Raw genomic sequence first — 56,516 nt, 5'->3', positions numbered from 1 at the left:
TCACGCCGGGTACAAGTGCGTCGACGGTGCGTGGGTGCATGAAGCCACGGCCGAGGTCGACAAGGACCTGGGAGGAAGCTTCCAGGGCTGAGCGGGAGCGCCCCAAGGCCCCATCGGACGGCCGCGGGCCGGGTTACGCAGCTCGGCCGTGCGCCCCGGCCTTGCCTTCGAACAGCAAGAAGCCTCAGATCACGAATCGGATCTGAGGCTTCTGCCTGGCCTATCGCGTGGCTGTTACCAGTCGCCGCCGCCGAAGTCTCCGCCGCCGAAGTCGCCGCCGCCGCCGAAGTCTCCCCAGCCGCCGCCGCTGTCTCCGCCGCCGAAGTCGCCGCCCATGCCGCCGCCCGCGTCGGAGTAGCCCTCGGCGTAGCCGGCGCCGTAGCCGCCGTAGCCGAAGCCGCCGCTGAGCATGCTGCCCATCATGGTGCCGATGAACATGCCGGTCATGATGTCGCCGAAGCCGCCGTAGTAGCCGTACGCGTACGGCTGGTAGGCGGGGCCCGCGTCGTAGTACGGCCTGCGCTGGCCGTCGACCATGACCTCGCGCATCTGCGGGTCGAAGCCGCGCTCCACGGCCTCCGCGTCCATCCGGCAGGCGGGCACGTCGCGCACCGCGCCGCCGGGCGGGGCCCAGCGCACGTCGCGCACGGACGGGCCGTGCTGCGGGTTGAAGAAGCAGGGGGCCCGGCGGTCGGGCACCGGCTCGTTGTTGACCTTGGCCTTCACCACGGCCAGCGCGTAGCGGCCGTCCTCCAGGGTCTGGGTGACCTCGCGGACCTGGTCGGGCCGCTGGACGGTGTCGAGCTGGGTCTTGGCCTTCTCGTAGGAGTCGAGCGCCGTCTGCCACTCGTCGATGTGCCCGCCGCCCTGGCCGGCCAGCGTGACGTCGGTGTCGAGGGCGGTGATCTCCTCGCCGAGCTTGGTGACGTCCTCCTCGACGGTCTGCTTGACCGCGGCGAGGTCCTTGGCCTCCTGGATGGCCCGCTTCTTCTTCTTGTTGCTGGAGTAGAGGAAGTAGCCGCCACCGCCGACCAGGAGCAGCGCGCCCAGGCCGACCAGGGCGGCGGTGCCGCCGGCACCCGGGTTGGCCTGGCTGCCGGAGGACAGGGCCGAACGGTCGCCCTTGGCGGCCATGTCCACACGGTTGGCGAAGTCCTTCATGCCGGCCACGACGTCACCCGAGTTGGCGTTGACCGAGAGGTCGGACAGCTGGGCTGCCAGACCCTGCCGCTTCAGGGCGCTCGAGGCGGCGAACATCGTCTGGCCGTCGAGCACGACGATCGTCGCGCTGGGGCGGCCGGCGGCGCTCAGCGCCGTGTTCAGCTGGGACAGGTAGGGCCCAACGGTGGTGCCGTCCACAGTGCCGTCAGGCAGCGCAACGGCGTAGATCTTGGTGGTGGCGCCCTTGAGCGCGTCATTGATCTCGCTCTGCTGGCCGGACGACAACGAGGAGCCGGACGCCGCGTAGAGCGGGTCCTTCTTCCAGTTGGACACCACGGAGTTCGCGTCCGGAGGGGCCGCCGCGTTGGCGGCAGGGGACAGCGCAAGAACGACGATCAGACCGGCGATCAGAGCCGCGAACGCGGCCCCTGCTCGGCGCAGCGAATGGGTCATTGGCAGCAAGCCTCCTTCGCCCTTGAGGACGAATGGGCGGTCGGCAAAGTTCCTCACTGGGCACGCTACCCGTCCGGGGACATGCAGGCGCACATCGTGGCCGAAGAGCTGGGCACCGGTTGTGCGCGGGCCGGGAGATTCACAGTCAAGGGGCCGTCACGCCGGGCGCACGCCCCCTGGCGTGCCGTCACCCAGGCGTGCACGCCCCCTCGCCCGCCGCCCCTTGCGCAGCGCACCCCCCCCTCGCCCGCCGTCCCTTGCGCAGCACGCGCCCTCACGCCCCGTCGCCGGGCGCGTACCCCTCAGGTGTTCTTGATCTCGCAGATCGTGGCGCCGGCCGTGACCGTCTGGCCGATCGCCGCCGCCAGGCCCGTGACGGTGCCCGACTTGTGCGCCGCCAGCGGCTGCTCCATCTTCATGGCCTCCAGTACGACGACCGTGTCCCCTTCGTTCACCACGTCGCCGTCGGACGCCACGATCTTCACGATCGTCCCCTGCATCGGGCTGACCAGCGCGTCGCCGCCCGCGGCCGACCCCTTCCTGGCCTTGCTCCCCGCCCGCCGCGGAGTCTTGGCGACGGTGGCGGGCGCGGACGAGGCGCCCAGGCCGGCGGGCAGGACGACCTCCAGCCGCTTGCCGCCGACCTCGACCGTCACCGTCTCCCGCCCGGCGTCCCCGCCGGAGGAGGCCACCTCGCCGTCGTACGGCGCCACGGGGTTGTCCCACTCCGTCTCGATCCACCGCGTGTGGACCGAGAACGGCGCCGACGTGAACGCCGGATCGGCGACGACCGCCCGGTGGAACGGCAGCACGGTCGGCATCCCGGTGATCTCGAACTCGGCCAGCGCCCGCCGCGCCCGCTCCAGCGCCTCCTGCCTGGTCCGCCCGGTCACGATCAGCTTGGCCACCAGCGAGTCGAACGTCCCGGGCACCGTCATGCCGGCCTCGTAGCCGGAGTCGAGGCGCACCCCGGGCCCGGAGGGCGCGCGCATGGTGGTCAGCGTGCCGGGGGCGGGCAGGAAGTTGCGGCCGGCGTCCTCGGCGTTGATCCGGAACTCGATCGAGTGGCCGCGCAGGGCCGGGTCGTCGTAGCCGAGCAGCTCGCCGTCGGCGATCCTGAACATCTCGCGCACCAGGTCGATGCCCGACACCTCCTCGGTGACGGGGTGCTCGACCTGCAGCCGGGTGTTGACCTCCAGGAAGGAGATGGTGCCGTCCTGCCCGACGAGGAACTCGCAGGTGCCGGCCCCGGTGTAGCCGGCCTCCTTGAGGATGGCCTTGGAGCTGGAGTAGAGGATCTCCACCTGCTCGGGGGTCAGGAACGGCGCCGGCGCCTCCTCCACCAGCTTCTGGTGGCGGCGCTGGAGGGAGCAGTCGCGGGAGCTGACCACGACGACGTTGCCCGCCCGGTCGGCCAGGCACTGGGTCTCGACGTGGCGGGGCCGGTCGAGGTAGCGCTCGACGAAGCACTCGCCGCGCCCGAAGGAGACGACCGCCTCGCGTACGGCCGACTCGTACAGCTCGGCGACCTCCTCGATGCGGCGCGCCACCTTGATGCCGCGCCCGCCGCCGCCGTACGCGGCCTTGATCGCGATCGGCAGCCCGTGCTCCTCGGCGAACGCCACCACCTCCGACACGTCGGCCACCGGGTCCTTGGTGCCCGCGACCAGCGGCGCGCCGACCTTCTGGGCGATGTGCCTGGCCTGCACCTTGTCGCCGAGCGCGGCGATGGCGGCGGGCGGCGGGCCGATCCAGGTCAGGCCGGCGTCGATGACGGCCTGGGCGAACTCGGCGTTCTCGGCCAGGAAGCCGTAGCCGGGGTGCACGGCGTCCGCGCCGGAGCGGCGCGCGACGTCGAGCAGCTTGCCGATGTCGAGGTAGGTCTCGGCCGGGCTCTGGCCGCCCAGCGCGTACGCCTCGTCGGCGACCTTGACGTGCAGGGCGTCGAGGTCCTGGTCGGCGTAGACCGCGACGCTGCCGATCCCGGAGTCCGCACAAGCCCGGGCCACACGTACGGCGATCTCGCCGCGGTTGGCGATCAGAACCTTCCGCACCTGCGTTGTCCTTCCTCCTAGGGTCAGCGGCCCAGGTACGCGCCGCCGTTCACGTGAAGCACCTGCCCCGTGACGTGCCGGGCACCGGGGGAGGCCAAGAAGAGCACGGTATCGGCCACGTCGGCGGGGCTGCCAGGACGGCCGTTGCGGGTGTTCTCCACCCGCGCCCTGATGCCTTCGTCGGTCAGCCGGCCCCTGAAGAACTCGGTGTCGAGGACGAGGCCGGGGGAGACGACGTTCGCGGTGATGCCGCGAGGGCCGAGCTCGGCGGCCAGGTCGGCGGTCCAGGACTCCATGGCGGCCTTGGCGGCGCCGTACGAGCCGGAGCCGGTGCCCCTGGCGGCGATCGAGCCGATCGAGACGATCCGGCCGCCTTCGGCCATGCGCGGCGCGAGCGCGGTCGTGACGAGCACGGCGGACATGAGGTTGGCGTTGAGGTTGGCCCACCAGGCCTCGGCCACGTCGGTCAGCTCGTGCGGCTGCCTGCGGCCCAGGTTGGTGTTGCCGCCGGCGTTGTTGACCAGGATGTCCACCCGCTCGGGCAGGTGGGCCAGCGCGGCCTGCACCTCGGCGGGGCTGGAGGCGTCGAACGGCAGGAACCGCGCCCCGATGTCGCCGGCGGCCTTGCCGAGCACGTCCTCGCGGCGGCCGGTGATGGTGACCTGGTCGCCGAGCGAGGCGAAGGCGGCGGCGACGGCGTACCCGATGCCGGTGCCGCCCCCGGTGACCACGACCTCGCGCATGAGCCCCCCACGCGATCCGAACATTCCTCGGGTAGACCATAGCCGCTCGGCATAACGGCGGCGATGTCCGGGAGTGCTTCCTTAGGGTGATGGCGCTTTGACAGGCGCCAGGAGGTATGCATGAGCCACAGCATGGTCGGCGGAAATCTGCAGGAAATGCAGCAGATGTCCAACCAGTTCACCCAGCAGGCCGAGGCGGTACGCGCCACGATGACCGCTCTCGACCGCGAGGCCGCCAAGGTCGGCACCGCGTGGACGGGGCAGGGCGCGCAGCGCTTCCAGCAGTCGTGGCAGAACTACCGGACGGCGTTCCAGCGGATGGCCGAGGAGCTGGGTGAGGCTTCGCGGGTCATCACGACGTACCGCCAGAACATCGACACCGCCACGCAGTGAGCAACGGGAGAGGCCCTGGCGGGAAGGCTGCTGGGGCTTCTTCCCGTTGAGGGGTCCGCTCGATCCCTCACGCGGGCGGGATACGCTCTTTCGTCATGATTGGTCGCGTTCTCCTGGCCAGTGCGCTCGCCCTGCAGTTCGCAACCGCACCCGCGCAGGCGGCGCCCGAGCGGTGCGAGCCCGAGCGGGCCAGCCCGTCCGTGGCGGAGAGCTGGGCCCAGAAGCGGCTGGACGTCAAGCGCGTCTGGCCCCTGACGATGGGCCAGGGCGTGACGGTCGCCGTCATCGACAGCGGCGTGGACGAGACGCACCCCCAGATCCGCCTGGCGGGCAAGGCCGACCTGACCAACACCAGCTTGCGCGACTGCGTCGGCCACGGCACCGCGGTGGCCGGCATCATCGCCGGTCAGCCCCGCGCCGACCTGCCCTTCTACGGCGTCGCCCCGGCCGTCAGGCTGCTGTCGATCAAGCAGACGACCACCTCGCTGGGTGACGTCTCGCTGCTCGCGAAGGCCATCAGGACGGCCGCGGACGAGAACGCCGACGTGATCAACGTCTCCATCGAGGCGCACGACCAGCCGGAGCTCAAGTCCGCCGTCGAGTACGCCCTGGGCCGCGACATCGTGATCGTGGCCGCGGCGGGCAACGTGAAGAACGACGACGGCTCCAGCGGCCCTGCCTACCCGGCGGCCTACGACGGTGTGCTGTCGGTGGGCTCGGCGACCCCGAACGGTGGGCGCTCGACGTTCTCCAACCCGAACGCCGTCGCGGTGCTCGGCCCCGGCGAGAGCCTCAGCTCCACGTGGACGGGCAGGGGCTACCGGGCCAAGCTGGAGGGCACGAGCTACGCGGCGCCGTACGTGGCGGGCGTGGCCGCGCTCGTCCGTTCCCGCCACCCCCAGCTCGACCAGCTCCGGGTACGCCGGCGCATCGCGCTGACCGCGGACGGCGCCTCCGGCGCGGGCACGGGCGCGGGCATGGTCAACCCGCTGCTGGCGGTCACCGCGGTCCTGCCGTCGGAGCAGGTGGCGGTGGCCCCGCCGGTGCCGGAGCCGCTGCCCGCCTCGGCGGTGCACAAGGTGACGCCGCCCGACCAGCGCTCCGTCGAGGTGGCCACCGCGGTCGCCGCGGGAGGGCTGTCGCTGGCCGGAGTGGCGATCGTGGCGTGGATCTTCCTGCCGATGGGACGGCGGCGCGGCTGGCGGGCGGGCTCGCCGGGCGGCTCCAGTGCCAATTGACGGTTAACAGTCAGAGCGCGTAACCGAAACCCCTGATGCGTATGGGGCTTATTTGATTAAATGTCCTCCGATCATGACGTAATGCCGGAAGGACGGTCATGGCGGAGAAGGACTCCCCGAAGCCTGAACGGATCGGCGGCCACGAGATCGTCGGCCTCCTCGGCGAGGGGCCGCGCGGTGCCGTCCACCTGGGCCGGGAATCCGAGGACGCGCCCCAGGTCGTGGTCAAGACGCTGAGCGCCGACCCGGCGGCCGACCCCGGCTTCGCCGGGCGGCTGCGGGACGTCACCCGCGTGTCCAGCTCCTACGTGGCCCGCACGCTCGCCGCCGGCGTCGAGGACGGCCGGCCGTACGTGATCAGGGAGCACGTCGAGGGCCGCTCGCTGGCCGAGGCCGTCGCGGCGGACGGGCCGCTGAGCGGCGACGCGCTGGACCGGGTCGCGGTGGGCATGCTGACCGCGCTGACCGCCGTGCACGTGGCCGGGTTCGCGCACCGGGCGCTCACGCCGTCGAACGTGATCCTCACCGCCGACGGCCCGCGCGTCACCGACATGGAGGTGGGCGAGCCCGCCGGCGAGCTCGGCTACCGGGCTCCCGAGCAGCTCAGCGGGCTGCAGTACGGCCCCTACGCCGACGTCTTCTCCTGGGCCGCGACCGTGGTGTTCGCCGCCACCGGCGCCGCGCCGTTCGAGCACGACAAGGAGAGCGTGCTGAGCGGGGAGCCCGAGATCGGGGAGCTGCCTGAGCCGCTGCGTCAGGTGGTGGTGGCCGCGCTGGCCAAGGAGGTGACGGGGCGGCCCACGGCGTACGTGGCGCTGCTGCGGCTCCTCGGCGACGCGAACGCGCCCATGCCCGCGCCGCCGATCCAGGGCGTTCCCGTGCCGCCGCCGGGGGCCGGTGATCTCGCGCCGACGCTGCTCGACGGCGTTCCCGTGCCGCCCCAGGGCGGGCAGCCGGGCGTCGGGCCCGTGCCGCCGGCGCCGCTGATCCTGCCGATCCAGCTCGCCATCGAGGGCGCCCAGGTCCCGCAGATGCCGGACGGCCCCATGCCCCCGCAGGGTCCGATCCATGCGCAGGGCCCGATCCATCCGCAGGGCCCGATGCCGCCGCAGGGCCCGATGGCCGGTCCCGGCCCCGGCCCGATGGCGCAGGGACCCATGGGCGGCCCCGGCCCGATGGGCGATGGGCCGATGCCTCCCGCCCCGATGGGTGAAGGGCCGATGGGTGAGGGGCCGATGCCTCCCGGGGGTCCCACGTGGGGACCGCCGCCGATGGGCGAGGGCCCCGCGCCGCACGGCGTGCCGCCGGCCCCCATGGGCCCCGGCGCGCCGATCCCCGCCCCGATGGGCCCGGACGGCGTGCCGCTCCAGCACGGCGCCATCGTGCCGCCACAGCAGGGCGTCGTCGTGCCGTCCCCGATGGGGCCCGCCCATCACGAGCCCCCGATGTGGGGCCCGCCGCCCATGGCCGACCAGCAGCACCCGCCCCAGCAGCCGCCCCACCTCCTGCACCGGCAGGGTGAGAGCCGGCCCCGCAAGCCGTTCCCCATCGGCCTGGTGGCCGGGGTGACGGCCGTGGTGCTGCTGTCGGGCCTCGGCCTGTGGGGCGCGAGCCAGTACTCGGACAGGGTCACGTTCGCGCCGGTGGCCGCGGGCTCCAGCAGCCCGACCCCGGAGAACGTCGCCGCTCAGGGCCAGGGCACGGCCCCCGCCACGCAGCCGCAGACCGAGGTGACCGCTCCGTGGGCGACGACCACGCCGAGCCCGGACGACAGCGGCGTCGGCCCCATGGTGCTGCCGTCGCAGGGCCCGACCAGCTCGGCGGAGATCCCCGTGCTGACGACGGTGCCGACCCCGCCGCCGGCGGTCACGCAGCAGCCGGTGCCGGTCCCCACCGTCACCGTGACGCCCACCAAGACCAGGACCCCGAAGGCCACGCCCACGGCCAAGCCGTCGAAGACGGCCAAGGCCAAGCCGACGGCCACGGTCACGAAGACGGTCGAACCCACCAAGAAGGCCACGCCGACCCCCACGAAGACGACCAAGGAGCCGGAACCGGAGCCGGAGCAGCCGCAGCCGACCCCGACGAAGACCACCCAGAAGCCCCAGCCCACCAAGACCACCTCGCCGCCGAAGACGAACCCGTACAGCGCGGCCCAGGTGTGCGGGAGCGGGTTCGTGGTGCAGCGGTCGAGCTCGTTCAGCGGGGGCACCACGTACCAGCTCTGGAACAACGGCACCGGGCAGAACTGCGTGGTCACTCTCAAGTCGGGGGCGAACGTCGGCAAGGCGACGCCCGTCTCCGCCACCCTTGAGGTGCAGGGCGGCGGGAGCCAGACCGACTCGGGCAGCTACGAGTACTACGCGGGCCCGGTCAAGCTGTCGGCCAAGGGCAAGTGCGTGCGGTACTCCGGCAGCGCCGGATCGGGCAGCACGAGCGCCGGGTGGGCCAACTGCGGCTAGAGCGGCCGTCCCGCGCCGTGGCGTCACGGCGCGGGACGGGTCAGTAGCCGCTGTAGCCGGCCCCGGTCTTCATGCCCACGACTCCGGGCACGGCGGAGATGCTGCCGTAGCGTTCGATCGCGTAGCGCACGCCGGCCACGATGTTGGACACCGGGTCGTAGATGCTCCCGCCGAGTGAGTAGGCGTCGAACGTCGGGTCGATGGTCTGCATCAGCCCCTTGGAGGGGTGCCCTGCGGCGGCGTTGGAGTCCCACAGGTTGATCGCGTTCGGGTTGCCGCCGGACTCGTGCTGGATGACCATCCAGATGTCGCTGGGGTTCATCTTGTCGGCCGGGTAGCCGTGCTCCCGCAGGATGGCGATGGCCTGCTCGATCCACTCCTTGACCTGTCCCGTCGGGGCGGGGCCGCCGCCGGCCGGCGGCAGGCCGCTGGGGCCGTACCCGCCGGGCCCGCCGCCGATGACGGGACTGCCGCCAGGGCCGCCCGCGGCGGTCTGCGCGGTGTAGCTCTCCGTGCGCCGCCAGTCGAAGCGGTGCCCGGAGTCCGGGGTGAACTTCTCCTCCCCGGCCGGCCCGATCTGCCGGAACGTGGTGTCCCGCTCGCTCATCAGGGTGCCGAGCGCATCCTTGGCGTCGTTGACGGCGTCCCTGGCCTCCTGGACCGTCGGGCGCGCGACGGTGATCTCGGCGTTGACCCACCGGCCGATCTGCTCGTCGAGCTCCTCCTGCTCGGCGTCCGGGTTGTTCTGCTTGTACGTGCCCACCCGGGTGAGCAGCCGGTCGCAGATGCCGTCCACGACGCGGCGGGACGACTCCAGGGTGTCGGCGGCCTGCTCCAGCTTCTCCGCACAGGCGACCAGCGCGTCGTGCAGGTCCTGCCCGGCCTTGCCGTACTTCGACATGTAGCCGACGAAGGCGTCGGCCGACTCGCCCTCCCACGCCAGGTCCACGGTCGAGACGGCGCCGCCCAGCGTGCCCGTGCCGGTGCTCACCCGGGTCGCGGCGGCGCGCCAGCGGGCGGCGATGTCGCGGATCGACGACGGGCTGCCGCTGACCTCGTCGGCCAGGTCGGCGAGCGTCGGGCCGTCGGGCAGCTCGCGGATGCCTTCACGGGCGCTCATGACGGGTCGTTCGCCCTCCGTACGTTGCTCTGCACCAGGTCGAGCGCCCGTTCGACGCTCTCCAGCAGGCTCTTGACCTTGCCGAACTCGCTGTCGCAGGTGGTCTCCACGTCGCGTACGGCATCGGCCAGCGCCGACGCGCCGCCCACCCGGCCGAAGATCGTCGAGTCGGGCCGGGCCGCCGGGTAGTCGTCGGCCAGGCCGCCGAACTGGCCCATCAGCGTCCTGGCCGCGGTGCGGCAGTCGTCGAGCGCGTCGTAGTGGATGTCGAGACCTGCCATGATCCTTTCATTCCTCCGATGGCGGCCAGAGCGCCGTCTGGGTCAGCCGCGCGCCGATCTTCCTGTCCACCAGGAATCCGCGGCCCGGCGGCAGCGGCTGGGCGCGGACGTTGCCGAACAGGAAACCTTCGTCCTTGGTCCCGGACAGGATGACGGCCGGGCTGGCCATGTCCTTGAGCCGCTGGATCAGCGGCTCGAACATGGCCCGCCCCGAGCCGCCCATCGCCCGCGACAGGACCAGGTGCAGGCCGATGTCGCGGGCCTGGGGCAGCAGGTCGGCCAGGGCCATCAGCGGGTTGTTCGAGCCGGAGACCAGGTCGTAGTCGTCGACCACGATGTAGAGGTCGGAGCCCTGCCACCAGTCGCGGGCGCGTAGCTGCTCGGGGGTGAGGTCGGCCGGAGGCAGGCGCTTGAGCAGCGCGTTGCGGGCATCCTGGATCAGGTCGAGCGCCGCCTTGGCGGAGGCGGCGTAGCCGATGCGGTTGTCGCCCACGGCCGTGTCCAGCAGGGAGCGCCGGTAGTCGATGAAGATCATCATCGCCTCGCGCGGCTCGTACCTGGCCGCGACGTTCTCCGCGATCACCTTGAGCAGGTTGGATTTGCCGCTCTCGTTGTCGCCCAGCACGACGAAGTGCGGGTCGGTGTCGAAGTCGAGGAACACGGGGGAGAGCGTGGCCTCGTCCACGCCGATCGCGATCCTGCTCCGGCTGCCGCTCTCCTCGGGCCCCGGCAGAGACGCGGCCGGCAGCACCGAGGGCAGCAGGCGCACGCTCTTGGCCGGAGGGCCCTGCCAGGAGTCCCGCACGGCCGTGACGAGCCCCTGGACACCGGTCGTCAGGTCCTCGGCGTCCTGGACGCCATCGATGCGCGGCAGCGCGCTGAGGAAGTGCAGGCCGTCCCTGGTCAGGCCGCGCCCGGGCACGCCCTCCGGCACGGCGAGCGACTTCTTCCTGTTGATCTCTGACTCGTACGCGTCGCCCAGCTTGAGCTCGACCCTGGTGCCGAACAGGTCCCTGATGCCGGGCCGGAACTCCGACCACTTGTTCGTGGCCGCCACCACGTGGATGCCGTAGCCGAGCCCGCGCGCCGCCAGGTCGGTGATGACCGGCTCCAGCGCGTCGAACTCCTGCCTGATCGTCAGCCAGCCGTCCACCACGAGGAAGATGTCGCCCCAGCCGTCGCCCTTGAGCGAGCCGTCGGCGATCCGCCTGCGGTAGGTCGCCGCGGAGTCCACGCCCTGCTCGGTGAACAGCCGCTCGCGCTGCTGCAGCACGCCGGCGATCTCGGCGACCGTACGGCGGACTCGGTCGGCGTCCAGCCTGCTGGCCACGCCGCCGACGTGCGGCAGCCCCTCGATCCCCGACAGGGCGCCGCCGCCGAAGTCCAGGCAGTAGAACTGCACCTCGGCCGGCGTGTGCGTGAGCGCCATGCTGGCGATCAGCGTGCGCAGCACCGTGCTCTTGCCGCTCTGCGGCCCGCCGGCCACGCCGACGTGCCCCGCCGCGCCCGACAGGTCCAGCCAGTACGGGTCCCGCCGCTGCTCGAACGGCCGGTCGATGATCCCGACGACGGCCTGCATCCGCCCGCGCCCCGGCCAGCCGGGCGTCGACAGCCCCAGCTCGGGCGTGATCGACAGCGGTGGCAGCAACTGCGCCAGCGTCGGCGGCTCGGCCAGCGGCGGCAGCCAGATGCGGTGCGCGGGCGGCCCCTTGTCGACCAGCCGGCCCACGACGACGTCGAGCAGGCTCTGCTGCGACCTGCTCTCCTCCTGGGGAGCGGCCTCCACCGGCTCCTCGACGAGCGGCACGGGCACGAAGTCGGGGCCGTACGGGACGACCTCCCTGATCGGCACCGTGCCGTCGGCGGTGGCCACGTGCCCGGAGACGGGCGTGAACGGGCCCGAGACGTACGCGGCCTTGAACCGGGTCATCCCGGTCGTGTCGAACTTCAGGTAGCCGTTGCCGGGCGCGGACGGCAGCTCGTACGCGTCGGCCACGCCCAGCACGACCCGGCTCTCCATGGCCGAGAACGTCCGCAGGCCGATCCGGTACGACAGGTGCGTGTCGAGCCCGCGCAGCCGGCCCTCCTCCAGCCGCTGGGAGGCGAGCAGCAGGTGCACGCCCAGCGACCGGCCGAGCCGCCCGATCATCACGAACAGGTCGATGAACTCGGGCTTGGCCGACAGCAGCTCGCTGAACTCGTCGAGGACCACGAACAGCGTGGGCATCGGCTGCAGCGCGGCCCCCTGCTCGCGGGCGCGCTCGTAGTCGCGCAGCGAGGCGTAGTTGCCGGCCGCGCGCAGCAGCTCCTGCCTGCGCACCATCTCGCCGTGCAGCGCGTCGTGCATGCGGTCGACCAGCGGCAGCTCGTCCTCCAGGTTGGTGATGACCGCGGAGACGTGCGAGAGGCCGTCCAGGCCGAGGAACGTGGCGCCGCCCTTGAAGTCGACGAGCACGAAGTTGAGGATCTCGGAGGAGTGCGTGACGGCCAGGCCGAGCACGAGCGTGCGCAGCAGCTCCGACTTGCCGGAGCCGGTGGCCCCGATGACCAGGCCGTGCGGGCCCATGCCGCCCTGCGCGGACTCCTTGATGTCCAGCTCGACGAGCCGCCCGTCGCTGCCGAGGCCGATCGGGACGCGCAGCCGGTTGCGGCCGGCCCTGGGCCGCCACGTCTGGCCGGGGTCCAGCCGGGTGGGGTCGCCGACGCCGAGCAGGTCGGTCAGCGTGGTGTTGGTGGCCAGCACGTCCTGGGACTCGCCGCCCTTGGCGGTGGAGGCGCGCAGCGGCGCGAGCTGGCGGGCCAGCCCCTCGGCCCTGATGTAGTCGAGCGCGTCGGGGTCGCCGAGCCGGTTCGTGCTCTCCTTGCCCGCGTGGTCGATCTTGACCATGTGGAAGCCGGTCTGGTTGATGCGCAGGCGCAGCGTGCTGCGCTCCTCGACCGTGCCGGAGGAGTTCGACAGGTCGATCACGGTGACGCCGTCGATGGCGTCCGCGCCGAGCTGCGAGTCCTGCGGCACGTGCCCGTGGTCCAGGATGAGCACGTGGTACGGCAGCGCGTCCGGCGAGGCCCCCGGCCTGAACCGGGCCCGCTCCTTCAGCTCGCCGCCCACCAGCCGGTCGAGCTGGGCCAGGTTCTCGGCCATGAGCCTGACCTGGCCGGCGCCGTCGTTCTCCTCCGGGTGCAGGGCGTGCGGCAGCCACTTGACCCACTCCCAGTGGCCCATCCGCTCCCGGCCGGCGCAGACCATGATCCGCATGTCGTCCGGCGAGTGGAACGTCACCATCTGCGCCACCATCGCCCGCACCAGGTCGCGGACCATGGCCGGGTCGCCGTCCAGCTTGATCCGGGCGAAGGAGTGCAGCGCCACGGCCACCGGGAGCTGGGAGACCGTGGAGTGCGTGCGGATGAACCTGCGCAGCGCGCCCGCGGTCAGGGCGTCCAGGTCCTCGACGGGCTTGGAGTCCGGCGGGATGAGCTGGATGGCCAGCTTCTGGGTGCCGGTGCCCAGGCGTACGGTGCTGAAGTCCTCGTCGCGGGGGCGGCGCTCCCACAGGCGCGGGCCCATCGCGGTCCACCACAGCGTGTCGGGGGCCGGGCCGCTCCACTCCAGCGCCTCGCGCTGCTGGACGGCGGCCTTGCGGACGCGCTTGCGGATCTGGGCCAGGTAGCGGAAGTAGTCGCGGCGGGCGCCGTTGAGCCGCTGCTTGCGCTCGCCCGCCTGGCGGCCGATCTGGCCGAGCGTCATGCCGACCATGGAGAAGGCGAACAGGCCGCTGGCCACGTACATGATGGGGTTGGCGTTGGTGCCGTTGGCGGTGAACATCAGGCCCATGGCCGCCGCTCCGGCCACCATCGGCAGCCACGTGAGGGCCGCCATCATGCCCTGTGACTGGACCTCGGGGATCTCCGGGGGCGACTCCAGGAGGATCTCGCCACGCGGCGGCTTCGGGCTGGGACGGCGCTCGGGACGCCGTACGACGACGATGCTCACCCTTGGAAAGGCCCCTTCTGATGCTCGGAAGAACCTTCTTACCAGATGTGCCTTACGTCCGAGTTGGGGTATGAGTTAACTCTTCCTCGCTATGTTGGCCATGTGACTTCGCTGGCCGAGATCCCGCCTTCGCCGCACGGACTGCACCAGATGCCCGCGCCGCTCCCGCCGCTCTGCCATGTCACGGTGGTGGGGCCGCGCAGGAAGGCCGACCTGGCGCTGCCCGCCGACATCCCGCTGCCGCACGTGCTGCCCGGCCTGCTGCGGGCCATGGGCGAGCTGGGTGGCGAGACGGCCGCGGCCCCCGGCTGGACGTTGCAGCGGATCGGCGGGCCGCCGTTCGACCTCGGGCAGAGCCTGTCCCAGCTCGGCGTGCTCGACGGCGAGATCCTCTACCTGAGGCCGCGCCAGGTGGCGCTGCCGCCCGCCAGGTTCGACGACGTGGCCGACGTGGTCGCCACCGGCGTGCGCGAGGGCAGGGGGAGCTGGGAGGCCAGGCACACGCGCGCGATGGGCGGCGGGGCCGCCTGCGGGCTGCTGCTGGCCGGGGTGGTGGCGCTGGCGCTCGGCGGGCTGACGCCGCTGGTCACCGCGATCGTGGCGGGCGCGCTGGCGCTGGTGCTCGTCGGGGTCGGCGTGGCGCTGTCCAGGGCGGTCGGCCACGCGGGCGCGGGCGCGGTGATCGGCCACGCGGCGCTGCCGTACGCGTTCCTGGCCGGGCTGCTGGCTCCGGCCGCGGGGGGCGGCCTGGGGGCCCTGGGATCGCCGCAGGTGCTCGGCGCGCTGGCCTGCACCGCCCTGGTGGCGACCCTCGGCGGCACCGCGATCGCCGGCGGCGTGCCCGGCTTCCTCGGCACGGCCATCGCCTCCATGGTGGGCGCGGTGTGCGCGGCCGTGGTGATGGTGACGGGAGCGTCCCCCGGCGGGGTGGCGGCGGTCGCCGCGGCCGTCGTGATGGCGTTCGGGCCGCTGGTCCCCGTGCTGTCGTTCCGCCTGGCCAGGGTGCCGCTGCCGACCATGCCCACCAACGCGGAGGAGCTGCGCGGCGACAACCAGAACCTCGACAGCGCCTCCGTGCTCCAGCGCACGGGCGCGGCGCAGCGGTACGCGACCGGCCTGATCGTCGCGATCTGCCTGGTCGGGCTCGGGGCGCACGCCCTGCTCCTGGCCGAGGGCACGTGGATCGCCGCCATCATGTCCGTGGTGCTCGCGCTGGCGCAGCTCATGCGGGCGCGGGTGTTCCAGGGCGTCGGGCAGCGGATGTGGCTGATGCTCGTCGGGTTCGGCGGGCTGGCCGCGGTGGGCGTGGAGATCGGCGTCGTGGTGGGCGGGCTGGCCGCCGTCGGGGTCCTGCTGGGGCTGCTGTGGACCGCGATGATCGTGGTCGGCATGGGGGTCTGGCTGCCCGACGGGCGGCTCTCGCCGTTCTGGGGCCGGGCGGCCGACATCGTGGAGTGGCTGCTGATCGTGGCGCTGGTGCCGCTGGCGCTGGGCGTGCTGGACGTGTACGCCTGGGTGCGCGGGCTCGGCGGCTGACCCGGGTTCTCAGTCGTCGGCGAGCGAGCGGCGGCGGATGGCCTCCAGATCGGCCATCCGCTCGTGCATGTCCCGGGTGAAGGAGTCCTGGATCTCGTCGAACCGGTGCTGGATCTCCTCCAGCGAGACGTTGCCGAGCTGCGGGGAGACGGGGATGAGCGCCATGGTCCTGCGGGTCTGGTCGTCCTGGGCGGCGCGTACGGCCTGGACGATCTCCTCGGTCAGCTCGTCCAGCTCCATGCGGCTCGCCCTGGGGGCCAGCTTGAGCTGGTCGAGCCGGCCGTTGGCGTCCACGGTCGCGGTGACCGCGCCGCTGCGGCTCTCTCCCGCGCCGGAGATGCTCTGCAGCTCGCCGATCATGCTCGTCAGCTCGCGCAGCGAGCGCTCGCTGTCACGCAGGAGGCCGTCGAGGTCGTCGGGGTTGAAGTCGCGGGAGCTCATGCGAGCACGCCACCCGGTCCGGGTTAACAGTTGGGGAGTACCGCGTAACCAGCCGCTGAAGTGATCAGAAAAATCCCGCAATGAGTGATGAAACGGGTGCAAACCACCGCAAGAATTCAGCTCTGTGGGAACCACACGCGAGATCCACATCACCTCGAGCACCATCCGCAAGACGCGCGGGCGCATCGACCGGGAGCTGAAGGACGACATGGTCGGCTTCGTCCGCGGCATGATCCCGGCCGCCGACGTGCAGGGCAACGGCTTCGGGACGTTCGGCGACCAGATCATCGGCGGCACCTACAAGGACGTCCAGGTCCGGTGCGACCAGATCATGGGCGAGGCCATGGAGACCCTGGAGAGCTGGGTGACGGCCATGACTCACTGCGAGCGCAACTGGACCGCCGCCGAGAACGCGAACATGGTCGGATACCGCGCATGAGCGACCCGTACCTGAACGCCCTCTCCCCGGTGTCGCGGGGGTCGTCGCCACTGATCCCCCTCAACCCGGAGAGCGGGAAGCTCGGCTCCCTCTCGGCCGCCGGCGCCGAGAGCTCCGCCTCCAGAGGGCTGGCCTCACTGCGGGCCGCCGGCCGGATCTCCGCCTGGGTCGTCCCCGCCGTCATGGTCGCCGCCACCGTCAACGCGGACGAGGGGGAGATCGCGCGGGCCGGCACGATCTGGAGCGTCGGCATGAGCGCCCGGCTCGACGACGGGGTCAAGAACCTCATGCCGCAGATCCTCAAGACCTCCGAGACCGGCTGGATCGCGGGCGACCAGCAGGAGTACGCGCGCGTGCACGCGCGCTTCCACGGCGAGATCGGCGCCCTGCGCAAGATGTTCGACGACATCGGCAAGGTGCTCGACGAGATCGCCGCCGCGTTCCGCGCGTACTGGGTGGCGATCTCGGTGCTGGGCGCGGCGGCCGTCGCCGCGCTCGTCAGGGCCCTGTGGCTGAAGCTGTTCCCCACCCCGCAGACGCGGGCTCTCGGGATGCTCCTGGAGCAGCTCACCGGCGCCAAGGTCCTCACGGCGGTGACGATCGGCACCGGCGTGATGGGGGCGCTGCTCTCCAAGGGCGGCGACACGCTGACGACCATGGCCAAGAAGGAGCGCCAGTTCGGCTACGTGGCGCCGACGGGCGTGGCCGCCATCGACTTCCAGCGGGCCCGCCTCGACGTGAGCAACTACCCCTCCTTCAAGGAGCCGCCCGCCCCTGGACGGCTTCCGGCCGGTTCGCAGAATTTCGACTGGATCGCGCCGGATGTGAGCACAACCACGCCGTGAACGTGGCTCTTGGGGCAAGATGTGACTCGTGACGGATTTCGGGGACTTCGCCAACATCGACGTCGAACGTCTGTTGCGCGGCGTCGACGAGCAGCTCGCCAAGTCCGAGGAACTGCAGAAGCGGATGCCGCTGCTGGTCGGCAAGGGTGAGGACGCCGACGGCATGGTCGTCGTCGAGTACGCCCAGGAGGGCATCCGCACCCTGGACATCCACCCCAAGGCCATGCGCCTGGCGGCCGTGGAGCTGTCGGAGAAGATCAGGGAAGCCGTGAACGCGGCGACGACGGATCTGCAGCGCGCGACCGAGGACCTCATGGCCGAGATGTTCGGGGCGGCCGCCACGCCGTCGCGCCTCATGAACGATCCGGAGGCCCTGCTCAAGCCGATCAGGCAGGCGGAGGCCAACTACGACCGGGCGTTCGAGAACGTCATGGGCGAGCTGGACCGCATCCGCCGAGACCTGGACCTCTGATTTACCAGCGGGTTTGCTCCCCTGTCGAGATCCTGTTACATCTTCGCCATAGGGACGCCTGTTACTCAAGAGGCAAATGGTGCTTATATGGATAAGCGACCGAAATTGCACACCACGGAGGTAGCAAGTGAGCTATTTTGGGGCGTCAAGCTCCCAGATCAACCTGGCGGCGGGACACGTCACTGACACCGCCCAGTTCATCGAGGGTCTGCGCGTCGCGACGGAAACCACCTCCAACGGTCTGCTCAACGCCGACTGGCTCGGCCCGGCGGCCAACCGGTTCCGCACGATCATGGAGAGCTGGGACAACCAGATGCGGGCCGTCCGGCAGGACCTTGAGGGCATCGCGGAGAAGATGGGCGCCAACGCGATCACCTACAGCATGACCGACGACGACGTGCAGGCCGGTGTCGGCAAGGTCGAGTCGCTCATCAACGCTCAGGTCAAGTAGGGGGGATCGACATGCCGGACATGGATTTCACCAAGGTCAACTTCAAGAACATGGACTTGGCCGCCAAGGACTACGAGGACATCGTCAAGGCCTTCGACCAGGCCCTCGACGACCTGGTGGCCAAGCTGCTGCAGCAGCTCCAGGAGAACTGGGACGGCGACGTCGAGGGCGCCAAGGCCGAGTTCATGCGGTACAAGGACAAGTGGGACAAGACCGCCGCCACCATGAGCACGAACCTCGTCGAGCTGCGCGGCGCCGTCCAGATCGCCAACCAGAACTACCAGGCCGCGGAGGCCCGCAACAAGGCGATGTGGTACGACGGCTGAGCCGTCACTCCGCCGTCGTTCTTTCTTCGGCCACCGCCCGCGGTGGCCGAACGCGTGAGGAGAGAGGATCATGGGGGAGCTCGACCCCGCACCGTGGCGAGGGCTGGACGACACCGACGCCGACCTGTTCTACAAGGTCGACAAGATGCGCGCCGTCGCCGACGAGCTGGAGATCGCCCTGGTGCCCACGCAGGGCCCCGGGGGCACGAAGGACGGTGGCACGGGCGCGGTGGAGGCCCTCACCAGATACTTCGACCTGACCCAGCAGCACATCGGGAGCTGGCCCGCCGCCGCCGCGCTCGCGCACAGCGTGGGCACCACCGGGGCCGACCCGGGCGGCCAGGTGTCCCTGGAAGGCCGCGGGCAGCGCCTGGCGACCCTGTACCAGGAGTACGTCGAGTGCTGCCAGCGCGTCGTGCGGGCGATCAGGGACAGCGCCGCGGTCTACGAGCGCACCAACCCCGTCAGGGGCGAAGGCTGAAGGTGAGAGTCAGTGGCTGAGCGGACCGTCGACATCCGCGACCCCTCCAGGCGGCCGAACGCCGGCGCGGTCACCGCCTCCCGCGAGGAGATCCAGCGGTGGCTGGACGGCACCTCCCCGCTGGAGGTGCACGACCGCGGCATGACCTACGGCCGGGTGGCCGGGGCCATCAAGGCGGTGGCCGACGCGCTGCCCGACATCGGCGTCGCGCTCAACGACGCCTGGCGCTCGGAGGCGGCCGCGAAGACGCAGCGCGCGCTGCAGATGCTGCACGCCAGCGGCACCGAGCTGGCCGACGCGATGACCAAGATGTCCGAGGCGCTCACCCTGTACGGGCGCGACTACCTGCCGACGGCCATCCAGGAGGTGCGGGCGGCCTCGGGCCAGCGGTCCGACGCCGAGCCCGCACCCTCGCCCGGTCCTTCGCCGACGCCCTCCGCCGGTGCCGAGCCCACCACGTCGCCGACGATCGACTCGCAGAGCACGTACCAGCCCACGCCCGGGCCCACCCCGCAGGCGTCCGAGGTGGACGACGAGGCCGCCAGGCGGGCGATGGAGAAGCTCGACCGGCACATCGTCGACCTGTACGACTTCAAGCTGCCCGGCAGCGTGACCATCGACCTGCCGACGGTCACGCCGGTCACGGACGACGGCGGCCGGGACCTGCCGGTGATCGACCAGGGCACGCCCTACGACTTCGCCGACTCCCAGAGCCGCGGCGGGTCATCCGGCGGATCCTCCGGCTGGGGCGGCTCCAGCGGCTCCACCGGCTCGTCGGGCTCCACGGGCTCCAGCGGGTCGAACGGCTCCAGCGGGTCGGACGGATCGTCCGGCTCCGGTTCGAGCCCCGGCACGGGCTCGGGCACGACCCCCGGAGACCGGCCGGGCGCCGAGACACCGGGCGGCGACGGCCTGGGCTCCTCCGACACCCCGGGCTCCTCCGGCAACCCCGGCACGCCCGGGGACCAGGGCTCCCCGGCGCCGGGCAACCAGAGCGACGGCACCGACGGCACCACGCCGTCCGTGCTCGACAGCAACACCACGGACCCGGAACGCACCACGCAGGCCGGGCCCGAGACCCAGGACCCCCGGGCCACCGAGACGGCGGGCACGCAGCCGTCGCCCACCACGCCGACGGCGACGCACACCCCGGTCGTCACGACGCCGCAGACCGGCTACGTCACGCCCACGGGCAGCGCCGCCCCCGCCGTGATCGGCGGACCCGGCTCGTACACCCAGCCGGGCGCCCCCGGCGCCGCGGCGGCGGCCAGGGCGGGCGGAGGCGGCATGGGCTACCCCTTCATGCCGATGGGCGGCGGCGGCGCGCCCGCCGGCGAGCAGGAGCAGCAGGAGAACCGGACGAACCTGGCGGGCGAACGCGACGACTGGCACTCGGCGACGGAGAGCACCATCTCGCCGGTGATCCGCAACTGAAGGAGGCGGCATGGCCATCCAGCTCGACCCGAACTGGCCGGGCGCGTCGGACGACGACGAGGGCGAGGACCCGTTCACCAACCGCCCCGAGGTGCGGCGCGTCGCAGGTGAGCTGCACGAGCTGCTCAAGAAGCTCACCACCTCCTCCGGCATCCCGGTGACGGAGTACGCCGTCGCGCCCGGCGACCCGGTGCCGGGGCCGCAGCTCCCGCCGGGGGCCGGCTCCCTGCCGGACCTCCAGGCGTACTGCGCGCTCAACCAGGAGCAGATGGGCCAGTGGCCGGCCGCCATGCAGTACGCGACGGCCGCCTTCAGCGCCTACTCGATGCTGATCGGCGAGCCCGGCACCACCGGCGGCCTCTACACCGGCCTGAACAAGCAGGCGGAGGAGTCCTTCGACGCCGTGCTGGAGATCGCACGGACCTCGGAGACCGCCGAGCAGGCGACCGAGGAAGCCACCTCGCGTCAGGCCTGAGACGAAAGAAGAGCGCCATGGCTGACCAGCCCGAGACACAGAGCTTCACTCTCCGCTACGGCGACCAGCCGATCGACACGTCGGTGCACGAGGCCGGGTTCATGGAGAGCATGTTCCGGGACACGATCGGTGAGATCCGGGACATGATCGACGCGACGGACCCGGCCGCGGTCCAGCTCGCGGGGTTGTACTACCAGGCCGCCGAGCCGCTGCTGAACGAGTTCGCCGCGGACCTCAAGACGAAGGCCGCCGAGCTGGCCGAGCACTACAAGGGCCCGGCGGCGTACCAGACGCAGCTCCAGCTCCGCAGCCTGCACGCCAGCGTGGTCGAGCTGGCGGGCAAGCTCGGCGCGATGGGCAGGTCGCTGAAGCCGTACGGCGACACGCTGCAGTGGGCGCAGGCGAACGTGGTCGAGGGCAGGGGCCGTGACTCCCGCTCCGACAACGACATCGACTGGGCCGACCAGATCCCGTTCTACGGCATCAAGCGCAGCAGCGACCGGGCCACCCAGCACCTGCGGGAGGTCAACGAGCGGATCGCGCAGCACTACGCCGACATGCCGGTGGAGGTGCAGCAGGCGCTGCCGATCGTCGTCGATCCGGAGATGCCGGACTTCAACAACTCGGGGCTGCGCGGGCCGCAGGTCGGCCCGATGAGCACGGGCGACGTCCCTCCGTACCAGAACGCCTCGTTCAACCCCGGCTCCGTCCCCGGCGGCCCGTCCGTGGACGGCTCCTCCTACCCTCCCGGGCAGTACCCCGGCAGCTACGGCAACAACGGGCTGAACCCCGGCGCGGACACGAACGGCGCCGCAGGCCCCGGCGATCTGGGCGACCGCGACGCCTACGGCGGCGGCGACCCGAACGCGCTCGCCGGCAGCACCCTCGGCACCACGCCGAACGCGCCGTCCGCTCCTTCCGCGCCCGCCACGCCCACGGCCGGCTCACCCCGCGACTACAGCTCCACGAACCTGGCGAATTTCGACCCCTCGCAGGTGGGGACGCCCAACGGCCCCAGCACCGCCACCACCTACACGGGCAACGGCCCGGGGATGTCCAGCACCGGCAACCCGAGCAACACGGCGATGAGCAACCCCGCGGCGAACGCGGCGGCCAACGCCTCCGCGGCCGGCCGGATGGGGCTCGGCGGCATGGGCATGCCGATGATGCACGCCCCTCTCTCCTCCCGCGGCAAGGAGGAGGACCCGGCGGGAGAGAACACCTCGAACCTCTACGAGGACGACGACGTATGGGGTGGGCCCGAAGGCACCACCCCATCGACGCTGGTCTGAGCTCAGTCGCAGTGCTCGAGCGGGCTGTCGTACTTGGCGGAGCCGATGGCTCCGCCCCACTTCACGCAGGTCTTGCGCGCGGTGTCCTTCACCGGGCCCGCGTAGTACTGGTAGCTGCCGGAGTCGGCCTTGCGGGCCTTGCCCTGGACCTGAAGGTACGCCTGCACGGCCGCCTTGCCCGAGCCGCTGTTGCGCAGCGTCGTGACGCAGTTCTGGCCGGTGGCGGCCGAGTAGAGCAGCACCACCTTGCCCGCGGAGCCGAGGTTCTGCGAGTCGATCTGCTTGAAGCCGGAGCCGCAGACCTGCGCGGCCGAGTACGGGTTGCCGCCGCCGCCGTTGTTGCCGCTGTTGCCGGTCTGCGTCTGCGTGCCGCCTGCGCCGCAGTTGCGCGAGGTCAGCGTCTGGTTCGGGTAGCGGTAGGTGGTGCCGTTGAACTTGGCGGGCACGATGCTGCCGGACGACGTGCGCTGCTCGTAGTGCAGGTGGGCGATCAGCTTGTACTTGGCGGACGACTTGCCCACCGTGCCGATCTTCTGGCCCTGGCGGACGCTGGCGCCCTTGGAGACCGAGCGGGCGTTCAGGTGGGCGTACAGGGTCACGGTGCCGTCCGAGTGCCGGATCTTGATGACGTTGCCGAAGCCGTCCGTCCGCCGGTACTCCGACATGATCACCGTGCCGGCGCCCGCTGCCACGACCGTCCTGCCGAGGTCGGCGTTGCCGTCGTCAGCTCTGCCGTTGAAGTCGATCTCGTAGCCCGAGGTGTGCTTGGAGCTCCCGCCGCCGCCCACCCAGGTCTCGCCACACGGGAACGGCAGTTGCAGCGGGGAGGCGGCCGTTGCGGCATCCGCCGTGCCCACGCCGGTGAGAGGCAGTACGGCCAGGCCGCACGCGCCTGCTATCAGGGTCTTGATCCGCATGCGGAAAGGCTGCCATCCGGATCATGCAGGCGTCTAGATCATTGGCTGATTGTTCACGCAAGAAGTTGATTTCTGTCGATATCGTAGCCAGGTCCGGACATAACACGATTTATGGGCTGGGAGGGTGTGCATGGCCACCGACACCGGAGGCGCCCCGTACGCTGGCGGCTCGCTCGCGGGCGCCACGATCCAGTTCGAGGACGGCCGCATCAAGCAGACCGGCCAGGACCTGGGCGAGCAGGCCCCCAACATGAACGCCATCGCCCAGAACGTCGGCGGCATCCGCGTCGAGCCGCCCGCCTTCGGCGTCATCGGCATGGGCCTCAACCACGCCCACGACCAGCTCAAGGACAACGCCCACAACACGCTCAAGACGGCCAGGGACGTCCTGTCGGACTACCGGACGGCGCTGGCCAAGCTCGAGGAGAACTACCAGAAGGCCGACAAGGACAACGACGGCATCATCAAGACCGACCCCTACGCGGGCCCCGGCACCGGGCCCGGCACCGGCCCGGGCATCGACCCGGCCTCGCTCGGCACCGGCATGCCGAAGACCGGCGACCTGCCGTCCTCCAAGTTCCCCGGCTCCGAGCTGCCCGACTCGAAGCTGCCCGACTCGAAGCTGCCCGACTCGAAGCTCCCGGACTCCAAGCTGCCGGACACCGACCTGCCGGACCCGAACGCGCCGAACCCGAACCTGCCGGACCCCAACGCACCGGACCCGAACCTGCCGAACACCGACCTGCCGGACCCGAACACCACGCTGCCCACCACCCCGTCCATCGAGGACCAGCTCAACCACAACGTCCCCAGCGTCCCCACCGTCCCGAACACCTCCCTGCCGACCGACCCCACCAAGACCGACCTGGCCAATTTCGACCCCTCGAAACTGGGCACGATCCCCACCCCCTCCGTCCCCGGCAACACCACCACGGTCGGTCCCGGACTCTCCCCCGGCAGTCCCACGGGCGTCTCGCCCGGCACCGTGCAGCAGCCCGCCGCGGCCGGCCCCGCCTCGGCTCGCGGCATGAACGGCATGGGCATGGCGGGCATGCCCTTCATGCCTCCCATGGGCGGCGCCGGCGGCGACCAGAACAACGAGCGTGACAAGCCCGACTACGTGCGCGGCGACGAGGCGGACTGGGTGGACGACATCGACATCGCCCCGCCCGTGATCGGCGAGGTCTGAGAGACAGGAATCACATGTTCGGCACAGGTAGCGATCGCGGGCAGTTCATCTACGCGGCCACGACGGCGACCGCCGCGGCCGCGATGTTGTACGAGTACCCGATGGCCAGGAACATCGCGCTCATGATCGGCACGATGGTGTCCAACCCGCACAGCATGGCGCTGGCCGCCGAGCGGTGGAGCAATCCCGAGGGCGACGGCGACATGAACATCGCGCTCGTCAAGGAGGCGGTCCGCGCCCTGCGCGACGAGTGCCTCGAACAGGAGTGGTGGAAGGGGCCCGCCTGCGACGCGTTCATCGCCTCGCTGGACATCCTGATCGAGCAGCTGGACAAGGCGGGGCAGTATCACCAGGGCGTCGGCCAGGGCGTGGGAAGCCTCGCCAACGCCTATCACTGGGCCGCGGAGGTGTCGACGATCGCGGCCAGCTTCATGCTGCTGCTCGGCGGCTGGAAGAAGCTCATGCCCGTCTTCTCCCCCTGGCCCGGGGTCCAGGCGGCGATGGCTCTCGCGATCTTCGTGGCGCTGACCCGCGTGGGCATGGTGGTGAGGGGCCTGATGGGCAAGCAGCTGAAGTCCGTGGCGATGCTCACCGTCCTCGTGGGCGCCATCAACTTCATGTGCATGTCGCTGGGCCAGTTCATCGAGCAGAGCCGCCCCCGCCCGGACTTCGCGCCGGCCGCCCTGGAGTACGTCGGCAACGACGCCACCGGCGTGGGCACCCTGCAGCCCAAGAACGGCGGCCTGCCGAGCATGCCCACCACCGGCACGGGCGGCATGAGCGCCTTCATCTAGACCTGGCCGTCACCCGGTGGGGCCGCCCGGCCCCTGCACGGTCTCCGGGCGACCCCTGTACGGTCTCTGGGCGACCCCTGGGCGGTCTCTGGGCGGTCACTGGGCGGTGACCTGCAGCGGCGAACGCGCGACCTGCGGGTCCAGCGCCGGCCCCTCCGGCAGCAGGTGGACGAGGTTGCCGGGGATCGGCGCCACGTCCTCCGCGCCGTACCCCAGCTTGTTGATCTGCTCGCCCGACTGAAGCTGGTACCGCCTGCCCTGGTCGCTGATCAGGAAGTAGGTCTGGACCGACGCCTTCTGGCCGTCGCCCGGCAGCAGCCCGCCCAGCACCGCCGAGCCCGCCGGCATCAGCACCTGGTCGAAGTGCTCCTGGTCGCCCCGCACGCTGGGCGCCGGGATGACCAGGGTGCCGCCGACCGTCACCCTCGCCTTGGCCGAGCCGTTCTGCGTGTCGGCGTACACCGAGCACAGCGGCGACGACGAGGCGGCGACCGGCCGGGGCAGGCTGGTGGGCATGCCGCCCACGGTGAGGGTGCGGCCGCTGCTCGCGGAGTTGGCCGTGGCCGCGTCGAGCTCCAGGGGCATGGCCGCCTTCCCGCCGTACGCCCGCTTGAGCCCGGGCTCCTCCAGCAGCAGCGTGGCCTGCGTGACGTTGACGGTGGCCAGGCCGTCGGCGAGCAGCACGTACCAGCGGTCGGGCGCGCCGCCGACGCCCTTCACGGTGTAGACGCGCCCGATGGCGGCGGTGCGGCCGTCGGGGCCGCGCGTCTTCTTGCCGATGCCGGGGATCCCGGGCGCCTTGAAGTCGGGGCCGACCGGAACGGCGTTGATCCAGGTGGAGGGCACCCGCTTCGGGCGCGCGTTGAGCACCCGCACGCCGGCGTCGCCGGTCTTCATCCGCTGGTCGTTCCAGACCACCCAGTTCTCCTGGCCGTTCGTGACGACCAGCGCGCCGGTGCCGATCGGCGTGCCGCCGACCGCGTCGCCGCCCACGAGTGTCACGTACGGGACCGCCGTGCCGGTCGCGTCGGGCGCCTCGGTCACGCAGACCGACCACGGGCCCTTGATCAGCTTCTCCCTGGGCGGCAGGGAGTCAGGGGCGCCGGCGATGCCCACGAGCGGCCCGCGCGGGTACTTGGCGAGCGAGGCCGCGGTGACGTTCCTGACCTCGAAGTTGGTGGAGTCGAGCAGCAGCAGCGCGGAGACGTAGTTGGCGACCGGCAGCAGGCGCTTCTGTTCCTGGCTGTAGACGTACTTGGCGCCGGTCTCCTCCTCCACGAGGAGCTGCCCTGCCGCCTCCAGGTTCGTCGCCGCGCCGGGCTTGATCAGCCCCCAGATCCCGAACGCCGCCGTGACCAGCAGCGCGACGATGATGCCGCAGAACATGGCCACGTTGTGCCGTCGCATCGGGGACTCGGGCACGTCCGGCTCCGCCTGCAGCAGCGCCATCCCCAGGCGCTGCTGCATCAGCTTGTGCGCCTGGTAGAGGTCCTTCCGGGTCTGCATCTCTCTCCCCACGTGTCGCCGGCATCAGCATAGAACGCGCACATAGGGGAGTTTCGGTCATCCGCCTTAATGTCAGCCGTTGTCCGGCAGGGCCGCCTGAACCTGGGTGATGGTGCCGGTCGTCACGAGCAGGCCGCGCCCTGACGGCCCGCCGCCCGCTCCACGCGGCAGGCGGATCGAGAACAGGTCGCCGTCGGTCTGCCCCTGCACGGCGAGCAGCACCCCGGTACGGGACTTGCGGGCCTCCGCCACGAATCCGCGGTAGGCCACGGCCAGATCGCCCGTCGCGCCCGCGATCAGCAACCCGTGGTCACCGTCGCGGCCCGTCCGGATCACCTCCTCCAGCGCCGTGCCCAGCGGGCTGTCCGGGTTCACCAGCTCGGCGTCGTCGACCAGCACCACGTAGTGGTCGTGCTCGGCCACCAGCTCCAGCAGGTTCGTGGCGTCACCGTTCAGCACGGCCAGCGCGCCCTCCAGCTCGCGCAGCGGGCTGCGCCTGGGCGCGACGGCCACGACCGGCGTGCCCCGGGCGATCAGCGAGCGGGCGGCCGTCATCAGCGTCGACGAGCGGCCCGAGCGGGACGGCCCGGCGATCACCGCGCCCGGGCCCTGGGCCTGCAGATCGATGCCGAGCGGCGCGAGCGCGTCCCCGCCCGCGCCGACCAGCGCCCACAGCGGCGACGGCGGCGCGAACTCCGGATCGAGGTCCAGCGTCTGGGCGGCGGTGATCCGCATCGGGAGCGCGTCCACCCGCAACGGCGGCGCCCCGCCCCAGCGCCAGGACCCCCTGCTCGCTCCGAGGGCATGCGAGCGACCGGGCCGCTTGGCCGCGCTGCCCTCCGAGGCGTGGCCGGCGCCGCCCTCCGCCCCAAGGGCTCCGGACGTGCGGTCGCCGGCGCTCTTCACCCCAAGGGCTCCGGACGTACGGTCGGCGGCGCTCTCCGCCCCGAAGGCGGTGTCGCCGAATCCCGACGCGCGGGCCAGGGACTGCAGTGCCGCCACCTGCGCCGGGCCCGCCGGGTCGGCGGCCAGCAGCGCGATGTGGTGCTCCACGATCCCGTGCTCGCCCATGGACAGCGCCCGCCCGGGCGGCATGGTGGCGGGCAGCCCCTTGAGCGGGAACCCCGCCAGACCGTAGTCCGCGCTGTCGGACAGCCGCAGCAGCAACCGGTCGTCGAAGACCGTCGAGACCTGCCCGAGCAACCCGGACCGGTCACTGCTGACGACGGCCCTGAGCCCCACCGCGGGCCCTTCCCGCAGGAGCTGCAGCACCGCCTCGATCAGCCGCCCGTAGTCGTAGTTCTCGAACGCCGCGACGAAGCCCTCCCAGCGGTCCAGCATGAACACCAGCCACGGCACCCGATGCCCCGCCTGCCGGTACTCGGCCAGCGACGCGTGCCCGGCCTCGGCCAGGAGCTGCTGCCGCCGGCCGACCTCCTCGCGCAGCCGGGTGAGCAGCCGCTCCACCCGGTCGAGCTGGTCGCGGGTCACCACCGCGCCGCAGTGCGGCATGGCCACCAGCGGCAGCAGCGCGCCCGAGCCGCAGTCCACCGCGTGCAGGTGCACGTCCTCGGGGGAGGCGTGCGCGGCGATCGAGCCCGCGATGGTGCGCAGGGCCGTCGATCTCCCGCTGCGGGCCGCGCCGGCGATGAGCAGGTGACCGCCGTGGGCCACGTCGAGCGCCAGCGGGCTCCGGTCCTGCGCCCAGGGCCGGTCGGTGATCCCGAACGGCAGCGCCTCCACCTCGCCGCCCGCCTCCGGAGCCTCCTCTGGAGCCTCGCAGGGGAGGTCGAGAACGAGGTGAGTGGGCAGGGGGTCCAGCCACGGGCTCGGCTGGGCGGGCACGCCGGCCAGCCTGGCGGCCTCGATGAGGGCGTCGGCGACGAGCGTGAGGTCCGTGGTCGTGGAGCCCTCCTCGTCAGGACGCGGAGGCGGCGGCAGCGCCCTGCCCAGCGCCCGCCACCCCACGTCGAGCACCCGCAGACTCCCGCCCCCCGACTCGCCACCGCCCGTCAGGCCGCCTCCCGGGGGGCCGCTGCTCGGCGGGCCGTTGCCGTTCGAGCCGGCGCCGCCGCGTGGCGCGATCGGCCCGCCCGCGCCATGCCCGCCCGGCGCGGAAGGGGCCGGGCTGCGGCCGCCGACCCTGGCCGTCTGCACGGCCACGGCCGCCCCCACCCCCGACCGCACGTAGCACCGTCCGGGCGTGGACTTGGAGATGTGCGCCGCATCCGGCAGATCGATGACGTCGGCCGACTCGGCGGGCTCGGTCACCCGCAACGCGATCCGCAACGACGTGTTCGCCTGGATGTCGGCCGTCACCACCCCGGCGGGCCGCTGCGTGGCCAGGATCAGGTGGATCCCCAGCGACCGCCCTCGCCGCGCGATGTCCACGAGCCCCGCCACGAAGTCGGGCAGCTCGGCCACCAGCGCCGCGAACTCGTCGATGATCAGCACCAGCCGCGGCATCCCCGGCCCGGTGTAGTCCTCGATGTCCTTGGCCCCGGCGGCCGCCAGCAGCCGCTCCCGCCGCCGGATCTCGGCCGCCAGCGAGTCGAGGGCCCGCTGCGTCAGGTGGCCGTCGAGGTCGCTGACCATGCCCACGGTGTGCGGCAGCCGTACGCACTCCTTGAAGGCCGCCCCGCCCTTGTAGTCGATCAGCACGAACGTGAGCTGGTCGGGCCGGTTGGCCACGGCGAGCGAGCAGATCATCGTCTGCAGCAGCTCCGACTTGCCGGCGCCGGTGGTGCCGGCGATCAGCCCGTGCGGGCCGTCGAGCCGCAGGTCCACCGTGAACGGCCCGTCGGGCCCCACCCCGATCAGCGCCTCGGTGCTGCCTCGCTCGCCCCACCGCGCGGCCAGCTCCGCCCCGGACGGCACGGTCAGGCCCATCAGGTCGAGCAGGCGGGCCGCGTCGGGGAGGTTTCCGCCCGGATCGTCCCTGCTCACGTCGCGGATCGGGGCCAGCGCCCTGGCCAGGCGGTCGCACCAGGCGGGGGAGACGAGGTCGCCCAGCAGGGGGCCGATGACGTCGAGGCCGCCCCCGCGCAGGCGTACGAGGCCGTCGGCGCCGCACTCGGCCACGGTCTGGCACTCCTCGGGCAGCAGCCGCTGGTCCTCGTCGACGGCCAGCGTGAACACGCCGCAGCGCGGCCCCTGGCGCAGCACCTGCGGCATGTTCGGCAGGCCGCGCAGCACCTGGGCGCCGTCGAGGATCACCAGCACGTCGTAGGGCCGCACGTCGTAGGAGGAGAACGAGGGCTTCTCCGGCCCGCCGAGGTCGTCCCAGCCGGTGGGGACCTTGCCGAGCTCGGGGATGGCGGTGTTCTGGCGCTCGTCGATGAGGGCGGCCAGCTCCGCGACCCGGCGGGCGGCGGAGTCGGGGTCGGCGCCCACCAGCGCCACGCACTCCTCCCCGGCGCGCGGCGCGCAGTGCGGCAGCCAGCGCATCCAGCCCCACTGCCGTTCGGCGTCGGGGTGCGCGGAGACGATCACGATGGCCAGGTCGCGCGGGCTGTGCAGGGTGGCGGCCTGCGCGACCAGCCAGCTCGTCAGGCCGGCCGCGGCCGTACGGTGCCCCGTCACGCCCGCCACCCCCAGCCGCCGCATGGGCAGCGCGACCGGCACGGAGCGGCAGATCGGCGGTTCGATGCGCCCGCCCTGCTCCTCCGACAGCTCCAGGCCGGCGGGCAGGTCGGCCAGCCCGACCCGCAGCCGCAGCGAGTCGGCGTCGTGGATCCGGCGCTCCCACAGCCTCCTGCGCGGCCCGGTGGCGGTCAGCAGCACCCGGGCGGGGTCGGGCGCGTCGTCCCTGCGCGCCGCCTCGTCGGCGACGCGGGCGCGCTCCACGTCCTCGTCGTAGGCGCGCAGCTTCTCCTGGTGCTCCTTGAGCGCCTTCTTGTGCTGCTTCTTGCCGTGGCGGCGGTCGCTCCACCACTGGCCGATCATGATGACCGGCGTCATGAGGGCGACGAGCAGGTAGAACGGCTGCTTGAGGGCGATCGCCAGGGTGAGGCCGAGCACGGCGGGCAGCAGGGCGGCCAGTAACTGCAGGCGCAGCCCCTCGTTCCTGGTCGGCTCCTTCGGCCGGACGAACGCGCGCCGCGGCTCGGGCCGCCGCAGCCTGGGCGGGCGGTTGTAGGCGACCCCGCCCTCCCCGCGCGGCGCCAGGTGGGCGTCCCTCGGCTCGATCGAGGTCAGCACGAACACCGAGGACCCGCAGGTCAGCACGGCCTGGTCGGGCCACTCGACCGGATCGGTGAGCGGCTGCCCGTCGAGCTCGGGCACCTCGCCGTAGCCGGCCGCGAGCTCGGCGCGCTCCCGCTCCGCCGTACGCGCCGTGAGCTCGGCGACCTCCTCGGCCCAGCGCCCCTTGAGCTTCAGCCTGGGCGCGTCGGCGGGCGGTCGCCAGGCGCGCTCCACGGTGATCGCCTCCGGCGTCACGCGTACGGTCACCGCCTCGGGTGCCAGCGCCGGGTCGCGGACCGTCACCGCGCACATGGGGTCGGAGCCGATGACGTGCACGCCCAGCCCGAGCCGGTGCACCGCCCCGGCGGCGGGACCGCCCACCACCCGAACCTCGGCGACCCCGCCGGGCTCCTCGACGACGGTGGCGCGGGCCAGGTGCGCGTCGAGCGTGACCTTGTCGCCGTCGCGCAGCACGGCGGTGACGGGGGCGAGCGGGTCGAGCGGGCGGCCGTCGCGCCACAGCGCGGGCGGCCCCATGTCGGACCGTTCGGGCCTGCGCGGGCGCGGCACGCGGGGGCCGTCGCCGGTCGCCGCCATGCCGTACGGCGCCCTGGCCTTGGGCAGCCGGACGACCTCCGCCAGCGGGCCCTGGTCGCTGAGCTCCTCGCTGAGCCTCGCCACCGTGGCGCCGTCGTCGCCGTCGATCACGACGTCACGGTCGCCCTGCCCGCCGATCACGGTGAGCATGATCCGCATGGTGCCGTCTCTCCTCGGTCGGCTTCGGGCGCCAAAGGTAGCGCCAGGAGCGGTGCGGGGAGCGCCGGTTGACGTCAATGGCATGGCCGGGGGGTGGATGTGACAGGAGTTATTGAAGAGGCGACTAAACGGATAAATCAGTATCCGTCAACTCGGTAGAAACAATAGGCATTGATTATTTCCGCTTGACATCATGTCACCTGCGAAACAAGCATGGGTCCGCGAATTCCGCCTCCGCCACTCGGATGATCCCCACATAATGGCGTGAATTCCGCAATTCACCTTCGGGAGCCCCCCACCCATGAGGACCAGTGAAAAGCAGCCTGCCGCCAACGCGGCGGCGGGGTTGTCCGGGCCGGCCTCGCGCAAGCTCCCCGTCCCACCCAGGGAACGCAAGCCGGCGCTGGCCGCGCTGGCCGTCCTGCTCATCCTGGGCGGCGCGCTGGCCACGACCCTGCTCGTGCTGAGCAGCGGTGACCGCGTCTCCGCCATCCGCGTCATCCAGCAGGTCGGCGCGGGGCAGCAGTTCACCAAGGAGGCGATCGAGGAAGTGAAGATCGCCAACGACGGCGTCGACTACGTCTCCTGGTCGCAGCGAAACAAGGTGCTCAACAGCTTCGCGACCGTCACGATCCTGCCCGGCACGCTGTTCATCAGCGAGATGGGGGCGGAGACGACCTCCGAGCTGGGGCAGGGAAAGGCCACGGTCGGGCTGGCGCTCAAACCCGGCCAAATGCCCGCCGGTGTGCAGGAGGGCGACCGCGTCCAGGTGATATTCGTGCCGAGCAGGGCGAGCGAGGGAGAAAGCCGGGTGCTCGCCGCGAACGCGCTCGTCTTCTCCGCCGGAGACAGATCGAGAACGGGAAATTCCGGCCAGATCACCGTGGTCGTCGAGGCCCCGGCGGCGCCGGAGATCGTGGCCGCCGCCTCCAGCGGGCAGGTCGCGGTGGCCGAGCTCCCGGGGGCACGCTGACGTGGCGCTGATCGTACTGGCCGCCGACAAGGGCGCGCCCGGCGTGACCACCGCCGCCACCGCGCTCGCGGCCGTCTGGCCCCGCCCCGTGCTGCTGGCCGAATGCGACCCCGCGGGCGGCGACCTCGCCTACCGGCTGCCCGCCGCGGGCGGCGGCGTGCTCAACCCCGGCAAGGGGCTGCTCACGCTGGGCGCCACCGCGCGGCGCGGGCTGGAGGCGGCGCAGATCCACCAGCACACCCAGAAGATCGTCGGCGGGCTCGACGTGCTGGCCGGGCTCACGCACGGCGAGCAGGCCGCCGGCCTCACCTGGCTGTGGGGCCCGCTCGGCAGGTCGCTGGCCGCCATCCCGAACGCCGACGTGATCGCCGACTGCGGCCGTCTGGGCGCGCACCCGCAGCTCGCCGACCTGATCGCCGAGGCCGAGCAGGTCGTGCTGCTGACCAGGGCCACCCTCGACCACGTGGCCCACCTGCGCGAGCGCCTGCAGATCACCAAGGCCCACGGCGTCGTCGTCATCGCCGACCCGCGCAACTACCGCGGCTCCATCGAGGACGTGCGCAGGATCGTCGGCCCGAGCGTGCAGTTCGTGCACGGCCTGGCCTACGACCCCAAGGGCGCCGAGCTGCTGCGCGGCCAGTGGGGCGGCCGGCTCGACCGCTCGCTGCTCGTCCGTACGGCCAGGGACCTGGCGGCGAGGCTGGTGAGCCACCGATGATCGACCACTCGCTCGTCAAGCGCTTCCGCCAGGAGGTCGGCGACCGCCTGGCCCACCAGCGCCGGCTCGACCAGGCCAACGGCCTGCCCCCGATGACAGGGGAGGACGAGCGCCAGTTCGCCAGGGCACTGATCTCCCAGGTGCTGGAGGAGCACGCGCGCAGCGAGATCGGCCTCGGCCGCACGCCGCCCACCGTGGAGGAGGAAGAGGCGCTCGCGGCCGGCATCCACGCGGCGCTGTTCGGGGTGGGCCGGCTGCAGCCGCTGCTCGACGACGGCGAGGTCGAGAACATCGACATCAACGGCTGCGACAGGGTGTTCGTCAGCTACGCCGACGGCCAGGAGCTGATGCACGACCCGGTGGCCGACTCCGACGACGAGCTGATCGAGCTGATCCAGATCCTGGCGGCGTACTCTGGGCTGTCGAGCAGGCCGTTCGACACCGCCAACCCGCAGCTCGACCTGCGCCTGCCCGACGGCTCCCGGCTGAGCGCGGTCATGGACGTCACGGTCAGGCCGGCCGTGTCGATCCGCCGCGCCCGCCTGGGCAAGGTCTTCATGTCCGATCTCGTGGGCAATGGCACGATAAGTCAGGACGTCGGGCGGTTTCTCAGAGCGGCCGTCGGCGCCCGCAAGAACCTCATGATCGCCGGGTCCACCAACGCGGGGAAGACCACCCTGCTGCGCGCCCTGGCCAACGAGATCCCGCCCAGCGAGCGCCTCATCACCGTCGAACGCGCCCTGGAGCTCGGCCTCGACCAGTTCCCCGAGCTCCACCCCAACGTCGTCGCCTTCGAGCAGCGCCTGCCCAACTCCGAGGGCCAGGGCGAGATCTCCATGGCCGAGCTCGTCCGCCGCTCCCTGCGCATGAACCCCAGCCGCGTCATCGTCGGCGAGGTGCTCGGCGACGAGATCGTCACCATGCTCAACGCGATGACCCAGGGCAACGACGGCTCCCTGTCGACCATCCACGCCAACTCCAGCATGGAGGTCTTCAACCGCATCTCCACCTACGCCCTCCAGGCCGGCGAGCGCCTGCCCATCGACGCCACCCACATGCTCATCGCCGGCGCCATCGACTTCGTGGTCTTCATCGAGAAGCGCAACGACTACCACGTGGGCGGCCGGCTGCGCCGCTACGTCTCCAGCATCCGCGAGGTCAACGGCTGCGACGGCCGCGTGCTGTCCAGCGAGGTGTTCGTGCCGGGCCCCGACGGCGGTGCCGTCCCGCACGCCCCGATCTCCTGCCTGGAGGAGCTCGCCGCCCACGGCTACACCCCCGGAGGCTGGTGAGAGGCATGCCGTTCTCCATGGACCCACTGGCGCTGCTGGCCGGCGCGATCGCAGGCGGTGGCCTGTTCCTGTTCGTCCTGTCCCTGTACGGCCTGCGCCCCCGCCCCACCCGGCCCAAGAGCGACCTGATCAAGCTGGTGACCACCCGCGGCGCCGTCGCGGCGGTCGCCGCCACCATGGTCCTGATCATCACCGGCTGGCCGGTCGTCGCCGTCGGCACGGTGCTGCTGGTCTTCGCCTGGCGCGGCCTGGCGGGCGGCGCGGCCGAGGAACGTGCCGCCATGCGCCGCCTGGAGGGCCTGGCCGCCTGGACGGAGTCGCTGCGCGACACGATCGCCGGCGCCGCCGGGCTCGAACAGGCCATCCCGTCCTCCATCAGGGCCGCCGCGCCCATGCTCAGGCCGCACCTGCGCGCCCTCATCGACCGGCTGCACACCAGGATGGCGCTGCCCGACGCGCTGGCCCGCTTCGCCGACGAGCTCGACGACCCCTCGGCCGACCTGGTGGTCGCCGCGCTCATCCTCAACTCCAAGCTGCGCGGCCCCGGCCTGCGCGACGTGCTCGGCGCGCTGGCCGTCTCGGCCCGCGAGGAGCTCGACATGCGCCGCCGCGTCGAGGCCGAGCGCCGCTCGACCAGGCGCAGCGTGCAGATCGTGGTGATCACCGCGCTGGTCTTCGCCGGGATCCTCGTGCTGTTCAACCCCGAGTACGTCAAGGAGTACGAGGGCTACCTCGGCCAGGCCGTGCTGGTCGTCGTGGCCGGGCTGTTCGGCGCCGGGTTCGCCTGGATGCGGCGGCTGGCCAGGTTCGACAAGCCCACGCGGCTGCTCATGGGAGGGGGCGGCGGCGATGGCTGACGCCCCGGAGGGAGGTGGCCGCGATGGTTGAGAGCGCGCTGGCGGGCGCGGCCCTCGGGCTCGGGCTGTTCGTGCTGCTACGGGCGCTGTTCCCGGCGCGTCCGGGGCTGGTGGCGCGGCTGCTCGCGCTCGACGCCGTGCGCGAGGACACGGGCGCGCCCCGCATCCAGCTCGTGCTGCCCGACGAGGAGGTCAGCGCCTTCCGGCGCGGCCTCGGCGCCCGCATGGCCCGCCTGTACGGCGCGCGCGGCTGGGAGGCCCGCTCGGCCAAGTCCGACCTGGCCCTGCTCGGCCGCTCGTTCGAGGCGTTCCTGGCGACCAAGGTGCTGCTGGCGGCCAGCGGCCTGCTGGCCTTCCCGCTGCTGCTGGCCTGGCTGGTGCTCATGGAGTGGGGCGCCTCCCTGGCCATCCCGTTCTGGACCGCCGTGCTCGTCGCCGTCGTCTTCTTTTTCCTGCCCGACCTCCAGGTCAGGCGGGACGCGGCGGCCAAGCGACGCGACTTCCGCCACGTCGTCGGCGCGTTCCTCGACCTCGTCTCCATGAACCTGGCCGGCGGCCGCGGCGTCCCCGAGGCCCTGATGATGGCCGTCTCGGTCAGCGGTGAGCAGCCCAACTGGGCGATGGGCCGCATCCGCGACGCACTGAGCGGCGCCAGGATCGTCGGCATCACGCCGTGGCAGGCGCTCGGCCAGCTCGGCGAGGAGATCAACGTCGACGAGCTGCGCGACCTGTCCGCCGCGCTCGGCCTGGTGGCCGACGACGGCGCCAAAGTACGTGCCTCGCTCACGGCCAGGGCCGCCACGCTGCGCCGCCGCGAGCTGGCCGAGATCGAGGGCAGGGCGGGCGAGCGCTCCCAGTCGATGCTGGTGGCCCAGCTCCTGCTCTGTGCCGGTTTCGTGATCTTTCTCAGCTACCCCGCCGCGATGAAGATGTTGGGAGTCTCATGAACCACCCGTGGATCGTCTACCTGAACGCGTACCTGGGCGAGCGGGTCCGCCGCGCCCGCACCGCGCCGACCAGGGGCGCCTCCGCCGTCGAATGGGTGATCATCACCGCGATCATCGCCGGCGTCGCGCTCGGCCTGGCCACCCTGATCAGGACCCTGGTGGAGCAGCAGCAGGGCAACCTCGAACAGACCTTCGGCGGCGGCGGTGGCGACGGCGGCGACGGCGGTGGCGGCACTCCGTGAGAGCCCGGCCGCCTCGGGACGAGCGCGGCGTGACGGTGATCGAGCTGGCCCTGCTCATGCCGGTCATCCTCGCGACCGTGCTGCTCATCGTGCAGGTCGCCCTGTGGTTCCACGCCCGTGAGGTGGCCGAGGCGGCGGCCAGGGAGGGAGCGCGCGTGGCCAGGGCCGCGCCGTTCGACTCGGGCGCCTGGCAGGGCGAGGCCACCGGCAAGGCCACGGAGATCATCCAGGCCGTCGGGCCCCGCCTGCTGCGGGGCGCCACCGCCACGACCTCCGAGAAGGAGCCCGACGAGCGCTTCGTCACGGTGACGGGCAGTGCCGTACAGGTCATCCCGCTGCTGCCCGACCTCGCGTTCACGATCACCGCCACCGCTGGCGGGCCCGTCGAGTGCTTCCGCCCCGACAACGGCGGCGAGGACTGCGAATGAGCGAGCGGGGTTCGATGGCCGTGGAGACCGTCATGCTGGCCCCGGTCTTCCTGCTGTTCCTCATGTTCCTGGCCGGCGCCGGGGTGCTGGTGGAGTCGCAGGGGCGGGTGAACGGGGCCGCGCGCGACGCCGCCCGCGCCGCGTCCGTGCAGCGCTCGCTCGACGACGCGGAGGCCGCCGCCGAGGCGATCACCACGAACGTGCTGGAGGGCCGCTGCCAGTCGGCCGCGGTCTCCCTGGACGGCTCGGAGTGGGAGCAGGGCGGCCAGGTGCGGGCCGAGGTGTCGTGCGAGCTGGACCTCGCCTTCCTCGGCTTCGGCGGCACCAAGCGGCTCACGGGGACGGCGGTCGTGCCGATCGAGCAGTTCAGGAGGATCGAATGAGGGCCGGCGAGCGGGGCTCCATGTCGGTGTTCACCGTGCTGTTCTCCGTGGTCGTGTTCCTGCTGGCCGGGCTGCTGGTGGACGGCGGGTCGGCGATCAACGCCCGGCTGCGCGCCGCGGACGTGGCCGAGCAGGCCGCGCGCGCCGGCGCCGACGAGCTGGACGTCGACCACCTGCGCGCGACGGGCGAGGCACGGCTGCTCGGCGAGGCGCAGGTGTGCGCCAGGGCCGACGAGATCGTGGCGGCCCAGGGCGGCGACGACGTGAGCTCGGGGGAGTGCGCGGTCGGCCAGGGGCAGGCGCAGGTGACGGTGTCCGTGTCGGTGCGGTGGGAGGCGTTCTTCCTCAGCGCGATCGGGTTCCCCGGCTCCGAGATGACCGGTGAGGCCACCGCGGCCCCCGAAGCGAGATAGACCGAATTCCGCCACTCGATGGATGCGGGACACCCGAGGCACGACGCTGGACCGGGGAAAGGAGAGGCGATGCCGACGCGAGAGCCCGCGCGTCCACCCGGACGTCACGTTCCCGTACGCGTGCGGGCCAGGCGCAGCTTCGGCGACGTGCTCGCCGGGATCGGGGCGCTGGTCGTGCTGGTGGCGCTGGTGGGCGGCGTGCCGTACGCGCTGCTCACGTACGCCGGCCCGCCGATCAGGCCCGAGCTGCTCGACCCCGACGTGTGGACCGGCAAGGTGGGCCACGGCACGATCATGGCCGTGCTGGTGCTGATGGTGTGGGGCGCCTGGCTCCAGCTCTTCGTGTGCGTGCTGGTCGAGGTGTACGCCGGGGTCCGCCGGGTCGGCATGCCCGCCCGCGTGCCGCTCTCCGGCGGGATGCAGTTCCTCGCCAACAAGCTCGTGTCGGCGGTGCTGCTGCTGTTCACGGCGGGGGCGATGGTGGTGCCGCTGATGAAGCCGGCGCTGACGCCCGCCGCCCCGCCGGTGACGGCGGTCGCGTACTCGGCGCCGATCGTCGAGCAGACGCTGGAGACGCCCAAGACGAAGAAGGTGTACGTGGTGCAGCCGCCGCACGGCCGGCACCACGAGAGCCTGTGGGAGATCGCGGAGAAGTGCCTCGGAGACGGCCGCCGATATCCCGAAATCTACCGACTTAACCAGGCGAAGGAGCAGCCGGACGGCACCCGCCTGCGCATGGCCGACCTGATCAGGCCCGGCTGGGTGCTCGACATGCCGGACGACGCCAGGAACGTGCACATCGTCCCCGCGGGCCAGCCCCGCGAGCAGACGCTGCGCGAGCACCCGGGCAGGGCGCACGTGGAGCGGCCGGAGCCCCGCGAGCGGGGCGAGGCCAAGCACCGCCAGCCCGAGCAGCAGGAGCGCAAGCGCACGGACCAGCAGGAGCGCGGGGGCACCGACGAGCAGGAGGGCAAGCACGCCGAGCGGCAGGAGGGCAAGCGCGCGGAGGCGGAGGACGAGACCCCGACGGACCGGCAGCCCGTCGTCATCACCGAGCCCCAGGGCGGCGACCTGACGCAGTACCTCGCCGCCGCCTCGCTGGCCGCCGCCGGGCTGCTGCTCGTGCTGGCCAGGCGGCGCAGGGAGCAGCTCTGGCGGCGGCTGTTCGGCCGCAGGATCGTCCGGCCGCGCGACGACGCCGCCCAGGCCGAGCTCGCGCTGCGGCTCGGGAGCGACGCGCCGGGCGCCCGCATCCTGGACGTCGGGCTGCGGACGCTGGGCGCGGAGCTGGCCGCCCAGCGCCGCACCCCGCCCGTCGTGTACGGGGCGCACCTGTCGGCCCGCTCGCTCGACCTGTGGATCCACCCGGCGGACGACGACCCGCCCGCGCCGTGGACGGCGGCGGACGGCGGCCAGATCTGGCGCCTCCCGGCCCACGAGGGCCGCCTCCTGCCGGACCCGAGAACCACCCGGCCTGGCGGAGCGCCGTACGAGGAACCCCGGCTCGCCCAGCCGGGCGGAGGGCCGCATGCGGATCCCGGGGGCCGGGCGGGCGGAGGGCCGCACGCGGACTCCGGGCCGCAGCTCGGCAGGGCGCCGTATCCGGAGGGCCGGGCGCAGGCGGGCCGGGCCCCGTACCCCGACAGCCGGGCGCGGCAGGGCGGCGGGGCGGCCCAGGCCGATGCCGGCGTGCCGCCGGGCGGGGCGCCGTACCCGGGGCTGGTCTCCATCGGGACGGACGCCGCCGGGCGGGTCCTCATCGACCTGGAGGCCGCGCAGGGCCTGATCAACGTGCGCGGCCCGCAGACCACCGCCGCGCTGGCCGCCCTGGCGGTCGAGCTGGCCACGAACCTGTGGTCCGACCGCATGCGCATCACGCTCGTCGGCTTCGGCGGCGAGCTGACCGCCATCGCGCCGGGCCGCGTCAGGGCGGTCGGCAGCCTGGCCGAGGTGCTCCCCGAGCTGGAGGCCGGCGCCGCCCCGCGCAGGGAGGTGCTGACCGGCCGCATCACCGGCAGCCCGCGCAGCGCCCACTACCTGCTGTCCGCCGTGGCGCCCACGCACGACGAGGCCCGCCGCCTGGCGCTGCTGGCCCGCCGGGACACCGCCGGCTACGTGGTGGCGGGAGAGGTTCCGCACGCCACCTGGACGCTGGAGATCGGCGACGACGGCAGGGCCAGGATCGCCGAGCTGGGCTTCGAGGTGGACGCCCAGCTCCTGCCGCGCCGCCACTACCAGGCGCTGATCGACCTGTTCCGCACCGCCGGCCGTCTGGAGGGTGAGGCGATCCCCGACGCCGAGCCGCTGGCCGGGCTGCACCCGCCCGCCGTGGAGATCAGGATCCTCGGCCCCGTCGAGCTCGCCGGCCTGCCCCCGCTGGAGGAGGGCCGGATGGAGCTGGCGACGGAGCTGCTGGTGTACCTGGCCACGCACGTGGGCGGCGTGCACCCGGTGGTGCTCGGCGGCGTGTTGTGGCCGCGCGGCGTGCAGGACATGGTCCGGGACGCCACGATCTCCAGGGTCGCCGAGTGGCTGGGGCCCGAGCACCTGCTCACCGACGAGGCGGGCCGGCTGCGGCTGGGGCCCGACGTGCGTACGGACTGGGCGCTGTTCCGCGAGCTCGTCCGGCGCTCGCAGAACGACCCGACGGCCAGGGCCGTCCTGCTGGAGAAGGCGCTCGGCCTGGTCAGAGGCCCGCTGCTGGCCGCGCGCGGCCCCGGCAGGTACGCCTGGCTGACCGACGACGACCTGGAGTACGACGTGACCGCGGCCGTGGCCGACGCCGCGCACCAGCTCTGCGAGCTGCGGCTGGCGCACGGCCAGCCGGACGCCGCGGTGGCCGCCGTGCGCGCCGCGCTGCTGCTGGCGCCCGACGACGAGAGCCTCTGGCGCGACCTGCTGCGGGCCACGCACGCGACGGAGGACACCGTACGCCTGCGCGCCGTCGTCGAGGGCCTGACCCGGCGGGCGGCCTCGCACCCGTACGGAGGAGGCGCGATGGCCCCCGAGACCGAGGCGTTGATCGAGGAGCTGCTGCCCACGTGGCGCATTCATGTGGTGAGGGAGTCGTCGGCATGAGATCTGCGGCGATGGTGCTGTGCCTGCTGCTCGCGGCGGGCTGCGCGGCGCCGGAGCGGCCGTACCGGCCGAGGGAGGGCGCTCCGGCCGGGGTGGCGAGCGCCACCCCGGCCGCGCCCGAGGAGCGGTCGTCGTCCGGGCCCGAGACGATCGAGGTCGCCGACGGCCTGAAGGCCCGCGTCGAATGGCCCGCGAACCCCGACCCGCTGCTGAAGGTCATGGTCGACCAGTACGTCGGCACCCGCAAGGCCGTGGCGGAGCGGCGGCGCACGTACAAGGACGGCCTCGAACTCGACGCCGCGGTGCAGGCCAGCGAGTGGGTGGAGTCGTTCGCCGCCGAGGGGTGGTCGATGCGCGGGGTCGGGCGGCTCTACGACCTGCGAGTCAGCGCGCGGGTGGGCAAGGGCGCCCAGATCGACGCCTGTGTGGACGAATCGGGGGTCCGGATGGTCTCCACCCGTACCGGGAAGGCCGTCAGCCCCCAGCCCGAGTGGTTGCGCACCCCCTACGGCCAGAGCGTGGCCGCCCGTCGCGGTGACGACGGGGTGTGGCGCATCAGGACCTATGTCCCCTCCAGAGAGAGATGCACCCGATGAAAGCCTGGCTAGCGGCCCTGCTGATGGCACCGCTGCTCCTCGACCCCGTCCCGGGCCCCGGCGGGAACACCACCCAGGAGAAGGAGCAGAGCGGCAACACGGTGGGGTGGAGGGGGAAACACACCAGTATCAGGGTCAGCGGTGACGTCGGCGGCAGCGGTGACGGCTACCGCATCCCGCAACCGTGCTGGTACGAGCCCGGGCCCACCCCCGAGGAGATGCTCCGTCAGCGCGGCGAGGGCCGCGACGCGGCGAACCGGGCGCGCATCGACGAGGAGGGCCACCAGGCCTTCATCCAGCAGTTCAAGGACAAGCTCGGGCAGGACGGGCGCTGGTGGCTGCCCGCGCTGAACGAGGCCGACCCCAACGGCGTGGCCTGCTGGACCGACCTGGAGCAGTTCATCTTCGTGCCCACCGGCACCGCGCCGCCCTCCGGCCTCACGATCGAGCAGCTCGCCCAGATCGCCCGTGCCGCGCTGACCGTTCCGGAGCCCGCCGTCAAGCTGAATCCCGACGCCAAGAGCTACGTCAATCTGCCCACCTGGGTCTGGCTCGAAGACGTGGACGAGCGACGCCGCACCGTCACGGCCGAGCTGCCGGGCGTCATGAGCGTGACCCTGGTCGCGACCCTCGACGACATCCGGATCGACCCGGGGACGACGCCGGAGCGGGCGGAGGTGACCGAGAGCGGTTGCGGGGCCGCGGGCAGGCCGTACGCGAAGGGCGCGGCGTTCTCCTGCGGCGTGCGGTACCTGCGCTCGTCGATCGACCAGCCGCGCGAGACGTACACGCTCACCGTGACCACCGTGTGGCCGGTGGACATCCAGGCCCAGGGCGGCGTGGTGCCGTTCCAGTTCGACCCCGTGGAGCTGGAGACCACGCGCGACGTGCCGGTCGGCGAGATCCAGAGCAACGTCACGCCACCCGCCGGCTGAGTCAGGAGAGAACGGCGGCCAGCGGGGCCAGCTCCGGCTCCTGTGCCGCCTCGTCCAGCACCTCCTTCAGCACGGTGTCGTGCGTCGGCCGCGCCCGCTCCAGCAGCTCGCGCCCGGCCGGCGTGACCTCGGAGTAGATGCCGCGGCGGTCGTCCTCGCACAGGTAGCGGTGCAGCAGCCCGCGGTTCTCCAGCCGGGTCACCAGGCGCGTGGTCGCGCTCTGGCTGAGCACCACGGCCCTGGCGAGCTGCTGCATGCGCATGTGCCAGCCGTCCTGCCTGGCCAGCGCGTCGAGCACGGTGTACTCGCTCACGCTGAGCTCGTGCTCCTTCTGCAGGCACTTCTCCAGCCGGTCCTCGATCTTGGCGTGCAGCGCCGCGAGGGTGCGCCAGCCCTGGGCACGTGCCTCGACGGCGTCATCGGCGATGGGCATGTGACAGCCTCCTCCGGCATGGTTGTATGGTCAGTTAGTCGGCGTGTGCAAATAATGTCCACGCTCACTAACGTCGTCTGAGGAGAATTCTATGCCTCTCGCCCTGTTCGCCCTCGCGATCAGCGCCTTCGGCATCGGAACCACGGAGTTCATCATCAACGGGCTGCTGCCCGAGCTGGCCGCGGACTTCGGCGTGACGATCCCGGCCGCGGGCCTGCTCGTCTCCGGGTACGCCCTCGGCGTGGCCGTCGGCGGGCCGCCGCTGACCATGCTCGGCGGGCGGCTGTCGCGCAAGACCATGCTGCTGGCCCTGATGGTGCTCTTCATCGTGGGCAACCTGCTGTCGGCGCTGGCCCCCTCGTACGGCGTGCTCATGACCGGCCGCTTCCTGGCCGCCTTCGCCCACGGCGCCTACTTCGGGGTCGGCTCCGTCGTGGCCGCCGACCTGGTGGCGCCGCAGAAGCGGGCCAGCGCGATCGCCCTGATGTTCACCGGCCTGACACTGGCCAACGTGCTCGGCGTGCCGCTGGGGACGTGGATCGGGCAGGCGTTCGGCTGGCGGGCCACGTTCTGGGTCGTGGTCGCCATCGGCGTGGCCGGTCTCATCGGCGTCCTGGCCCTCGTGCCGCGCCAGCCGCGGCCCTCCGGCGGCGGCCTGCTGCGCGAGCTCGCGACGTTCCGCAAGGCCGGCGTCTGGCTGGCGCTCGCCATGACCGTCTTCGGCTTCGCGCCCGTCTTCGCCGTCATCACCTTCATCGCGCCGATCATGACCGGCGTCGGCGGCTTCTCGCCGGGGGCGGTGCCGGTGGTGATGGCCCTGTTCGGCGTCGGCCTCGTGGCCGGCAACCTCATCGGCGGCAAGCTCGCCGACCGGGCCGTCATGCCGTCCATCTACGGCTCGGTGGGCCTGCTCACCATCCTGGCCGTCGTGGTGGCCCTCGTCTCGTCCAGCCAGATCGCCTTCGTCGTGGCCATCACCCTCTTCGGCGTGGCCGCCTTCGCCACCGTCCCGCCCCTCCAGACCCGCGTCCTGGACACCGCCGCAGGCGCCCCCACGCTGGCCTCGGCCGCCAACATCGGCGCCTTCAACCTGGGCAACGCCATCGGCTCGTTCGCCGCGGGCCTCACCATCGACGCAGGCCTCGGCTACACGGCCCCCGCCTGGACGGCCGCCTTGCTGGGCCTGGTGGGGCTGGTCGTCGCGGGGGCGGCGGGTATGCAGGCCCGGCGGCTGGTGCCTGCCTGAACGCGATCAGGGTCGGCACGGCGGGGGTGCCGTGCCGGCCCCGCGGGTCGATCAGTCGAACAGTTCGTCGACGCTGGTGGCTGTGACGGCTCTGCCGATCCATGTCGTCAGGGTTGCCTGGTCGGTGCAGGCCAGGATGCGTTCCTGTGTTTCGTGCGGAACGGGAACGCCCCGCTTGTCGAGGATGACGAGGATGGCCTTGGCCTCGCCCTTGGCCTCGCCCTTGGCCTCGCCCTGTTCGACCCATTGGCGGACGAAGGGGTAGTCCATCAGGTGTTCGATGTCTACGCTCATCTCGAGCTCCTTGCAGATGATCTTGCCGATGGGCCGGGGCACCGAGCTGAGTACAAGCTCAATATAGCTTGGCCGGTCCCTCGGGCCTTGCACGATGGCCTGGACATATGCGTGCAAGATCTTGTGAAGACGTTCAGTCCCGTCGTTGCAGTGGGTGATCACCGAGAGGGTGGCCAGTTCGGCGTTGGCGGAGGCTTGTGTGGCGTCGATGATCTCGGGCACGTCCTTCGAGCTCACGACGATGGGTCTGAGTACCCATCCTGGATGTCCCATGTCGATGGCTTCCGAGCAGGCCCTGGCTGTCGCGGCGTCCTGGCAGAAGACCAGGAGCACCACCGGGCACTTCGTACGTGCCCGGAGCGTGCTCAGATAGACCGGCCAGGACCATTGTTTGCGCTTGTCGGGCGCTCTTTGGATCTCCAGCACCACGGCGTGCACCGTCTCTCCGCCTTGGGTCATGACGACCACCGAGTCGGCGCGATACTCCGTAGGTCTGCAGTCGGTGAAGTCGGTGTTTCCCAGCGTCAGCTCATCGAAGGCCGGAACGGCGACGCCCATCTCCGCCAGCAGGAAAGTGACCAGAGATGGGCGGTTGCGGACGAGCTCGATTAGGTACTCATGTTCTAATGTCGGCGACATGGCGAACACATTACCGAATGTTGTCGCTCCATCACATGGAGTTAGCAATTCCTCCGTTTTCGTGAGCGATCAGCCACTCCTTCACCGGTACGCCGTAGTAGTACCCCCCATATCCCCCCGAGCTGGGCAACACCCGATGGCAAGGTACGAACGGCGCGATCAGGTTCTGCGCACACGCGGACCCAGCCGCCCGAGCCGCCGTCTTGGGCATCCCCGCCCGCTCCGCCAGCTCCGCGTACGAAACGGTCGTCCCCGCCTTGACCTCCCGCAACGCCGCATGCAGCCGCTTACGCGTGGCTGAGCCGGGCTGCGAGACCGGGACGGCGTCCAGCGCGTCCAGGTCCCCGGCGAAGTAGGCGCGGGTGGCCTCGGCGGCCAGGCCGAGATCGTCCACGACCTCCAGGCCCTCGGCCTGGAGCGCGGGCGTGAGCCGGACGAACATCTCCGTCGGGTCGGCGGTGAAGCCGGCCGCGACGAGCACTCCCTCGCGGGCAAGCAGGGCCAGCGGGCCCACCGGCGTCGGGACGAGCTGAGCAGCGATCATGAGGAGCTCCAGAGGTGCAGGGCGGCGTACGCCCGCCACGGGCGCCACCGCTCGATGTGGTCCTGGGGGATGCCCAGGGCGGCCATGCGCTTGTTCAGGACGAGGTCGCCCGTGGGCCACGCGTCCGGGTCGCGCAGCGCGCGCAGGGCGATGTAGCTGGCTGTCCACGGGCCGATGCCGCGGACAGCCAGGAGTTCGGTGACCGCCTCCGCCGGGTCCTGCCCGCCGTCGAGGTCGAGGTGGCCCTCTTCGAGGCGGGCGGCGAGGTCCTTGAGGGTGTCGATCCGGCGGTTGGTCAGGCCGAGGCCGGTCAGGTCGGTGTCCAGGAGCCGGGCGGGGGTGGGGAAGAGACCGTCCGGCGCGGCGGCCCTGGCGACGATGCGGCCGAGCAGCGTGCGGGCGCCGGCCACCGAGATCTGCTGGCCCACGACCGCGCGCACGGCCAGCTCGAACCCGTCGAACGCCCCCGGCACCCGCAACCCCGGCCGAGCCGTGACGAGCGGGCCGAGCGAGGTGTGGCCGAGGGTCTCCGAGATGGCCTCGGGGTCGGCGTCCAGGTCGAGGAGGCGGCGGCAGCGGGCCACGACGCGGGCGAGCTGGCGGGTGTCGTCCACGGCCACGTCCAGCGCGATGTGCCCGCGCTGCGGGGTGAGCGTGATCGTCCCGCCCGGCACGGCTCTGGCGTAGGAGGCGTGGTCGGCGACCTCCAGCCCGGGGATCGCCCGGGAGGCGAGGAAGGCGAACACCCCCTCCACGTCGTACGGTTCCCGCCGGTGCAGCCGCAGCCGCAGCGTCGCCGCCCCGGTGCCCTCGACCGCCCGGGGCCCGGCCGTGGCGCGCAGCTCGCTCGGCGTGAACCCGTACGTCTCCCGCATCGTGGCGTTGAACTGCCGCACGCTGCCGAACCCCGCCGCGAACGCCACCTCCGTCACCGGCAGCCCCGTCTCGGTCAGCAGCTGCTTGGCCAGCAGCAGCCGTTTGGTGCGCGCCACCGCCAGCGGCCCGACCCCCAGCTCGGTCACGAACAGCCGGTGCAGGTGCCGCTCGGTGATGTGCAGCCGCTGGGCGAGCCCGGCGACGCCCTGCTCGTCGGCGGCCCCGTCGTCGATCAGCCGCAGCGCCCGCCCGACGAGGTCGCCGCGCAGGTCCCAGCCGGGGTCGCCGGGCGACAGCTCGGGCCGGCAGCGCTTGCAGGGGCGGAACCCGGCGGCCTCCGCCGACGCCGCGTGCCGGTAGAAGCGCACGTTGCGGGCCGAGGGCGTACGGGCCGGGCAGATCGGGCGGCAGTAGATGCGCGTCGTCGTCACCGCCGTGTAGAAACGGCCGTCGAACCGGGAGTCCCTGGCGGAGACGGCCCGGTAACAGGAGTCGAAATCGAGCTCGAGTGGTGACATGTCTCCGACAGTATGCGCTCCCCAAGGAGACTGACTGGCGGAAATCAGACACCACCGTTCATGGCTCGTGGCGCAGCGGCGAGCGTACGTACGGCAGCCAGCTCAGGGCCATGACGGCCGCGCCCAGCGCCAGCGCGGGGCCGGTGCCCCACAGCTCGCCGACGGCGGCGGCGAGCAGCCCGCCCGCTCCGAGCGCGCCCGTCAGGAGCAGCCGCATCGTCGCCGTCATCCTGCCCAGCATGGCGTCGGGCGTGACCCGCTGCCGCAGGCTGACGAGCAGCACGTTGTTGAGCCCGGTACGGAACGTCAGCACGAACCACGCCACCGCGCTCGCCCACACCCACGGCCCGCCCGCGCTCAGGAACGGCACGACGATCGCGGCGGGCGTGGTGACGAGGCTGGTGAGCCAGGCGGCGCGCCCGGTGCCGAGCCGGCGGCCGATGGCGTGCGCCGACGACGATCCCGCCAGCACGCCGAGCCCGCCCACGGCCAGGTACGCCCCGAGCACCCACTCGGGCTGGCCGAGCTGCCGCACGATGACGACCGGGAGCAGGACGGAGCAGAGCGGGAACGCCAGGTTGGCCATGGTGCCCTGGAGCAGGGCCGTGACGAGGATCGGGTTGCCGAAGAGGAACCGGACGCCTTCGGCGATCCGCCTTCCCATCGGGTCGGGCTCCCGCGCCGTCGTCCGGGGTTCGGCGACGCCGCGCAGCCAGGCCGCGGACCACAGGTAGCTCAGCGCGTCCAGCAGGATCGCCACCGGCGCGCCCGCCACCTGCACGAGCACCCCGGCGGCGCTGCGCCCCGCCACGTCCATCCCGGCCCCGGTCCCGACCAGCAGCGTGTTCGCGGCCGTCAGCCGCTCCCGCCCCACCAAGGCCGGCACGATGCTGTACGAGGCCACGTCGAACAGCAGTGTCCCGGCCCCGACGAGCACCGCGACCAGGTACAGCTGCCCCATCGACAACCATCCGCCCCACCACGCCACCGGGATCGACAGCAGCGCCCCGGCCCGCAGCAGGTCGGTGGCGATCATCACGGGACGCCGCCTCACCCGGTCCACCCAGGCTCCGGCGGGCAGCCCGAGCAGCAGCACGGTGAGCGTCCCGAGCGCCGCGAGGAGCCCGACCTCGCCCGCGCCCGCCCCGAGCGCGGTCACGGCGAGCAGGGGCAGCGCGACGTAGCTGATCTGGGATCCGAGCTGGCTCACCGCGCCGGCCAGGAACAGGTTGCGAAAGCCGCGGACGCTCAACAGCGGCTCATCCATCGCTGGCGTTGACATGTCCGCCACGATGGTGAAATGTCGGCAATGGTGCCATCGATTAAGTGAGCCGCGAATCCAATGGCCCTCGACCTCGTCTTCACCGCCCACGACATCGCGAACACCCGCTTCGCGATCTCCCCGCTGGGCGAGGTCGTGGCCAGCGTGCGCGTGCTGAAGGACCCGTCCGCGCACCCGCTCCTGCGCCCCTGGGCCGAGCAGGTGCGCCGCCGCCTGGCGGACGTGCAGTGGCGGTTGCTGGCCGACCTCGTCCCGGTGCCGACGATCACGATCGCGGGCTTCACCTGCACCCCGCCGTCCACGTCCATGCCGGACCTGGAGCTCGAACTCGCCACCATGCGCGGCGCGGCCGCCCGGGTGCGCCCGGATCTGGACGAGGTGCCCGGTCCGCGCACGAAACGGGTGCAGGCGCTCCACGACGACCCGGAGAAGGGGCTGGAACGGCTGGCCGCCGAGGTCACGGACTACTGGCAGGCGGCGCTGGCTCCGTACTGGCCGCGCATCAGGGCCCTGCTGGAGGGCGAGATCCTGTACCGGGCCAGGCTGCTGGCCGAGGGCGGCGCGCAGCGCATGCTGGCCGACCTGGACGAGGCCGTCACCTGGCACGACGGGAGGCTGAGCATCCGGCACCGCCACGTCTCCGGCGAGCGCCCGCTGCGCGGCCTCGGGCTGCTGCTGGTGCCGAGCGTGTTCGTCTGGCCGAAGGTGTTCTCGGTGACGGTGCCGCCGTACCAGCCGACCGTGCGGTACGCGCCGCGCGGCGTGGCGACGCTCTGGGAGCGCCGCGAGCTGGAGCCGCCGCAGGCGCTGGCCGTCGTGCTGGGCAGGACCCGCGCGCGGCTGCTGGCCGAGCTCGACCAGCCGGCCTCCACCCGCGAGCTGGCCCGGCGCGCCGGGCTGTCGGAGCCGGGCGCGAACCAGCACCTCACCGCGCTGCGCAGGGCCGGCCTGTGCACGGCACACCGGACGGGGCGATACGTCCTGTACGCCCGCACGGCGATAGCCGAGGCCCTCCTGGACCCCGGCCCCCGCGCCTACTTGGACGAGACGCCCACCCCCAGATCGAACTCCCGGTAGACCCGCGCCCAGAACCCGTCACGCAGCCACACCCGCGCCTCCGGGTAGGGCCGCAGCGAGTGCCCGAGCTCCTTCTCCGCCTCGATCAGCAGCTCGGTGTCGATCACGGTGGGCAGGATGGGGCCGGGAAGCAGATCGCGGATGTTGTCACGCCCGCGGGTCAGTATCCACTTCTGGGCGACGTGCTCGCCCACGTCCTCCACACGCGGTCTGCTCGGCCCCAGCTTGGCGACCTGGCCGGGTTTCGCGTGCGGCTTGACGGGGGCGCGCCCGGCGAAGACCTGCGCGGGCGAGGGAGCGGCGGCCGGCGGAGTGACGGGAACGGGCTGGGGAGCACGGCTGAAAAACGGTCTTAGGAAATCGGCGCTGATCACTTCCACGGTGTCGGACTCCCACACCAGGCGCTCGGCCTGGTTGGTGCCGTAAGGCGGCTCGACGCCCCACAGGTGGATGCGCACGCCGTACGCCTGCGCGGCCTCCACCGCCGGGACCATGTCCTCATCACCCGCCAGCAGGATCGTGTCAGTGACCGCGTGATGCCTGGCCAGTGCCTCCAGATCGCTCCGGATCTGCGCGTCCACACCCTTCTGCTGGCCGCGGGCGTTCAGGTTGCCGAGCCGCACCTTGACCCACGGGAGCTGAGCTATGACACGCTGGTCGACGGTGGGCACGCGATCACGGGCTGCGTCATACCAATAGATCCGCAGAAGCTCGCCCGAAATGCGTTCCTCTGCATGTTTCTGTAGACTCTGGATGAGCTCATCGGCGGCCACCCGATATTCCTTGCGCTCCTTCGCGCCCAGCAGCACTTCACCTGCCGCCGCGTACAGATAACCGACATCCACTAGGACGGCGTACTTGGCTGCCACAGGATGCGGCATGAGGTCTGGGATGGCCATGTCGTCCTCCAGGCCGCGGTGTTAGTTGATCGGCCGACTATATACGCCTACTTTCTCTAGATAGTCCCAACTCCCGGGGAACTTGACACCCGATTCCCAGGATCTATCTAGGGTAGTGCGCTCATCCGCCATGCCGACTTCCCTGGTGCGACAGGCTTACGCATGGCTCTAGCCGGGTTTCGCCATGTTTGTCTTCTCGGCGTACGGCTCGGCTCCGGTTCGGCGCGGCGGGAGGCCAGGACGGCCGCGAGCGCCGCGATCTCCTCCGGCGTGGCGTCCCCTCGGACTATGCGCAGGTGCGGCGTCATAGCGGAATGTTCCCATGCTTCTTCGGGGGCAGCGTCATCCGCTTGTTCCGCAGGGCGCGCAGCGCCCGGATGACCTGGGGCCGGGTTTCGGACGGCCGGATCACCGCGTCCACGTAGCCGCGCTCGGCCGCGATGTACGGGTTGGCCAACGTGTCCTCGTACTCGGTGACCAGAGCGGCCCGCTCGGCCTCGGGATCCGCGGCTCCGGCCAGCCTGCGACGGTGGAGGATGTTGACCGCGCCCTGCGCGCCCATGACCGCGATCTGCGCGGTGGGCCAGGCCAGGTTCACGTCCGCGCCCAGGTGCTTGGAGCCCATGACGTCGTACGCGCCGCCGTACGCCTTGCGGGTGATGACCGTGATCAGCGGCACGGTGGCCTCGGCGTAGGCGTACAGGAGCTTGGCGCCGCGCCGGATGATTCCGTTCCATTCCTGATCGGTGCCGGGAAGGAAACCCGGTACATCTACAAAAGTCAGGATTGGAATATTAAAGGCATCACATGTTCGAATAAATCTTGCGGCCTTCTCGGATGCGTTGATATCCAGACATCCAGCGAAATGCATGGGCTGGTTGGCCACCACGCCCACCGGCTGGCCGTCCAGCCGGCCGTACCCGACCACCACGTTCGGCGCGAACAGCGCGTGGACCTCCAGGAACTCCCCGTCGTCCAGCACGTGCTCGATCACGTGGTGCATGTCGTACGGCTGGTTCGGCGAGTCGGGGATCACCTCGTCGAGCTCCGGGTCGGGATCGAGCTCCGCCGCGGGCTCGTACGCCGGGGCCTCGTCCAGGTTGTTCGACGGCAGGTACGACAGCAGCGCCTTGACGTACTCCAGCGCGTCCCGCTCGTCGGAGGCCTCGTAGTGGGCCACCCCCGACCTGGTGTTGTGCGTGTGGGCCCCGCCGAGCTCCTCGAACGTGACCTCCTCGCCCGTCACCGTCTTGATCACGTCGGGCCCGGTGATGAACATCTGCGACGTCTGGTCCACCATCACCACGAAGTCGGTCAGCGCGGGGGAGTAGACGTGGCCGCCGGCCGCGGCGCCCATGATGAGCGAGATCTGCGGGATCACGCCGGAGGCGTGCACGTTGCGCTTGAAGATCTCGGCGTACAGGCCGAGCGCGACCACGCCCTCCTGGATGCGCGCGCCGCCGCCCTCGTTGATGCCGATGATCGGGCAGCCCGTCTTGACCGCCAGGTCCAGCACCTTGACGATCTTCTCGCCGTACACCTCGCCGAGCGAGCCGCCGAACACCGTCACGTCCTGGGAGAACACGCACACCTGCCGGCCGTCGACCGTGCCGTGCCCGGTGATGACGCCGTCGCCGTACGGCCTGCGCTCGTCCATCCCGAACATGGTGGACCGGTGCCTGGCGAACTCGTCGAACTCCACGAACGAGCCCTCGTCCAGCAGGGCGAGCACCCGCTCCCTGGCCGTCATCTTGCCCTTGGCGTGCTGCTTGTCGACCGCCGCCGACGAGCCCGCGTGCACGGCCTCGTCGAGTCGCCGCTCCAGGTCGGCGATCTTCCCAGCGGTGGTGTGAACATCCGGCCGTTCCGGCATCTCCTCCGCAGTGCTCATGCGCGCAAGGCTAGCCCCTCCTCCTAGAGTGGAGCCATGTCGGACGCGGTTCGCACGCACGCCCTGTTCAAACGCTACGGGCAGCAGATCGCCGTCGCGGGGGTGGACCTCGTGGTCCCCGCCGGGAGCTTCGCGGGCCTGGTCGGGCCCAACGGGGCGGGCAAGACGACCACCCTCAGCATGATCACCGGGCTGCTCCGTCCCGACGGCGGCTCCGCCGAGGTGGACGGGTTTCACGTCTGGCGCGACCCCGTCGAGGTCAAGGCGCGCATCGGGGTGCTGCCCGAGGGGTTACGGCTGTTCGAGCGGCTGTCGGGGCGCGAGCTGCTCCTCTACAACGGCAGGCTGCGCGGCATCCCCAAGGCCGAGGTCGAGCAGCGCGCGGGCGAGCTGCTGGCCGTGATGGACCTGGCCGACGCCGCCGACAAGCTCGTCGTCGACTACTCCACCGGCATGCGCAAGAAGATCGGCCTGGCCGCCGCGCTGCTGCACAACCCGTCGGTGCTCTTCCTCGACGAGCCGTTCGAAGGCGTCGACCCGGTCAGCGCCAACACGCTGACCGAGGTGCTGCGGCGCTTCACCGCCTCCGGCTCCACCGTCATCTTCTCCAGCCACGTGATGGATCTGGTCGAGCGGCTGTGCGACTGGGTGTCGGTGATGAGCGCGGGGCACATCGTCGCGCAGGGCACGCTGGCGGACGTGCGCGGCGACCGTCCCTCGCTCAACCAGGCCTTCCTTGAGCTCGTCGGCCGTTCCCCGCACAGCGGCGGCGAGTCGGGCCTGACCTGGCTCGGCGCCAGGCCGCCCGAGGCCGGCTCGTGAGCACCGTCGCGCTCTTCGCGCGGCTCAAGCTGCGGCTGATGGCCGGCAACCTGCGCGGTGACCTCCAGCGCAAGCTCGGCTTCATCTTCACCCTCGTCGCCGCCGCCGGGCTGGCCGTGCTCGGCTTCTTCCTGATGAGCCTGCTGCGGCTGGCGCCCCCGGACATCTCCTCCTCGCTCGTGATCGTGGCCTTCGCCTCCTTCCTGTTCGGCTGGATGGTCGTGCCGCTGATGGCGTTCGGCCTGGACGACACGCTCGACCCGGCCAAGCTGTCGCTGTTCCCGCTGAGGACGCGCCGGCTGGCGGTCGGCCTGTTCACCGCGTCCGTGACCGGCGTCTGGCCGGCGGCGATGCTGATCGTGACGTTCGGCGCCCTGGTCGGGCTGGCCTCCGGCGCGGGCGGCTGGCTGCTCGGGGTGCCGGCCGTGCTGGTGCAGTTCGCGCTGTGCGTGGTGGCGTCCCGGCTGATCACCACGGCGCTGTCCAGCGCGCTGCGCACCCGTCGCGGGCGCGACGTGCTGGCCGTGGCCGCGCTGCTCGTCGTGCTGCTCGCCCAGCTGCCCAACCTGCTGATGAACGGCGGCTTCGGCGACCCGGCGGCCATGCTGCACGCGATGGCGGCCGTGCTGCGCTGGACCCCGCCCGGCATGCTGGCCCACGCCATCGCCGACGGCGGCCTGGCCGGGCTGGCCGAGGTGGTCCTCGTGGCGCTGCTCACCGTGGCGCTGGCCTGGCTGTGGATCAAGGCGCTCGCCCGCGCCCTGGTCACGCCCGACGTCTCCACCCAGGCCGCCTCCGTACGCAGGGAGAGCGGCCTGATCGACCGGTTCCTGCCGGACGGGCCGCTGGCGGCGGTGGTGACCAAGGAGCTGAAGTACATCAGGCGCGACCCCCGCTACCGGGTGGGCTGGTTCAGCGCGGTCCTCGTGACGATCGTGCTGTCGTTCTCCCTGACCAGGACGGCCGAGGCCGGCGCCGCCATGCCGATCACCCTGTCCGGCGCGGGCGCGCTGATGATCGCGTTGCAGTCGATCAACGCGTTCGGCATCGACGGCCGCTCGCTCTGGATGAACGCCGTCGCCTTCGGCTCCGAGCGCGGCCTGATCACCGACCTGGCCGGCCGGCACCTGGCCAACGCGCTGGTCGCCGTGCCGCTGATCGCCGCCATCGCCGTCGCGACAGGCCTGCTCGCCGGGCAGCCGGGCGCGATCCTGCCCGGCATGCTGACCGGCTGGGGCGCGCTCGGGATCGGGCTCGGCGTCGGCTCCGTGACCAGCGTGGTGCTGCCGTACACCGCGCCCGAGCGGATGAACGCCTTCAGCGGCGCCGCCCCAGGCCAGGGCGGGCTGGCGTTCGCCTCCGCGATGGGGGCCACGGTCGGGATCGGACTGCTCGCGCTGCCGATCGTGGTGCCGCTCCTGTTCGGGCTCCTCTGGGTGTCCGTCCTGGCGCCGTTCTACGGCCTGCTGGCCGAGATGCTCGGCCGGCGGCTGGCCGCCAGGATCGGCTTCGCCCGTACGCCGGAGCTGCTCGCGGCCGTCTCGAAGCCCACGTGACCAGTGGTCTAGTCCAATAACTGAGACCGGTCTACGTCGGCCGGAACCGACTCGATACCCTTCGAAACATGATTGACCAGGGGCTCGAGCGTCGCAGTGCCGCCGTAACCGAGATGCCGGACGAGCTACGCCACGATGTGCGTCTGCTGGGCAAACTGCTCGGCCAGGTGCTCGCCGAACAGGGTGGCGAGGACCTGCTGGCCGATGTCGAACGGTTGCGCAAGGCCGTCATCGCGGCGCGCAAGGGTGAGATCTCGGCCGACGTGATCACCGAAATGGTCGCCGGATGGGAGATCGAGCGGGCCGTGGCCGTGGCCCGCGCGTTCACCTGCTACTTCCACCTGGCCAACCTGGCCGAGGAGCACTACCGCATCCGCACGCTGCGGGAGCGGGACGCCGAGGGCAGGGTGCAGCGCGAGTCGCTGGCACAGGCCGTGCACGAGCTCGGGCACGAGCGCGTCACCGAACTGCTGGAGGGCCTGGAGCTGCATCCGGTGCTCACCGCGCACCCGACGGAGGCGCGCAGGCGCGCCGTCGTCACCGCGATCCAGCGCATCAGCGGCCAGCTGACCGAGTACAACGCGCCCGGACGCGGCGCCTCCGAACGCGCCGAGAGCAAGCGCCGCATGCTGGAGGAGATCGACCTCCTGTGGCGTACGGCCCAGCTCCGCTCCACCAAGCTGGACCCGCTCGACGAGGTGCGCACCGCCATGGCCGCCTTCGACGAGACGCTGTTCCGCATGGTGCCGCAGGTCTACCGCTCCCTCGACGCCGCGCTCGACGAGCGCACCGGCACCCGCCCGCCGCTGGCCAGGCCGTTCATCCGGTACGGAAGCTGGATCGGCGGCGACCGCGACGGCAACCCCAACGTGACCTCCAAGGTCACCCGCGAGACCATCCAGATCCAGTCCGAGCACGTGCTGACGGCACTCGAGACCGCCTGCACGCGCATCGCCCGCACGCTGACCGCCTCCGCCCAGTTCGCGCCCTGCTCGGCCGAGCTGCGGACGGCCCTGGCGGCGGCCGTGGACGGCCACCCCGACGTGGTGTCCGAGCTGGCCACCCGCTCGCCGCGGGAGCCGCACCGGCAGTGGCTGCTGTTCGTCGGCACGCGCATCGCCGCCACCCGCCGCCGTGACCTCGACCTGGCCTACCGCTCGCCCGCCGAGCTGCTGGCCGACCTGCGGCTGGCCCAGGAGTCGCTGGCAGCCTCGGCGCCGCGGCAGGCGTACGGGGAGTTGCAGCACCTCATGTGGCAGGTGGAGACGTTCGGCTTCCACCTGGCCGAGCTGGAGGTGCGCCAGCACTCCCAGGTGCACGCGGCGGCCCTGTCCGAGCTGCGGGCCGGTGGCGAGCTGTCGGAGCGTACGGAGGAGGTCCTGGCCACGATCCGGGTGATCGGCTGGATCCAGGAGCGCTTCGGCGTCACCGCCTGCTCCCGCTACGTCGTCTCCTTCACCCGCTCCGCCGAGGACGTCGCGGCGGTGTACGAGCTGGCCAGGCACGCGCTGGGCGACCGGGCGCCGGTGCTCGACGTCGTCCCGCTGTTCGAGTCGGGCCAGGACCTGGCCAACTCGCCGCACGTGCTCACCGGCATGCTCGACATCCCGGAGGTGCAGCGGCGGCTGGCCGGCACCGGGCGGCGCATGGAGATCATGCTGGGCTACTCCGACTCGGCCAAGGAGCTCGGCCCCGCCGCCGCCACCCTCCGCCTCTACGAGGCGCAGGAGGAGCTGACGGCCTGGGCCGCCGAGCACGACGTGCAGCTGCGCATGTTCCACGGCCGCGGCGGCGCGCTGGGCCGCGGCGGCGGCCCGGCCAACCGCGCGGTGCTGGCCCAGGCGCCCGGCTCGGTCGCGGGCCGCTTCAAGGTCACCGAGCAGGGTGAGGTCATCTTCGCCCGCTACGGCCACATCGCGATCGCCCGCCGCCACCTGGAGCAGGTGGCCAACGCCGTCCTGCTGGCCTCCTCGCCCACGGTCGGCGCCCGTACCGCCACCGCCGCCGAACGTTTCCGCGGCCTGGCGGAGCAGGTGGCGACGGCCTCGGAGCAGGCCTACCGGGCGCTCACTGAGGCCCCCGGCTTCCCCGAGTGGTTCGGCCTGGTCAGCCCTCTGGAGGAGATCGGCACCCTGCGTCTCG

At 72.1% G+C, this 56,516-nt stretch carries 51 protein-coding genes (2 of these 51 only partly in view); 33 read left to right on the top strand and 18 right to left on the bottom strand.

Annotated features, from left to right (window positions below; all coding sequences use genetic code 11):
* A protein-coding gene (locus HD597_RS44535) for a hypothetical protein (protein WP_253752087.1) crosses the window boundary here: on the top strand, window positions 1-91 show its 3' portion. 185 nt of this gene lie to the left of the window's left edge; 91 of the gene's 276 nt are visible here — the last part of the coding sequence; the start codon falls outside the window, past its left edge; the stop codon is at window positions 89-91.
* Between the two features lie 143 nt (window positions 92-234).
* Here the strand turns inward: HD597_RS44535 and HD597_RS44530 are convergent, their stop codons facing one another.
* From HD597_RS44530 to HD597_RS44520, 3 genes are all read right to left on the bottom strand, one after another.
* Complete coding sequence (locus tag HD597_RS44530) at window positions 235-1,614, bottom strand: hypothetical protein (protein WP_253752084.1); 1,380 nt, start codon at window positions 1,612-1,614, stop codon at window positions 235-237.
* A gap of 302 nt (window positions 1,615-1,916) precedes the next feature.
* Window positions 1,917-3,668, bottom strand: a complete 1,752-nt coding sequence (locus tag HD597_RS44525) for an acetyl-CoA carboxylase biotin carboxylase subunit (RefSeq protein WP_253752081.1) — start codon at window positions 3,666-3,668, stop codon at window positions 1,917-1,919.
* Between the two features lie 23 nt (window positions 3,669-3,691).
* A complete protein-coding gene (locus HD597_RS44520; protein ID WP_253752078.1) occupies window positions 3,692-4,411 on the bottom strand; it encodes an SDR family NAD(P)-dependent oxidoreductase in 720 nt (239 codons plus the stop codon).
* Window positions 4,412-4,531: 120 nt separating this feature from the next.
* On the opposite strand from HD597_RS44520, the gene HD597_RS44515 reads away from it, so the two are divergent.
* The 3 genes from HD597_RS44515 to HD597_RS65210 all read left to right on the top strand — a co-directional run bounded on the left by HD597_RS44515 (window position 4,532) and on the right by HD597_RS65210 (window position 8,504).
* A complete protein-coding gene (locus HD597_RS44515) occupies window positions 4,532-4,804 on the top strand; it encodes a WXG100 family type VII secretion target (RefSeq protein ID WP_168013589.1) in 273 nt (90 codons plus the stop codon).
* Window positions 4,805-4,899: 95 nt separating this feature from the next.
* Window positions 4,900-6,042, top strand: a complete 1,143-nt coding sequence (locus HD597_RS44510) for a S8 family serine peptidase (protein ID WP_253752075.1) — start codon at window positions 4,900-4,902, stop codon at window positions 6,040-6,042.
* 98 nt (window positions 6,043-6,140) lie between these two features.
* The gene (locus HD597_RS65210) at window positions 6,141-8,504 is read left to right on the top strand and encodes a serine/threonine protein kinase (RefSeq protein ID WP_276083180.1); all 2,364 of its coding nucleotides are present in this window, start codon (window positions 6,141-6,143) and stop codon (window positions 8,502-8,504) included.
* A 40-nt stretch (window positions 8,505-8,544) separates the two neighbouring features.
* On the opposite strand, the gene HD597_RS44495 is transcribed toward HD597_RS65210, so the two are convergent.
* The 3 genes from HD597_RS44495 to eccCa are packed head-to-tail and all read right to left on the bottom strand — an operon-like array spanning window position 8,545 to window position 13,896.
* The gene (locus HD597_RS44495; protein ID WP_253752072.1) at window positions 8,545-9,624 is read right to left on the bottom strand and encodes a WXG100 family type VII secretion target; all 1,080 of its coding nucleotides are present in this window, start codon (window positions 9,622-9,624) and stop codon (window positions 8,545-8,547) included.
* Complete coding sequence (locus HD597_RS44490) at window positions 9,621-9,905, bottom strand: hypothetical protein (RefSeq protein WP_253752069.1); 285 nt, start codon at window positions 9,903-9,905, stop codon at window positions 9,621-9,623. The genes HD597_RS44495 and HD597_RS44490 overlap by 4 nt, the downstream gene beginning before the upstream one ends.
* A gap of 7 nt (window positions 9,906-9,912) precedes the next feature.
* The gene (gene eccCa, locus HD597_RS44485; RefSeq protein ID WP_253752066.1) at window positions 9,913-13,896 is read right to left on the bottom strand and encodes a type VII secretion protein EccCa; all 3,984 of its coding nucleotides are present in this window, start codon (window positions 13,894-13,896) and stop codon (window positions 9,913-9,915) included.
* Between the two features lie 102 nt (window positions 13,897-13,998).
* Between eccCa and eccD the strand changes: the two genes are divergently transcribed.
* Window positions 13,999-15,432, top strand: a complete 1,434-nt coding sequence (eccD, locus tag HD597_RS44480) for a type VII secretion integral membrane protein EccD (protein WP_253752064.1) — start codon at window positions 13,999-14,001, stop codon at window positions 15,430-15,432.
* 9 nt (window positions 15,433-15,441) lie between these two features.
* On the opposite strand, the gene HD597_RS44475 is transcribed toward eccD, so the two are convergent.
* The gene (locus tag HD597_RS44475) at window positions 15,442-15,873 is read right to left on the bottom strand and encodes a YbaB/EbfC family nucleoid-associated protein (RefSeq protein ID WP_253752061.1); all 432 of its coding nucleotides are present in this window, start codon (window positions 15,871-15,873) and stop codon (window positions 15,442-15,444) included.
* 124 nt (window positions 15,874-15,997) lie between these two features.
* Here HD597_RS44475 and HD597_RS44470 point away from each other — a divergent pair, with 124 nt between their 5' ends.
* The 9 genes from HD597_RS44470 (at window position 15,998) to HD597_RS44430 (ending at window position 22,088) form a co-directional block, all read left to right on the top strand.
* The gene (locus tag HD597_RS44470) at window positions 15,998-16,312 is read left to right on the top strand and encodes a hypothetical protein (RefSeq protein ID WP_253752058.1); all 315 of its coding nucleotides are present in this window, start codon (window positions 15,998-16,000) and stop codon (window positions 16,310-16,312) included.
* Window positions 16,309-17,157: a WXG100 family type VII secretion target gene (locus tag HD597_RS44465; RefSeq protein WP_253752054.1), complete on the top strand. Its 849-nt coding sequence runs from the start codon at window positions 16,309-16,311 to the stop codon at window positions 17,155-17,157. The genes HD597_RS44470 and HD597_RS44465 overlap by 4 nt, the downstream gene beginning before the upstream one ends.
* A 28-nt stretch (window positions 17,158-17,185) precedes the next feature.
* A complete protein-coding gene (locus tag HD597_RS44460) occupies window positions 17,186-17,629 on the top strand; it encodes a YbaB/EbfC family nucleoid-associated protein (protein WP_253752051.1) in 444 nt (147 codons plus the stop codon).
* Window positions 17,630-17,756: 127 nt separating this feature from the next.
* Window positions 17,757-18,080 (top strand): WXG100 family type VII secretion target, encoded by a 324-nt coding sequence (locus HD597_RS44455; RefSeq protein WP_253752048.1) that lies wholly within the window; start codon window positions 17,757-17,759, stop codon window positions 18,078-18,080.
* Window positions 18,081-18,091: 11 nt separating this feature from the next.
* Entirely contained in the window at window positions 18,092-18,406 is a 315-nt protein-coding gene (locus HD597_RS44450; RefSeq protein WP_253752044.1) for a WXG100 family type VII secretion target, read from the top strand.
* A gap of 70 nt (window positions 18,407-18,476) precedes the next feature.
* Window positions 18,477-18,887 (top strand): hypothetical protein, encoded by a 411-nt coding sequence (locus HD597_RS44445; protein WP_253752042.1) that lies wholly within the window; start codon window positions 18,477-18,479, stop codon window positions 18,885-18,887.
* Window positions 18,888-18,899: 12 nt separating this feature from the next.
* On the top strand, window positions 18,900-20,321 hold the full coding sequence (locus HD597_RS44440; RefSeq protein ID WP_253752039.1) for a WXG100 family type VII secretion target: 1,422 nt from the start codon (window positions 18,900-18,902) through the stop codon (window positions 20,319-20,321).
* Between the two features lie 10 nt (window positions 20,322-20,331).
* Window positions 20,332-20,796, top strand: a complete 465-nt coding sequence (locus tag HD597_RS44435) for a hypothetical protein (RefSeq protein ID WP_253752036.1) — start codon at window positions 20,332-20,334, stop codon at window positions 20,794-20,796.
* A gap of 17 nt (window positions 20,797-20,813) precedes the next feature.
* The gene (locus tag HD597_RS44430; RefSeq protein WP_253752033.1) at window positions 20,814-22,088 is read left to right on the top strand and encodes a hypothetical protein; all 1,275 of its coding nucleotides are present in this window, start codon (window positions 20,814-20,816) and stop codon (window positions 22,086-22,088) included.
* A gap of 2 nt (window positions 22,089-22,090) precedes the next feature.
* On the opposite strand, the gene HD597_RS44425 is transcribed toward HD597_RS44430, so the two are convergent.
* Window positions 22,091-23,005 carry a M23 family metallopeptidase gene (locus HD597_RS44425; RefSeq protein ID WP_253752031.1) on the bottom strand — a complete coding sequence of 305 codons (915 nt, stop codon included), beginning with the start codon at window positions 23,003-23,005 and terminating at the stop codon, window positions 22,091-22,093.
* Between the two features lie 130 nt (window positions 23,006-23,135).
* On the opposite strand from HD597_RS44425, the gene HD597_RS44420 reads away from it, so the two are divergent.
* Window positions 23,136-24,194 (top strand): hypothetical protein, encoded by a 1,059-nt coding sequence (locus HD597_RS44420; protein ID WP_253752028.1) that lies wholly within the window; start codon window positions 23,136-23,138, stop codon window positions 24,192-24,194.
* 14 nt (window positions 24,195-24,208) lie between these two features.
* Window positions 24,209-24,988, top strand: a complete 780-nt coding sequence (locus tag HD597_RS44415) for a hypothetical protein (protein ID WP_253752025.1) — start codon at window positions 24,209-24,211, stop codon at window positions 24,986-24,988.
* A gap of 96 nt (window positions 24,989-25,084) precedes the next feature.
* Here HD597_RS44415 and eccB read toward each other — a convergent pair whose 3' ends face one another.
* Window positions 25,085-26,494: a type VII secretion protein EccB gene (gene eccB / locus HD597_RS44410; protein WP_253752022.1), complete on the bottom strand. Its 1,410-nt coding sequence runs from the start codon at window positions 26,492-26,494 to the stop codon at window positions 25,085-25,087.
* Window positions 26,495-26,566: 72 nt separating this feature from the next.
* Complete coding sequence (locus HD597_RS44405; protein WP_253752019.1) at window positions 26,567-31,435, bottom strand: FtsK/SpoIIIE domain-containing protein; 4,869 nt, start codon at window positions 31,433-31,435, stop codon at window positions 26,567-26,569.
* A gap of 301 nt (window positions 31,436-31,736) precedes the next feature.
* Here HD597_RS44405 and HD597_RS44400 point away from each other — a divergent pair, with 301 nt between their 5' ends.
* From HD597_RS44400 to HD597_RS44345, 12 genes are all read left to right on the top strand, one after another.
* Window positions 31,737-32,408, top strand: coding sequence for a hypothetical protein (locus HD597_RS44400; protein ID WP_253752016.1), 672 nt, complete (start codon window positions 31,737-31,739; stop codon window positions 32,406-32,408).
* 1 nt (window position 32,409) lies between these two features.
* Complete coding sequence (locus tag HD597_RS44395; RefSeq protein WP_253752013.1) at window positions 32,410-33,126, top strand: CpaE/TadZ family protein; 717 nt, start codon at window positions 32,410-32,412, stop codon at window positions 33,124-33,126.
* On the top strand, window positions 33,123-34,418 hold the full coding sequence (locus tag HD597_RS44390; RefSeq protein ID WP_253752010.1) for a TadA family conjugal transfer-associated ATPase: 1,296 nt from the start codon (window positions 33,123-33,125) through the stop codon (window positions 34,416-34,418). Before HD597_RS44395 ends, HD597_RS44390 begins: the two co-directional genes overlap by 4 nt.
* A 5-nt stretch (window positions 34,419-34,423) precedes the next feature.
* A complete protein-coding gene (locus HD597_RS44385) occupies window positions 34,424-35,275 on the top strand; it encodes a type II secretion system F family protein (RefSeq protein ID WP_253752007.1) in 852 nt (283 codons plus the stop codon).
* 23 nt (window positions 35,276-35,298) lie between these two features.
* Window positions 35,299-36,222 carry a type II secretion system F family protein gene (locus HD597_RS44380; protein ID WP_253752004.1) on the top strand — a complete coding sequence of 308 codons (924 nt, stop codon included), beginning with the start codon at window positions 35,299-35,301 and terminating at the stop codon, window positions 36,220-36,222.
* Window positions 36,219-36,464 carry a hypothetical protein gene (locus tag HD597_RS44375; RefSeq protein WP_253752002.1) on the top strand — a complete coding sequence of 82 codons (246 nt, stop codon included), beginning with the start codon at window positions 36,219-36,221 and terminating at the stop codon, window positions 36,462-36,464. The genes HD597_RS44380 and HD597_RS44375 overlap by 4 nt, the downstream gene beginning before the upstream one ends.
* Before the next feature lie 29 nt (window positions 36,465-36,493).
* Window positions 36,494-36,892 (top strand): TadE/TadG family type IV pilus assembly protein, encoded by a 399-nt coding sequence (locus tag HD597_RS44370; protein ID WP_253751999.1) that lies wholly within the window; start codon window positions 36,494-36,496, stop codon window positions 36,890-36,892.
* Window positions 36,889-37,275 carry a TadE/TadG family type IV pilus assembly protein gene (locus HD597_RS44365; protein ID WP_253751997.1) on the top strand — a complete coding sequence of 129 codons (387 nt, stop codon included), beginning with the start codon at window positions 36,889-36,891 and terminating at the stop codon, window positions 37,273-37,275. Before HD597_RS44370 ends, HD597_RS44365 begins: the two co-directional genes overlap by 4 nt.
* Window positions 37,272-37,688: a TadE/TadG family type IV pilus assembly protein gene (locus HD597_RS44360; protein ID WP_253751994.1), complete on the top strand. Its 417-nt coding sequence runs from the start codon at window positions 37,272-37,274 to the stop codon at window positions 37,686-37,688. Before HD597_RS44365 ends, HD597_RS44360 begins: the two co-directional genes overlap by 4 nt.
* A gap of 69 nt (window positions 37,689-37,757) precedes the next feature.
* Window positions 37,758-40,766 carry an AfsR/SARP family transcriptional regulator gene (locus HD597_RS44355; RefSeq protein WP_253751991.1) on the top strand — a complete coding sequence of 1,003 codons (3,009 nt, stop codon included), beginning with the start codon at window positions 37,758-37,760 and terminating at the stop codon, window positions 40,764-40,766.
* Entirely contained in the window at window positions 40,763-41,362 is a 600-nt protein-coding gene (locus tag HD597_RS44350; protein ID WP_253751988.1) for a hypothetical protein, read from the top strand. Before HD597_RS44355 ends, HD597_RS44350 begins: the two co-directional genes overlap by 4 nt.
* Window positions 41,359-42,297 carry a hypothetical protein gene (locus HD597_RS44345; RefSeq protein WP_253751985.1) on the top strand — a complete coding sequence of 313 codons (939 nt, stop codon included), beginning with the start codon at window positions 41,359-41,361 and terminating at the stop codon, window positions 42,295-42,297. Before HD597_RS44350 ends, HD597_RS44345 begins: the two co-directional genes overlap by 4 nt.
* A 1-nt stretch (window position 42,298) precedes the next feature.
* Here HD597_RS44345 and HD597_RS44340 read toward each other — a convergent pair whose 3' ends face one another.
* Entirely contained in the window at window positions 42,299-42,730 is a 432-nt protein-coding gene (locus HD597_RS44340; RefSeq protein ID WP_253751982.1) for a MarR family winged helix-turn-helix transcriptional regulator, read from the bottom strand.
* A gap of 91 nt (window positions 42,731-42,821) precedes the next feature.
* On the opposite strand from HD597_RS44340, the gene HD597_RS44335 reads away from it, so the two are divergent.
* On the top strand, window positions 42,822-43,976 hold the full coding sequence (locus HD597_RS44335) for an MFS transporter (RefSeq protein WP_253751979.1): 1,155 nt from the start codon (window positions 42,822-42,824) through the stop codon (window positions 43,974-43,976).
* A gap of 51 nt (window positions 43,977-44,027) precedes the next feature.
* Here the strand turns inward: HD597_RS44335 and HD597_RS44330 are convergent, their stop codons facing one another.
* The 4 genes from HD597_RS44330 to HD597_RS44315 are packed head-to-tail and all read right to left on the bottom strand — an operon-like array spanning window position 44,028 to window position 48,129.
* Window positions 44,028-44,918, bottom strand: a complete 891-nt coding sequence (locus HD597_RS44330; protein ID WP_253751976.1) for a hypothetical protein — start codon at window positions 44,916-44,918, stop codon at window positions 44,028-44,030.
* A 22-nt stretch (window positions 44,919-44,940) separates the two neighbouring features.
* A complete protein-coding gene (locus HD597_RS44325) occupies window positions 44,941-45,453 on the bottom strand; it encodes a methylated-DNA--[protein]-cysteine S-methyltransferase (protein ID WP_253751973.1) in 513 nt (170 codons plus the stop codon).
* Window positions 45,450-46,847 carry a DNA-3-methyladenine glycosylase 2 family protein gene (locus tag HD597_RS44320; protein ID WP_253751970.1) on the bottom strand — a complete coding sequence of 466 codons (1,398 nt, stop codon included), beginning with the start codon at window positions 46,845-46,847 and terminating at the stop codon, window positions 45,450-45,452. Before HD597_RS44320 ends, HD597_RS44325 begins: the two co-directional genes overlap by 4 nt.
* Before the next feature lie 58 nt (window positions 46,848-46,905).
* The gene (locus tag HD597_RS44315) at window positions 46,906-48,129 is read right to left on the bottom strand and encodes an MFS transporter (protein WP_253751967.1); all 1,224 of its coding nucleotides are present in this window, start codon (window positions 48,127-48,129) and stop codon (window positions 46,906-46,908) included.
* Between the two features lie 60 nt (window positions 48,130-48,189).
* Between HD597_RS44315 and HD597_RS44310 the strand changes: the two genes are divergently transcribed.
* Window positions 48,190-49,206, top strand: coding sequence for an ArsR/SmtB family transcription factor (locus tag HD597_RS44310; protein WP_253751964.1), 1,017 nt, complete (start codon window positions 48,190-48,192; stop codon window positions 49,204-49,206).
* Here the strand turns inward: HD597_RS44310 and HD597_RS44305 are convergent.
* The 3 genes from HD597_RS44305 to HD597_RS44295 form a co-directional block, all read right to left on the bottom strand.
* Window positions 49,164-50,105 (bottom strand): NYN domain-containing protein, encoded by a 942-nt coding sequence (locus tag HD597_RS44305; protein ID WP_125632505.1) that lies wholly within the window; start codon window positions 50,103-50,105, stop codon window positions 49,164-49,166. The two genes, HD597_RS44310 and HD597_RS44305, sit on opposite strands and share 43 nt — an antisense overlap.
* Window positions 50,106-50,212: 107 nt before the next feature.
* Window positions 50,213-50,413 carry an acyl-CoA carboxylase subunit epsilon gene (locus HD597_RS44300; RefSeq protein ID WP_253751962.1) on the bottom strand — a complete coding sequence of 67 codons (201 nt, stop codon included), beginning with the start codon at window positions 50,411-50,413 and terminating at the stop codon, window positions 50,213-50,215.
* The gene (locus tag HD597_RS44295; RefSeq protein ID WP_253751959.1) at window positions 50,410-51,996 is read right to left on the bottom strand and encodes an acyl-CoA carboxylase subunit beta; all 1,587 of its coding nucleotides are present in this window, start codon (window positions 51,994-51,996) and stop codon (window positions 50,410-50,412) included. The genes HD597_RS44300 and HD597_RS44295 overlap by 4 nt, the downstream gene beginning before the upstream one ends.
* A gap of 36 nt (window positions 51,997-52,032) precedes the next feature.
* Here HD597_RS44295 and HD597_RS44290 point away from each other — a divergent pair, with 36 nt between their 5' ends.
* The 3 genes from HD597_RS44290 to HD597_RS44280 form a co-directional block, all read left to right on the top strand.
* Window positions 52,033-52,818, top strand: coding sequence for an ABC transporter ATP-binding protein (locus tag HD597_RS44290; RefSeq protein WP_253751956.1), 786 nt, complete (start codon window positions 52,033-52,035; stop codon window positions 52,816-52,818).
* Window positions 52,815-54,374 carry a hypothetical protein gene (locus tag HD597_RS44285; RefSeq protein ID WP_253751953.1) on the top strand — a complete coding sequence of 520 codons (1,560 nt, stop codon included), beginning with the start codon at window positions 52,815-52,817 and terminating at the stop codon, window positions 54,372-54,374. Before HD597_RS44290 ends, HD597_RS44285 begins: the two co-directional genes overlap by 4 nt.
* Before the next feature lie 68 nt (window positions 54,375-54,442).
* Window positions 54,443-56,516 carry the 5' portion of a phosphoenolpyruvate carboxylase gene (locus HD597_RS44280; RefSeq protein ID WP_253751949.1) on the top strand. Its footprint extends 548 nt past the window's final position, so 2,074 of the gene's 2,622 nt are visible here — the first part of the coding sequence; its start codon is at window positions 54,443-54,445; its stop codon lies beyond the right edge, outside the window.

This window comes from Nonomuraea thailandensis (assembly GCF_024172165.1).
GTDB lineage: Bacteria > Actinomycetota > Actinomycetes > Streptosporangiales > Streptosporangiaceae > Nonomuraea > Nonomuraea thailandensis.
This window is presented reverse-complemented; position numbering and strand designations above follow the sequence as displayed.

Bases quoted from the DNA above. Each gene is read 5' to 3' on its own strand.
- HD597_RS44530 (WP_253752084.1), bottom strand. From the start codon at position 1,614: ATGACCCATTCGCTGCGCCGAGCAGGGGCCGCGTTCGCGGCTCTGATC.
- HD597_RS44520 (WP_253752078.1), bottom strand. From the start codon at position 4,411: ATGCGCGAGGTCGTGGTCACCGGGGGCGGCACCGGCATCGGGTACGCC.
- HD597_RS44515 (WP_168013589.1), top strand. From the start codon at position 4,532: ATGAGCCACAGCATGGTCGGCGGAAATCTGCAGGAAATGCAGCAGATG.
- HD597_RS44510 (WP_253752075.1), top strand. From the start codon at position 4,900: ATGATTGGTCGCGTTCTCCTGGCCAGTGCGCTCGCCCTGCAGTTCGCA.
- HD597_RS65210 (WP_276083180.1), top strand. From the start codon at position 6,141: ATGGCGGAGAAGGACTCCCCGAAGCCTGAACGGATCGGCGGCCACGAG.
- HD597_RS44495 (WP_253752072.1), bottom strand. From the start codon at position 9,624: ATGAGCGCCCGTGAAGGCATCCGCGAGCTGCCCGACGGCCCGACGCTC.
- HD597_RS44490 (WP_253752069.1), bottom strand. From the start codon at position 9,905: ATGGCAGGTCTCGACATCCACTACGACGCGCTCGACGACTGCCGCACC.
- HD597_RS44475 (WP_253752061.1), bottom strand. From the start codon at position 15,873: ATGAGCTCCCGCGACTTCAACCCCGACGACCTCGACGGCCTCCTGCGT.
- HD597_RS44465 (WP_253752054.1), top strand. From the start codon at position 16,309: ATGAGCGACCCGTACCTGAACGCCCTCTCCCCGGTGTCGCGGGGGTCG.
- HD597_RS44450 (WP_253752044.1), top strand. From the start codon at position 18,092: ATGCCGGACATGGATTTCACCAAGGTCAACTTCAAGAACATGGACTTG.
- HD597_RS44445 (WP_253752042.1), top strand. From the start codon at position 18,477: ATGGGGGAGCTCGACCCCGCACCGTGGCGAGGGCTGGACGACACCGAC.
- HD597_RS44435 (WP_253752036.1), top strand. From the start codon at position 20,332: ATGGCCATCCAGCTCGACCCGAACTGGCCGGGCGCGTCGGACGACGAC.
- HD597_RS44430 (WP_253752033.1), top strand. From the start codon at position 20,814: ATGGCTGACCAGCCCGAGACACAGAGCTTCACTCTCCGCTACGGCGAC.
- HD597_RS44425 (WP_253752031.1), bottom strand. From the start codon at position 23,005: ATGCGGATCAAGACCCTGATAGCAGGCGCGTGCGGCCTGGCCGTACTG.
- HD597_RS44420 (WP_253752028.1), top strand. From the start codon at position 23,136: ATGGCCACCGACACCGGAGGCGCCCCGTACGCTGGCGGCTCGCTCGCG.
- HD597_RS44415 (WP_253752025.1), top strand. From the start codon at position 24,209: ATGTTCGGCACAGGTAGCGATCGCGGGCAGTTCATCTACGCGGCCACG.
- eccB (WP_253752022.1), bottom strand. From the start codon at position 26,494: ATGCAGACCCGGAAGGACCTCTACCAGGCGCACAAGCTGATGCAGCAG.
- HD597_RS44405 (WP_253752019.1), bottom strand. From the start codon at position 31,435: ATGCGGATCATGCTCACCGTGATCGGCGGGCAGGGCGACCGTGACGTC.
- HD597_RS44400 (WP_253752016.1), top strand. From the start codon at position 31,737: ATGAGGACCAGTGAAAAGCAGCCTGCCGCCAACGCGGCGGCGGGGTTG.
- HD597_RS44390 (WP_253752010.1), top strand. From the start codon at position 33,123: ATGATCGACCACTCGCTCGTCAAGCGCTTCCGCCAGGAGGTCGGCGAC.
- HD597_RS44385 (WP_253752007.1), top strand. From the start codon at position 34,424: ATGCCGTTCTCCATGGACCCACTGGCGCTGCTGGCCGGCGCGATCGCA.
- HD597_RS44380 (WP_253752004.1), top strand. From the start codon at position 35,299: ATGGTTGAGAGCGCGCTGGCGGGCGCGGCCCTCGGGCTCGGGCTGTTC.
- HD597_RS44375 (WP_253752002.1), top strand. From the start codon at position 36,219: ATGAACCACCCGTGGATCGTCTACCTGAACGCGTACCTGGGCGAGCGG.
- HD597_RS44365 (WP_253751997.1), top strand. From the start codon at position 36,889: ATGAGCGAGCGGGGTTCGATGGCCGTGGAGACCGTCATGCTGGCCCCG.
- HD597_RS44360 (WP_253751994.1), top strand. From the start codon at position 37,272: ATGAGGGCCGGCGAGCGGGGCTCCATGTCGGTGTTCACCGTGCTGTTC.
- HD597_RS44355 (WP_253751991.1), top strand. From the start codon at position 37,758: ATGCCGACGCGAGAGCCCGCGCGTCCACCCGGACGTCACGTTCCCGTA.
- HD597_RS44350 (WP_253751988.1), top strand. From the start codon at position 40,763: ATGAGATCTGCGGCGATGGTGCTGTGCCTGCTGCTCGCGGCGGGCTGC.
- HD597_RS44345 (WP_253751985.1), top strand. From the start codon at position 41,359: ATGAAAGCCTGGCTAGCGGCCCTGCTGATGGCACCGCTGCTCCTCGAC.
- HD597_RS44340 (WP_253751982.1), bottom strand. From the start codon at position 42,730: ATGCCCATCGCCGATGACGCCGTCGAGGCACGTGCCCAGGGCTGGCGC.
- HD597_RS44335 (WP_253751979.1), top strand. From the start codon at position 42,822: ATGCCTCTCGCCCTGTTCGCCCTCGCGATCAGCGCCTTCGGCATCGGA.
- HD597_RS44325 (WP_253751973.1), bottom strand. From the start codon at position 45,453: ATGATCGCTGCTCAGCTCGTCCCGACGCCGGTGGGCCCGCTGGCCCTG.
- HD597_RS44320 (WP_253751970.1), bottom strand. From the start codon at position 46,847: ATGTCACCACTCGAGCTCGATTTCGACTCCTGTTACCGGGCCGTCTCC.
- HD597_RS44315 (WP_253751967.1), bottom strand. From the start codon at position 48,129: ATGTCAACGCCAGCGATGGATGAGCCGCTGTTGAGCGTCCGCGGCTTT.
- HD597_RS44310 (WP_253751964.1), top strand. From the start codon at position 48,190: ATGGCCCTCGACCTCGTCTTCACCGCCCACGACATCGCGAACACCCGC.
- HD597_RS44305 (WP_125632505.1), bottom strand. From the start codon at position 50,105: ATGGCCATCCCAGACCTCATGCCGCATCCTGTGGCAGCCAAGTACGCC.
- HD597_RS44300 (WP_253751962.1), bottom strand. From the start codon at position 50,413: ATGACGCCGCACCTGCGCATAGTCCGAGGGGACGCCACGCCGGAGGAG.
- HD597_RS44295 (WP_253751959.1), bottom strand. From the start codon at position 51,996: ATGAGCACTGCGGAGGAGATGCCGGAACGGCCGGATGTTCACACCACC.
- HD597_RS44290 (WP_253751956.1), top strand. From the start codon at position 52,033: ATGTCGGACGCGGTTCGCACGCACGCCCTGTTCAAACGCTACGGGCAG.